The organism is Specibacter sp. AOP5-B1-6 (assembly GCF_052376555.1).
Classification (GTDB): domain Bacteria; phylum Actinomycetota; class Actinomycetes; order Actinomycetales; family Micrococcaceae; genus Specibacter.
Window position 1 is genome coordinate 1 of sequence record NZ_JBQSVT010000006.1, and the last position, 57,121, is coordinate 57,121.

Consider the following 57,121-nt stretch of genomic DNA (forward strand, 5'->3'; position numbering starts at 1 on the left):
CCTCGAACGGCTGAACCGCATCCTCAAAGGGTCCGGCGTCGCACGTGTTTTCGACGTGCCCTACGACGCACACATCGCTGAGCGCGGCCAACTGACCCTCGGCCGCCTCGACCGCGACACCTATCACGTCTTCGCCAGTGCGGGCGCCGCGATCGTGCAGCTGCTGGCCGACAGGGCCTAGAGGAGAAATTCCAAGCGCTGCGTGGTTTGAGGGGCAAGGGTGCAGCCGGCGATGATTGGCTGCGGATCCTGCTCGGCTTCGCCTCCGAGGCCCGGTGCTGCGCAAGCTCCACCCGACAACGAACTGGCCGAAAGCAATGACAGCTGTTTCGACGGCCACTGCGCGGTCGATTCGACACGGGCACATCCTCACCGGCGACTGGAACTACCCGGTTTTTCAAACCCCGCCGGCAGGCTGGCAAAACGACCGCCTCGGCTATGCTGGCAGGGCAGCCATGCTGCGCACGTCCGCTGGGAGGGGAATGCCTTGGCTCCGATTCGCACGCACCTGTACTCCTCCACGTTTTGGAGTGCCAGGCGCCCGGCGTTCCCCCTGACCGAGGGCCACTTTGTGCTCCGGCTCAATGATCCGTCCCTTGCCTTTGAGGCCGGCTCCGCCGCCGACCTGCTGCACTGCTACGCCCACCTTCGCCGGGCGTTCACCGCTGTGGCCGGAGCCACCGCCGCGCAGCTCTACATCTCGCTGAATTGGCAGCCCGTGGGTGACGCCGTCGGCGAACCGCTGGCCGAAACCTCCACGCCCACCCTGCACGTCTTCTTTGCCTTCCCTGAAAGCACGACGGCGGCATCCGCCCTCCGCCTGCCTGCCCACCAACGGGTGGCACCAGCGGGCACCGGCGCACTGGATGGGGCGCTGCAGGCCTGGAACGGCGGCACGCCGTCGGACCCCACCCCCAGCCCGAACACCCAACCCATTCCCGGGTGCCATCCCTCCGGGCCCCTTCCCGGCGACCCGGCACCGGGCGCCGATCGGTCCTGGGAACCTGAGGGCTGGTCGGAGCGGCCTTTTCACATTGCACCCGTGGGGCCAAGGCCCGGGGAGTCTTTCCGGGGTGGTCATTGGACTGCGGTTCCCCGTTTCCGTGCCGCCTCACTTGACGGTGCCGGGCCGCAGGCGTTGCTGGAGCTGGCCGGCCTGATGGAGAAGATGTCATTGCACGCCAGCCCGACATTTCAGGGTGTGACCGTGTGGGCCACCGATGAGTGGAACTCGCCGGATCCGGCCACCCTCCACCTCTTTGCCCGCCACCATGGCCACGAACCCCACCAGGTGGCTGATTTCGTGGCCGCCGGCGGGCTGGACCTGCCCGCCGACCGGCGACTGCCAGCGGAAAAGCTGCGGCCCATCGTTTACTGTGGAGAAATGACCAACAATGCCCCACTCAATGAAGACCAAACCGCCAAGGCCCTCGGCCTTGCCATGAATCTTGCCCGCGAGGGCAAAACTGCGGAGCTGGCCGAATTCCTTGACCACGGGATCCCCGTGGATGTCCAGGACCCCGACGGCAACACCTTGCTGATGTTGGCCGCATACAAGGGCCAGCCGGCAACCGTGTCGATGCTCATTGACCGCGGCGCCAATGTGGACATCCGCAATGGCCGGGACCAGTCCCCGCTGGCCGGTGCCTTGTTCAAGGGCGAAGACGTTGTTTGCGCCCTGCTTGTGGCAGCCGGCGCCGACCTCGACGCCGGAACCCCCTCCGCCCGTGCCGCAGCAACAATGTTTGGCCGCGAGCACCTGCTGGGCTGAGCCGTCCCAAGGCCGGTGCCGCCGTCGTGCGTTAACGAAGAACTGCCCGGAACCAGCCATGGCGGCTGGTTCCGGGCAGTTCGTGTTTGCTAGACGGAATCGGAGTTGACGTCCAGGTCCGAGATCTTACCGGCCTGCAGGGCCTCGATGGCCGCACGGACACCTTCACCGTAGGCCGGGTCAGCCTGGGTGCAGTTGTGGATGTGGCGCTCGATGGTGGCCTGTGAGGCACCGTCAATGGCGCGCGCCGTGTTCTCGAAGAGCACCTGGCGCTGCTCGTCCGTCATCTTTTCGCGGAACAGGATGCCGGGCTGCTCAAAGTAGTTGGCATCGTCGTCGCGGTAGTTGAACCGGTCGGCAACGGCACCAATGGCCTGTGCCGGATCGGCGTACGCCGGCTGCTCGGGCCAGCGGCCGTAGGAGTTCGGCTCGATGCCGGGGGTGCGGCCCTGGTTGCCGTCAACGCGGCCCTGGCCGTCACGGTGGTACGTGTTGGCGGTGGGGTTCTTCGGTGCGTTGACAGGGATCTGGTGGTGGTTCACGCCGAGGCGGTAGCGCTGGGCGTCGCCGTAGGAGAACAAGCGTCCCTGCAGCATGCGGTCCGGAGAGAAGCTGATGCCCGGAACCACGTTGGCTGGTGCGAAGGCAGCCTGCTCAACGTCTGCGTGGTAGTTTTCGGCGTTGCGGTTCAGTTCCCACTCGCCAACCTCGATCAGCGGGTAGTCCTTCTTGGACCACACCTTGGTGAGGTCAAACGGGTGGTACTTGTACGTTTCGGCTTCGGCCTCGGGCATGATCTGAACCATCAGCTTCCACTTCGGGAAGTCGCCGTTCTCGATCGAGTCGAAGAGGTCACGCTGGCTGGATTCGCGGTCGCCGGCAACGAGCACCCCGGCTTCTTCGTCGCTCAGGTTCTTGATGCCCTGCTGCGTGACGTGGTGGAACTTGACCCAGAAACGCTCGCCGGCATCGTTGATCAAGCTGAAAGTGTGTGAGCCGAAGCCGTGCATGTGGCGGTAGCCGTCAGGGATGCCGCGGTCGGACATGACGATCGTGACCTGGTGCAGCGACTCCGGGAGGTTGGTCCAGAAGTCCCAGTTGTTCTCGGCGCTGCGCATGTTGGTGCGGGGGTCGCGCTTGACGGCGCGGTTCAGGTCGGGGAACTTCAGCGGGTCGCGGAAGAAGAACACGGGGGTGTTGTTGCCCACCAGGTCCCAGTTGCCTTCGTCGGTGTAGAACTTCACCGAGAAGCCGCGGATGTCGCGCTCGGCGTCGGCGGCGCCGCGCTCACCGGCAACGGTGGAGAAACGGGCGAACATTTCCGTCTGCTTGCCAACCTCCGAGAAGATGCTGGCCTTGGTGTACTTGGAGATGTCATTGGTGACAGTGAACGTGCCGAAGGCTCCGGAGCCCTTTGCGTGCATGCGGCGCTCGGGGATGACCTCGCGGCTGAAGTGGGCCAGCTTTTCAAGGAACCACACGTCCTGCAGCAGCATCGGGCCGCGGGGTCCGGCCGTGAGGCTGTCCTGGTTGTTGGCAACTGGGGCGCCTGCGGCCGTGGTCAGCGGCGAGGTGTTCTCGATAGTCATCTTTATTTATCGCTCCTTGTGGTGTTCGACGTTAAAACAATTCATAAGTCTGTTGGTGCTGCAATCAGCCAGGCAGGCAGTCGGGACAGGTGCCCCAGTAAATAACCTCGGCCTCATCAATGGCAAACCCATGGCTGTTTGAGGCATGCAGGCAGGGCGCTTCACCCACGGCACAGTCCACATCCGCGATGTTCCCGCAGTTGCGGCACACCACGTGATGGTGGTTGTCGCCCACCCGGGTTTCAAAGCGGGCCGGCGAGCCCGAGGGCTCGATGCGGCGCACCAGTCCGGCCTCAACCAGTGCTGCCAACACATCGTAGACAGCTTGCTTGGACACACTGCCCAACTCCGTGCGAACGGCGCCAATAATGGTGTCGGCGTCCGCATGCGGCGCCGCACTGACTGCACCAAGAACGGCAACGCGGGGACGTGTCACGCGCAGTGAAACTGCCCGCAACATCTCCTCAACGTTCCGCTCTTCAACCATGCCCCAATACTGTCAGCTTTTCTGGACTGAGTCCAGTAAGGAGAGGTTAGCGGGGTGTTCATTCCTCCACAGCCCAGGCTTGCTGGGGCTCCATGCACAGTTGACCGGGTGCCACTGGTGCCGTTCCAGCCGCGTCCATAGGCTCGTTGCATGGACACTTTTACCGGAATTCCCGCGGCAGCAATTGAGTTTTATGCCGCTCTTGAGGGCAACAACAACCGGCAGTGGTGGCTGGAGCACAAGGACAAGTACGACGCCGACGTGCTGGCCCCGCTCACGGCGCTCCTGCGCGGGCTGGAGCCCAGCTTCGGCCCCGGCAGGATTTTCCGGCCGCACCGGGACATGCGGTTTGCCGCCGGCACGGAACCATACAAAACAGCCCAGGGGATGTTTGCCTCAAATTACGAGGGGGTGGGGTTTTATCTTCAGCTTGGCGCAGACGGCCTGCTCATCAGTGGCGGCTACCGTTCAGCTTCACCCGCCCAATTGTCGAGATACCGGGCGGCCGTGGACGCCTCCGCCAGCGGCAGGGCGCTGACGGCCATCATCGAGGGGCTGGCGGAATCCGGTTTCGCCATTGCGGGGCAAACGTTGAAAACCCTGCCGCGGGGCTTCCCGACGGAGCACCCGCGCCCTGGGCTTCTCAGACACAAGACGCTCAGCGCCGCCATCGCGCCGGGGCGGCCTGACTGGCTGAATACCGCCGCTGCCCAAGCCCACATAGCGGGGCACTGGGAACAGCTGCGGCCTTTGATTGACTGGGTTGTTCGTTACGCGGCACCGTAACCATCAACCCACTCCGTCAAGGGTTGCGGCCCTCCTTAGCCGAGCCGCTTCAGGTAGTACTTCATCGGGGCGTGACGCATCCGCCGCGGCGTAATCCGCATCAGGACGGCAGTCCCGGCGAACAAGGCGCGCAGCAGCCGCTCCTTGCGCGGGGACCAACTGAACTCGTACATCTCCCGCACAGCCGGAGGGAGCATCCCCACCGTCAGATACCGGGCCAGGGGCATGAGCGCCTTGACCCAGCCCGGCGCCTGTTTGGCTGCCAACAGTTCCGTGGCGACGTCCCGGACGGTTGCATCCACACTGAGCAGTCCCAGTTGCCGTTCCCAGTACACGGCAAAATCGGCACGTGATGCGGGCCAGAGTTCGGCCGGCATGCCCAGGGCGGTCCCCAACACCGCATAGCTTTGGTACACCGACTCTGCATCGGCCGCCGACAATGCCGGAAACAGTGCGTCATGGCTTTGGCAGGCCGAGTCGTACAGTGTGGCGGCAACCCATAATTGCAGTTCCGGGTCGGCTGCGTCATAGGCCGGCGACCGGGCGCCGGCCGCGGACTTCACGGGTCGATGGGCGCGTTGGACCTGCCGCTGCACACTCTTGCGTTGCGCCGGCGTGCCGTTGCTGAGTGCGTAGATGTAGCTCAGTGTGCCGTGGAAGCGCTTCATCGGATCGGCAGCGAAGCTTGAGTGCCGCGCCACCCCGTGGCCCACGGCAGGATTGGCCAGCTGCAGCAGGATGGCCCTGCCCGCCCCTGCCAGCAGCACCGCTTCCGGTGCCACATCCGCCAGTGACTTGGGTTCCCCGCCCGCTACGTTTTTCATTCCGCCCATGCCGGGCCGCCTGATCCATTCATGCCCTCCAGCGTGGCACAGGCTTCTGTGTGGATGCAGGCAGGCGCAAAGGGCCCGCCGGCTATTTAGTCTTCAATGGGCCGGGCTGAACAATTCCGGCTGCTTGCTCGCGGCGCAGCCGCGAGTTCCAATAGCCGTAGCTGAAGTAAAACACCAGCCCCACCACGAGCCAGACGGCGAAAAACACCCATGTCAGCGTGGCCAGGTTCAACATCAGGTAGATGCACAACAAGGTGGAAAGAATGGGAATGACCGGTCCGAAGGGGACGCGGAAGGCCGGTGTGAGGTCGGGGCGCTTGCGTCGGAGCACCAAAATGCCGATGCTCACCATGACAAATGCGCTGAGCGTGCCAATGTTGATCATTTCGCTCAGCAGTTCCACAGGCGTAAAACCTGCCAGAACGGCCACCAGGACGCCGCTGAGGATCTGGGTTCGGGCCGGAGTTGCACGGCGGTCGGAGGTCTTGCTGAGTCCGCGGGGCAGCAGGCCGTCGCGGCTCATGGCCATCATGACGCGGGCCAGACCCATCAGGAGCACCATGATGACGGTGGTGAGGCCGATCAAGGAGCCCAGCGAGATGACCACCACGGCCCATTCGGCACCCACCAGGGAGAATGCCGTCGACAGGGAGGGGGCGTCCGCTGCGGCAAGGTCCTCATAAGACACCATGCCTGTCACTGCCAGCGTGACAAGAATATATAAGACGGTCACCACTGCCAGTCCGGCGAAGATGCCCCGCGGCAGTGTTTTTGCCGGATCCTTCACTTCTTCGGCACTGGTGGCCACCACATCGAAACCAATAAAGGCAAAGAACACCAAGGCGGCACCCGAGATGAGTCCGGCAAAGCCGTACATGGCGGGCTCGGCTCCCGTGAGCAGCGACAGGAACGGTTGCAGCTGCCAGGACGTGTCGGTGACGGGGGCCGGCTGGGACGGCGGCACGAAGGGTTGGTAGTTTTCAGCCTTGACGTAGAAGAAGCCCACCACAATGACAAACAGCACGATGCCAATTTTTATCAAGGTGAAGACGTTGTTGATGCGTGCCGCAAGCTTGGTGCCCATGACCAAAATGAAGGTGAAGACCGCCACAACCACCAGCGGCCCCCAGAATACGGTGAACGGACCAACGGCAAAGTTGGACGGGACGTTGAGGTTGACCGCCTCGAAGAAGTTGCTGAGGTAAATGCCCCAGTACTTGGCAATGACGGAGGCTGCCATGAGCAGTTCCAGAATCAAGTTCCAGCCGATGATCCAGGCCAGAAGCTCCCCCACCGTTGCGTAGGTGAATACGTAGGCGCTGCCCGTGACAGGGATCGCCGTGGCAAATTCCGCGTAGCACATGATGGCCAAGGCACAGGTGACGGCCGCAAGCACAAAGGAAATGGTGACGGCAGGGCCGGCATGGTGTGCGGCAGCCTCTGCCCCTACCGAGAAGATGCCGGCGCCAACGGCCACGGCAACGCCCATGATCATCAGGTCCCAGGTGGACAAGGTGCGCTTGAGGCCGCGGCCGGGCTCGTCGGCATCAGCCAGGGAGCGCTCAATGGATTTAGTTCGGAGCAAATTCATGGAAACCGCTTAATCGTCGGGTGTTTTGGAACCCACCTACAATAGCGAACCGCTATCAGAATCAATGCACTTTGAATACGTCGTCTCGCTCAGTGAGACTCGCGGGCGGCACTGAACCCCACTGGCGCCTACTTCTTGGAGATGTTGACCATCTGTTCGCGGTCCACAACCTTCACACGCTCGCGGGTGATCTCCAACCCCGGGGCCGGGACGTAACTGGCGCCCAGGTGCTTCTCATGGGCGTCGAGCTTGTTCCAGCCCTCCCACGTGGTGAATTCAATCCCGCGGGATTCCAGCAACTCCACGATTTCAGCTTCGCCGGGATGCGCCGCAACCGGAAGGCCAAGCCGGTCTTCGAGGAGGCAGCCAATGGTTTCGAGGGCGTCGCCCTTGGTGCTGCCGATCAAGCCGACCGGCCCGCGCTTGATCCATCCCGTCGCATACAGGCCGGGCACCTGGGCGCCGTCGGCACCCAGCACGCGTCCGCCGTCGTTCGGAATGACCCCGCGGCGGGTGTCAAAATCCACCTCGGACAGTTCCGAGCCAAAGTAGCCGACGGCCCGGTAGACGGCCTGGACCGGGTAGTCGATGAATTTGCCCGTGCCGCGGACGTTGCCGGTGCCGTCGAGTTCATTGCGCTCAAACCGGATGCCGGAGACACGGCCGTCGGTGCCCGTGATTTCCACGGGAGTGTGCAGGAAGTGCAGGTGCAGGCGGCGCGACGCCGGAACCCGGCTTTCGTCGTGTTCTTCCGCCAGCCAATTGGTCAGCGTGTTGACCATGATCTTGACCTGGTTGTTGCTCTTGATGGCCGCGTCGGAGGCTTCGTCGAAGTCGAAGTCCTCGTCGTAGAGGATGATGTCCACGTCGCGGGAGTGGGAGAGCTCGCGCAATTCCAGCGGGGTGAACTTCACCTGGGCCGGGCCCCGGCGGCCAAAAATGTGCACGTCGGTGACGGGTGATTCCTTCAGCCCGGCGTAGACGTTGTCGGGGATTTCAGTGATGAGCATGTCGTCCGGGTGCTTGGACAGGACGCGGGCCACGTCCAGGGCCACGTTGCCGTTGCCGATGACGGCGATCTCCTTCGCGTGCAGGGGCCATTCGCGGGGAACGTCGGGGTGCCCGTCGTACCACGAGACGAAGTCGGCACCGCCGTAGGAGCCGTCCAGGTCGACGCCGGGGATGGCCAAATCGGCGTCCCTGGTGGCACCCGTGGCAAAGATGACGGCGTCATAGAAACTGCGCAAATCGGCGAGCGTCAGGTCTCGGCCGTACATGACATTGCCGAAGAAGCGGATGTCCCCGCGATCCAGGACCTTGTGGAGGGCGTTCATGATGCCCTTGATCCGGGGGTGGTCGGGTGCCACACCGTAGCGGATCAGCCCGTAGGGGGCCGGCTGGGATTCAAAAATGTCGATGCTGACGTGCACGTCGCCGCCGGAGACTTCCTGGGACTTCGTCAGAATGTCTGCCGCGTAGACACCCGCCGGGCCACAACCAATGATGGCGACGCGGAATGGGCGGGTGGCGCTCGAGTTAGCCAAGAAAGAAGTCCTTCCGAACTGTGAATCGCAACATCAAGGGAACAGGGACCAGGAACACTGCATCAACTGTCGCACAGGGAGGCGCTAATTAAGCACCACTTAAGTAGTCTAATTGCCAACATGCGGGGTCCGTAAGGGCCGGCGAATGAAAGTGACCAACCACTCACGGGCCCGGTGCGCTGCCGATGAGTTTACCGTGGACCCGCAGCGTCTCGGGGACGACTGGCCACCATCGGCCAGGAGCCCGGCCCCCGGGCCTGCCCAACCGTCCAATGGCGGCCAGTCACCTGCAAGTGGATATGGATTATCTGGCCCATCAGTGTTGTTATGGGGGTTGTGACCCGAAGCGAACCCCAAACAACACCAGACCCCCGCAAACAACTGAAGGCGGGCAGGCCGGCCCGGTCCCGTGGCGCGACGGGGACCCTGTACGGCGTCGGCGCCTACGGCCTGTGGGGCATGATGCCCATTTACTTCACGTGGCTGGTCCCCGCCAACAGCATTGAAATTGTGGCCAACCGCGTGGTCTGGTCGGTGGTCTTCTGCGCCTTGATCATCACCGTCAGCCGCGGCTGGGGAAAAATTGGCACCGCCATCAAGAACCGGCGCATCATGGGCACCCTCAGCGTTGCCGGCCTGCTGATAGCCGTCAATTGGCTGACCTATGTTTTTGCGGTGACCACCGGCCACGCCATTGAGGCTTCCCTCGGCTACTTCATCAACCCGCTGGTTTCCGTGCTGATCGGAGTCCTCGTCCTGAAGGAAAAGCTCCGGCCGCTGCAGTGGACGGCAGTGGGCGTGGGCTTCGCGGCAGTTGTGGTGCTGACCTTCAGCTACGGCAAGCTGCCATGGATCGCGCTGGTGCTGGCGTTCAGCTTCGGCAGCTACGGGTTTGTCAAAAACCGGGTCGGCGGCAAGGTCGACGCCATCACCAGCCTCAGTGTTGAAACCGCCGTGCTGACCCCGCTCGCCCTCGCGGCCATGATTATTGTGACAGCCATGGGCCAGGCGACACTGACAGGGATGGGTGCCGGGCACTTTTGGCTGCTCGCCTCAACCGGCATTGTCACCGCCGTCCCGCTCTTGTTCTTTGGCGCCTCCGCAAGCCGGCTGTCCATGACTGGGATTGGGCTGCTGCAGTTCATGACCCCGCTCATCCAGTTCATCATGGCCATCACCTTGCTCGGCGAACACATGAGCTACGAACGGTGGATCGGATTCGCCATTGTGTGGGTGGCCCTGGCCATTTTGATCGCCGACATGCTCCTGGCCCACCGCCGCACATCCCGAATACGAAAATTTGCCGTAGCTTAGCTTTAACGCTCCCGAGGAAAGGCACAACCATGGAAACCGAGAATTTCGACCTGTTGGTAGTGGGCGGCGGCAAGGCAGGCAAGTCCCTGGCCATGGATCTGGCGACAGCCGGCCAGCGGGTGGCCATGGTGGAACGTGGCATGATCGGCGGCACCTGCATCAACGTCGCCTGCATCCCCACCAAGACCCTCGTCAACAGCGCCCGCCTCCTGGCCGTCACCCGCCGCGCCGCTGAATTTGGCATCACCATCCCCGCCTCCCCCGCCATTGACATCGACCTGCTGCGTGCCCGCAAGGAGGACGTCGTCGGCACCATGGTGGCCGGCCAGCGCAAGTCCTTCCTCGGCTCCGGCATGGATTTGGTGATTGGCCAGGCCCGCTTCACCGCGCCTCGCACCGTTGAGGTGACGGACGACGGCGGCACCCGCCGCACGCTGTCCGGCACCAGTGTTGTGGTCAACACCGGGATGGTGCCGCTGGTCCCCGAGCTGCCCGGCCTGCGTGCGGCGGAGCCCCTGACCAGCACCACCATCCTGGCCCTGGCCGAACTTCCGCCCAGCATTGTCATCCTGGGCGGCGGCTACATTGGCTGCGAGTTCGCCTCGATGCTCGCCATCATGGGCGTGTCCGTCACCGTGGTGCAGCGCGCCGACGTGCTGCTCCCGCGAGAGGACGCCGGGGTGTCGGCGGCCGTTGCTGCCGCGTTGGAGGCCGACGGCGTCTCGGTGCGGCTGGGCGTTGCGGCCGAATCGGTGTCCCGCGCCGGTGGCACCGTCACGGTGTCCCTTTCCGACGGCACGCAAGCCACGGCTGCGGAGATTTTGGTGGCGGTGGGGCGCACGCCTGTCACGGAGGGCCTGGCACTTGACGCTGCCGGCGTCGAGCTGACAGGCCGGGGCCTGATCACGGTGGATGACTTCCTGCGCACCACGGCAGAGGGCGTGTGGGCGGCCGGGGATGTCGCCGGCACACCCCAATTCACCCACGCGTCGTGGAACGATTACCGGATCCTGAAGGCCAACCTGTTGGCGGGACCGGACGGGACGCTGCAAAGCACCAGGGACCGGCTCATTCCCTACTGTGTTTTCACCACACCGGAGCTGGGCCGGGTCGGACTGTCCGAGGCGGAGGCCAGGGCCGCCGGCCACGACGTCCGCATGGCAACCATGCCTGTCTCGGCCATTCCACGGGCCCGCACCGTGGGCCAGCTGGATGGCATCTGGAAGGCTGTTGTTGAACGGGGCACCGACCAGATTCTGGGCGTGTCCTTGTTGGGCCATGAAGCCAGTGAGGTGATCGCCGTCGTCCAGATGGCGATGCTTGGCAAGCTCCCCTACCAGCGGCTGCGCGACGCTGTCATCGCCCACCCCACCATGGCGGAGGGGCTGCAGCTGCTGTTCAGCGACGCCTTCCTGGAGCAGTAAGCACCACTCGTGCGTCGGGTTAGATGCCCTGCGCCTGGAAGTCGCGCGGCACCACGACCATCGGGACCGGCAGCGCCCGCAGAATCTTGTTGGCTGTGGACCCAAGGAAGATCTTGCGGTGCGCGGCCAGGCGGCTGGAGCCGACGATGACAAGTTCGCCCGACTTCCAGCCGATCCCGTCGACGGCTTCTTCAATGTTGCGGCCGTGGGCAAGCGTGACGGTGACCTTGGTGTCCGGGAGTTTGGCGGCGGCCTCGCTCAGCACCGTGTTCACATGCTGTTTGGCCGGGCTCAAGGCGTTGGCAAGGTCAAAGTCCGACTGTTCCAGCTGGTCGATCTCAACCACTGAAACCAGCCGCAGCGGCACGTGACGCCTCCCGGCGGCTGCGGTTCCGACGTCGAGCACTGCCTGCCAGCCCTCCCGCATTCCGGTCATGACGGTCAGCCGGGTGAGCGGATCCCTGCGGTTGTAGCCGCGCGGGGCCAGTGCCACCGGGACCGGCGAGGCGTGCAGCAGGCCGTTCGCCACCGAGCCCACGGTGAACCGCTTGAACAGCCCGTTGCTCGCGGCGCCGACAACGATCAACGCGGCATTGTCTTCCTTGGCCGCGGCACTGAGCCCGTGCACAAACGAGTCGGCAACCCGGGTGGAAAAAGTCGCCGTGACACCGCCGGGCACCAGGGACAGGGCCTGCTTTTCCAGCCCGGGGGCAGCCGTTTTTCCGTTGTGCACCACGTTGACGAGGTGCAGCTCGGCACCCTGGGTTTTTGCGATGACGCCGGCAAGGGCAACGGCGTCCGCGCCTCGCTCATCAGGCCGGTATCCCACTACATATTTCATGAACAAACCCTTCGGCAGACCCCTGGATGCAGCACGGCACTGCGCCCCGTGAGGCGTTTGTAGCACTGACTGTACAGCGGCGGGGCGGTTCGGAACAGGGCCGGCTGAAACCGCGTCCGGACCGTCGTCCGCCCTGCATTGGTTCAGGCCGCTTCGTCCACACCGCCGACGCCGGACCCGTCAATTTCCGACCCCGGTGCACCCGCCGCACGGCGCGGCGTGAGCGCGAGGCTCAGGACTGCCCACGCAAGGACCACGAGTCCCGCGAGCAGCAGGGGCGGGCCAAGGAACCGTGCCAAGACAGCCCAGTCCGAATGGCTGAGGACATCTCCCGAGGCGGCGTGGACGGTGACGGTTCCAGTTGCCAGCGGGAACAGGTAGGACGCGAACAAGGCACACATCCCCGCCGCAGCCGTGGCAGCCCCCAGCACCAGGGCACGCCGGGCTGAGGGACGGCCGCCCGTAGGCAGCACTTCGCCATCAGGCGAGCCGGCCCGCCACCGCCGCGGCACCACACACAACGCCGCCAGCATGAGCACGGCCACGGCAAACAGCCAGGTTCCCACGGGCATCACCAAATACGTCCAGGGCGTCTGCTGCCGTTCGGCATAGCCGGAGCCCTGCAGATTCATAACCTCCGGAAACAAGAACGTCGCAAACAAGAACACCCAGCCGGCCACCCCCGCGGCGAGCGCCAGCAAGCCGAACGCGGCACGGAACCCCACCTCCGCGGCCGCACGCCGGCGGGAAGCGAGGAACAGCAGCGCACCAAGAATGCCGACGCCGGTGCCCAGCAGTGCGGGTGCAGCCGAGGAAATGAGCTCGCCCCACGGCTGAAGCGTGATGCCCTGAGACGCACTCGGGTCCGCAGTGGCGGCCGCCGGCAGCCAATACTGCACCGTCAGGGAAAACACGCCCGCGGCGAGCATCACGAGGGCGGCGGCCAGGGGGACCGGCCAGCGCCACGCCGGCCACTCGGCGGAAGCGCCGGCTGCAGGCGTCGGAATTTCTTGGGGTGTTGGCGTCAACTCGGGGCCTGGGCGTTCGGGCACGGGGCCGGGGCGTTCGGGCACGGGCTCCACCACGATTTCCGGTTCCCGGGCGTGCGGCCCGGATTCTTTCGAGGGGACCACGGCCGCTGCGCTGATTTCGGCAACTGTCGCGGCGGACACATCCGCCCCGTCCCCACCGGGCTGGAACATGGCCGGATAACGTTCATCAAACTGTCTCGCAGCCATGCCACCCCGATGTGCCGTAAGTAATGGAGAATGCTCCTGCCCAGCTTACCCACCCGGCGCCGCGCGTGCCCGCATGACGTGGGGCTGCGCCCCGGTGGGCCACAAGCCCGGACGGGGCGCCGCCGTCGTGCTCCAAGTTGCGGGTATTTGGATCCGGCCCCTTGTCCTGCCGGCGGAATCGGCTTAAGGTCAAAAAATCAGCTGGCAAAGGACAGGGCGGTCCACCCATGAAAACGAAACGATTGGCGCTTGCGGCGATGGCCGTGTTCGTCATGGCCGGAACCGCACTGGCGGCGCCCGGCGCAGCCGCAGCGGCCACGCCTGACAATGGCTCCATCGCCGCGAAATATGCGGCGAACCCGCACCTTGGCTACGCCATCACCCCACTGCGCTGCTCGCTGCCGCAAGGGGGCTGCTACCGCGCGTACCGGAACGGCAGCATCTATTGGTCCGCGGGCACCGGGGCGCACATCGCCACGGGCGCCATCGCCGGGCGGTGGGCATCCTTCAATTGGGAACGCGGCTTCCTCGGCTTTCCCAAAACGGACGAAAACTGCACCCTCGTCAACGCCGGCTGCGTGCAGACATTCCAGGGCGGGCGCATCTATTGGCAGCCCGGCGCGGGTGCCAACCCGGTCGCGGGCGGGATCGGGGCCACGTGGGACCGGACCGGCGCCGAGCGGGGCCCCCTTGGCTACCCGATCAGCGGTGAAAACTGCACGCTCGTCAACGGGGGCTGCGTGCAAAAATACCAGGGCGGCTACGTCTACTGGCAGCCATCCACGGGTTCGTACCCGGTCCACGGCGGCATCGGCGCAAAATGGGTCCAGATGGGCTACGAACGCAGCCCGCTGGCCTATCCCGTCAGTGACGAGCGCTGCGGCGGGGCGCCGCCAAGCTGCGTCCAATACTTCCAAGGCGGCACCATCACGTGGCCCACAAGTGCCGGTGTCAGCGTCAATCCGTATCCCTCCAGCACCGGCGTGGTGGTCAACAAGCGCAGCCCCAATGCACCCATCAACCAAACGCCGCCTGACTTGGTCTGGGCCGGTTCCCAACTCATGCGCAGCGAGGCCGCCACGCACATGGCGCAGCTGGTCTCCGGCGCATCCGCGGCGGGCGCGCCGCTCACCATGGTCAGTGGTTTCCGCTCCTACGACACCCAGGCCGGCCTCTACAACTACTACGTGTCGCAGTATGGGCGGGTCGTGGCAGACACCATCTCCGCACGTCCGGGCTTTAGCGAACACCAAACCGGCCTTGTCATGGACGTCGGCAACCCAAATGGGGCTTGCTCCCTCCAGGCGTGCTTCGAAAACACGCCAGCCGGTCAGTTCGCCAGGAACCACGCCTGGCGGTACGGCTTCATCATCCGCTACACGTGGGGCAATGACTGGACCACCGGCTACACGTACGAGCCCTGGCACCTGCGCTACATTGGCGTCCGGACCGCCACCAACATGCACAACCGCGGCTTCCAAACACTGGAGCAATACTTCGGACTCACCCCGGCACCGTCGTATTGACCAAAACAAAAGCGGCACCCCGGTGAGCCAAAAGCCCAACCTGGGTGCCGCCGTCGTTCCCCACCCGCCACCTAACCTCATACCTCGGCCAGGGAACCCCGCGGGCGTGGGCCCAAAACGCTAGACTGCTGCGCGGATGGCGTCCACTAGGACGTCCAGGCCGTCGTTGAGCAGCTCGTCGCCGATGACCAGCGGCGGGAGCAGGCGGATGACGTTGCCATAGGTGCCGCAGGTCAGGATGATGACCCCGGCCTGCAGGCAGGCGCCGGCGATCGCCTTGGCAGCCTCCGCGTTGACTTCCTTGGTGGTGTGGGCGGTGCCGGGCTTGACCAGTTCGATGGCCATCATGGCGCCGCGGCCGCGAATTTCACCGATGATGCCGGCGTCGCCCATTTCCTCCACAAGTGAGTTGAAGCGGTCGGTGACGATGCGCTCGATGTTGGCGGCGCGGCCGTTCAAGTCGTGGTCCTTCATGGTCTTGATCGCTGCCAGCGCTGCCGCACAGGCGACGGGGTTGCCACCGTAGGTGCCGCCGAGGCCGCCCGGGTGCACTGCATCCATCAGGTCCGCGCGGCCCGTAATGGCGCTCAACGGCAATCCGCCGCCGATGCCCTTGGCCATGGTGATGATGTCGGGGACAACGCCTTCGTGCTGGCTCGCGAACCACTCGCCGGTGCGGCAGAATCCGGACTGGACCTCGTCGGCGATGAAAACGACGCCGTTGTCCTTGGCCCAGGCGGCCAGGGTGGGCAGAAATCCGTCGGCCGGGACGATGAAGCCGCCCTCACCCTGGATCGGCTCGATCAAGATGGCCGCGACAGAGTCCGAACCGATCTGCTTCTCGATCATGGAAATGGCCCGGCGGGCCGCTTCCTCGCCCTTGATGTCGGCTTCTTCGCGGTACGGGTAACTCATCGGCACCCGGTAGATCTCGGGTGCGAACGGGCCAAAGTTGGTCTTGTACGGCATGGCCTTGGCTGTCAGTGCCATGGTCAGGTTGGTGCGGCCGTGGTAGGCGTGGTCGAAGGCAACGATGGCGTCGCGGCCAGTGGCCAGTCGGGCCACCTTCACGGCGTTCTCGACGGCTTCGGCCCCGGAATTGAACAGGACAGTGCGCTTCTCATGCGCGCCGGGAGTCAGCGCGTTCAGTTCCTCGGCAACCGCAACGTAGCTTTCGTACGGGGTGACCATGAAACAAGTGTGCGTGAAATGGCCGACCTGCTCTCGGACGGCGTCAACAACGTTGGCATCCGAGGCACCGACAGAGGTGACGGCGATGCCGGAGCCCAGGTCGATGAAGGAGTTGCCGTCAACGTCGGTGAGGATGCCGCCGTCGGCGTCGGCAACATAAACCGGCACGCTGGAGGCGACGCCGCCGGCGACCACGGCCTTGCGCCGGACGTCGAGGGCTGCGGACTTCGGTCCGGGGAATGTCCCCAGAATCTGGCGCTTTTGGGCAAGGCGGTACTGAATATCTGACATGGACATTCCTTTCAAAGTGGCGAAATTCAAGCTGATTTTTTGATGCTAGGCGTCCAGGTTGCTCATGACGTGCTTGATCCGGGTGTAGTCCTCGACCCCGTAGATGGACAGGTCCTTGCCGTAGCCCGACTGCTTGAAACCTCCGTGGGGCATCTCGGCCGTGAGCATGATGTGGGTGTTGATCCACACGGCGCCAAAGTCCAGATCGCGCGAGACCCGCATCGCCACGCCGTGGTTTGACGTCCAGACACTGGATGCCAGGGCGTATTCGACGTCGTTGGCCAGCCCGACTGCCTCTTCCTCGGTCTTGAACGACTGCACGGTGATGACGGGGCCAAATGTTTCCTGCTGGACTATGTCGTCAGTCTGCTTCACGCCGTCAACCACTGTGGGTTCGAAGAAGAATCCCTTCTCACCAACGCGCTTGCCGCCGGTCACAACTGTTGCGTAGTCGGGGATGTTTTCGACAACCTTGACCACCGAGTTGAAGTGGTTGACGTTGTTGAGCGGGCCAAAGTAGTTCTTGGATTCGTCCTCGTTGCCCGTTTCCAGGCCCTTTGCCGCGGTGGCCAGCGCGCTGACGAACTCGTCATGGGCGGATTCCTCAACCAGCACGCGGGTGATGGCCGTGCAGTCCTGTCCGGCGTTGAAGAAGGAGTACTCGGCAATTTCCTGGGCGGTCTTCCCCAGGTTGGCGTCGGCAAAGACAATGGCGGGGGCCTTGCCGCCCAGTTCCAGGTGGGCACGTTTCAGGCCCTTGGCGGCACCCGTGGCGACAGCAATGCCTGCGCGGACGGATCCGGTGATGGACACCATGGCAGGAGTCTTGTGCTCCACCATGGATGCGCCCGTGGCGCCGTTGCCCAAAACGAAGTTCAGGACACCCGCAGGGACAATGTCCTTGGCAATGTCGGCAAGGACCAGGGTGCTTTCCGGGGTGGTGTCGCTTGGTTTCACCACGACGGTGTTGCCCGCGGCCAGTGCCGGACCAATCTTCCAGATGAGCATCAGGAAGGGGTAGTTCCATGGAGTCACCTGGGCGATGACACCCACGGGTTCACGGCGCACATAGGAGGTGAAATTCTCCATGTATTCACCGGCGGAGCGGCCTTCCAGCAGGCGGGCGGCGCCGGCAAAGAAACGCAGCTGGTCCGCACCTGCAGCCACTTCCTCGTCAGCGATCATCTGCCTGACCTGGCCGGTATTGCGGTGCTGCGCCTCCACCAGTTCGTCGCTGCGGGCTTCAACGGCATCCGCCAGCTTCAGCAGCACGCTTTGGCGCTGCCCCGGGGTGGCATGCTTCCACGTCTTGAAGGCAGTTGCCGCCGCGTCCATGGCGGCATCCACATCGGCCTGGCTGGAGATCGGGGCCTTGGCAACTATTTCGCCATTGCTGGGATTGACGATGTCCAGGGAGTCGGGCCCGGTGACGGGGACGAATTCTCCATTGATGAAGTTCTGCAAGGTTCGGACCACAGTGTTCAACCTCTTTAGCTCGATGTGGGTGAAGCGGACGGTGCACCGCATATGCGACAGCCTAAGCCCGGAACGGCCCCCACGCGAATAGTCAAGTGCACCACGGCTCTTCATCCACGTAGTGCGTTTGTATAGTTGATGCATGGCACTTTCCTTGGCAGACCTTTTAAGCACACAGGCCCTGCACCTGCAGAATCTGGGTTCCAGCAGAACACCCCTGGCGGCAGCCATCGACTGGGTTGCCGTGACCGAACTGGAGAATCCACAGTCGTTCCTCAGCGGCGGCGAGCTGGTCCTGACCACCGGGGCACGGCAGAGCACCGCCGACGCCCAGCGTTCCTTTGTCAGGCAGATCAAGCGGGCGGGCGCCGTCGGAATTGGGTTCGGCATTGGTTTTGAACATGCAGCAGTGCCGCCGGCGCTCATTGCCGAGGCAAACCGCTGGGCGGTGCCGGTGGTTGAGGTGCCCTACAGCACGCCGTTCATTGCCATCGGAAAGCTGGTTGCCGATGCCCGCTCCTCGGATCATTACACCAAGCTGGAACGGCTGCTGCGCGAACACCAAGTGCTGGCCCGGGCGCTGCTGACAGGCGGCGGCCTGCCGGCGTTGCTGAAGAAGCTGTCGTCAATGGTGGCCGCGGACGTGGCCGTCACCCAATACGGCGGGGAAGTTGCCGCAACATCCGTGGGCGCCGAGCCGTCCGAGGGGGCGTGGCATGCGGTGGCGCTGTCGACGGGAAAGCGCGACGCCAGCACCCTCTGGCTGCGCAATCCCTTCCAGGACGACGGGATTGTCGACTATGCCCGCGGACTCATCAGCATCGAGCTGAACAATCTGGTGCAACGACGGCAAAGTGCACGCCAAATTGCGGGGCAGGTCATTGCCGACATCGTCCGGGGCACGCTGGAACCGGCCGATTCAGCGGCCCGGCTGGAGAACTTGGGCATTGCCCCGGCAGCCAAGAATTTCGTCTTGATCGTGAGCGCGGACGAAGGCAAGTTCCCCACCCTGGCAACAATTTCGCTGCCGGCCGGGCTGGAAACCGCAGTTGCCGCCACTGTCAGTTCCGACGGCCGGCATGAACTGCTGCTTGTGGTCCCCACCCAGGCAGGTGACCCGGCAGTTCTGGGCAGGGCCCTGAGCCACCAGATGCACAACGTCGGCATCATTGCACCGGTGGGAATTGGCGGCGCATATTCGCAGGCCAACGGCTTGCGCTGGAGCTATTTTGAAGCCCGGGAGGCTGCTTCGCGCGGCATGGAAGTCAACGTTCCGGAGCGGTTGAGCCTCACCTCCCTGCTGCTGGCCAGTGAGGACGTGCCCATGGCCGACATGGCTTCCGAAGCGCTGGGTCCGCTCACTGCCTTCGACGCGGCACACGGCGCCGAGCTTGTCGACACCCTGGAAACTTATTTGCGGCTCAATGGTTCCGTGGCCGCGGTTGCCGAAGCCCTGGCCCTGCACAGGAACACCGTCCGCTACCGGCTCACCCAGATTGCGGAGCTCACCGGTTATGACCCTGCGCTGACGCCCGACCGCGTGCAATTGTGGCTGGCCCTGGCGGTGCGCAGGTTGTCGCCGCCCGCCTGACCCCCGGCGCCACCGCAGCACACCGCTTAGACATCAAACGTCTAACGTTTTACTATTGAGGTGATGCCCCAAACTCTTCAGCACCCCCAGCCCCCTGCCCAGCCAACCGCAGCCGCACGTCCGAAACCCGCGCCCAAACCCCGAAAATGGCTCGTGGCCGCGTTCGGGATACTCGCCATCATGCTCATCGGCCTCAACCTCCGTGCAGGCATCTCCAGCGCTTCGGCCCTGTACCACGACCTGCAGCTGGTCCTCGGCTACGGCCCGCTCACCGCCGCGCTGCTGCCGTCCATCCCCACGTTGTGTTTCGCCATTGCCGGGGCGGCAACCTCATGGCTGGTCCGCCGCGTGGGCGTGGAGAAAGCCATCGCCATCGCCCTTGCCACGCTGACCGCGGGGCTGGCGCTGCGGGCGGTTCCCAGCGTGGGAATGCTGCTCCTGGGCACCGTGGTGAGCATGTCCGGGCTCGCGGTCTGCAACGTGGCCATGCCGTCGTTCATCCGCGAACATTACGCGCACAGGACCGCCGCCATGACGGGCGTCTACACCATCCCCATGTCGCTCGGCGCCACCATCTCGGCGGCCGTCAGCGTGCCCCTGGCCATGCAGCTGGACTCGCCGTCGCTGGGCCTGGCCGCGTGGGGCATCCTGTCGGTCGTGACGCTGCTGGCCTTCATCCCGATCGCCGTCGCCGCGCACCGCCGCCCCAACGCCGCACCGAGCCCGGCCACGTCACCGTGGAAACTGCTCAAGACCCGCCAGGGCCTGCTCATCACCGCGTTCTTCACAATCCAGGCCATTGCCGCGTACTCCATCATCAGCTGGCTGCCACTGATACTGATCGACGGCGGCCTCGACCCCGCCGACGCCGGCCTGATGCTGGGCCTGGCCCAGGTGGTCACGGTTGTCACGAACATCGGCCTGCTCGCCCTCGCCAGCCGCCCCGGCGGTTTGCGCCTCGCGTTCATGCTGGCCACCGGCTCCTACCTGCTGGGCGCCGTCGCGCTTCTGGCACTGCCCGCGCAGGCCGCCGTCGCGCCCGCACTGCTCCTCGGTTTCGGCTTTGGCGTGTTCGCCCTGGTCCTGGTGGTGATCAGCAAAAGCGGAAGCACGACGTCGGAGGCCACCGCCATGTCAACCGCCGCCCAGTCGGTGGGTTACCTTATTGGGACGATGGGCCCGTTTGGCTTGGGCCTGGCGCACAGCCTCAGCGGCGGCTGGACCCTGCCGTTGATCTTGTTGGTGGCTGTGGCCAGCGCGCAGGTCGTGTTGGCCTGGCTGCTCACCTCCACCAAACGGGACGGCGCTTCCCGGGACAGGGGCGGCCGGAACACGGGCGCAACGACTCTTGTGCCGCTGACGGAAGGAGGACCAGCATGAGCCTGACACCTTCACACCGCGAACCCCTGGCGCAGGAGGTCACCGGGAAGCTGCGAAACGCGATCAGCTCGGGATTGTGGGCGGTCAACGAACGCATCCCGTCCGAGCAGGAACTCATGAAGGAACTTGGCGTTTCGCGCGGCACCTTGCGGGAGTCCGTCAAGTCGCTGGCCCATGTGGGCATGCTGGAAGTGCTACGGGGCGACGGCACCTATGTCCGGGCAACAAGCGAGATCGCCGGAGCAACGCAAAAACTCATTGGCCAACACGGCAACCAGCATGTGGTGGAGGTCAGGCTGGCACTTGACACACGGGCTGCACGGCTGGCCGCGCGCAATGCCACCCACGCACAAAAAGGTGAGATGCACGCCCTGCTGGCGGATCGGCGTCGTGCCTGGGAAGAGAAGGACGTGGCCGGCTGGGTTGCCCATGACTGGGGATTCCACGTGGCCGTGGCCCGCGCGTCAGCGAATCCGTTGCTGGCCGATTTGTATGAATCGTTCGGCGACGTTTTCCGCAGCAACCTCGAACATCATGGTGCCGGACAGGGCACGGGCTGCGCGCGGGAAGGCCACGAGGACCTCCTTGCGGCCATTGAGGCCCGCGATCCGGACGCGTCGATGGCAACCGTCACCGCAAACTTGAACTCCTGCCTGAACGAATTTCGGGCGTAGCTGCTCGAGCCTTGTCCGGGGCCCTGCACTGCGCGTAGTCTTTTGAGCACTTTCTGCCGAAGGGGTGCAGCATGACTGTTTCCGATGATCGGGTCTCCGCGTTCCGCCGCTTGCACTCCACAGGGTGCTTCGTGATGCCGAATCCGTGGGATCCCGGGAGTGCGCGGGCCCTGGCACAGCTGGGATTTCCCGCGTTGGCAACCACCAGTGCCGGATTCGCCTGGACGATGGGCCGCCCCGACAGCAAGGCCACGATCGACGAGGTGCTCGCTCACCTTGGCGCCGTGGTTGATGCCGTCGATGTTCCGGTCAATGCAGACTTCGAGGGTGGCTACGCGGTTGAGCCTGACCTGGTCGCGGCGAATGTCACGCGGGCCGTGGCCACGGGGATCGCGGGACTGTCCATCGAAGACGCCTCGGGAGATCAGGAGGAACCGCTCTTCGACTTCGAACTCGCCGTGGCGCGCATCCGCGCCGCCCGTCAGGCGATCGACGAGAGTGGAACCGGCGTCCTGCTCACCGGCCGCTCTGAAGGTTTTGTGTGCGGCCGCCCCGACATCAACGAAACGATGTGGCGCCTCCGTGCCTATGCCGACGCCGGCGCCGACTGCCTCTACGCACCCCGCATCACCTCCGTCGAGCATGTCAGCGCCATCGTCGCCGCTGTGGCGCCCAAGCCGGTGAACCTCCTGGTCAATGCACCCTTCATGGCCGTCGCGGAAGCAGCGCGCCTCGGAGTGCGGCGGATCAGCGTGGGCGGCACGCTCGCGCGCACCGCCTGGGCTGGATTCCTTGGGGCCGCCACGGAGATCGCCGAAAACGGCACATTCACCCGGTTCGAGCACCTTCCCAATGTCGATGGGCTTCTCGGCGGGTAATCACCTTGGCGCATGAAAATACCGCGGCTCAGGGCGTGATCAGCCCACCACTGACGCGCCGCGGGAGACGTTGACCATGTCTTCGCGGGAAACAACTTTCACCCGCTCGCGCTGCACGGGGCCGCCCTCGGAAGCGGCAGCACCCAACGCCTTTTCGTGCGAGTCAAGTTCCAGCCAGCCCTCCCAGGTGGTGAATTCCACTCCGCGGGAGTCAAGCAGCTCCACAATCGATTCCGGGGCCGCCACGGCGGCCAGCGGCAGTTCTTCGCGATCGGCGAGCAGATGCGTGATGGTCTCGAGAGCGTCGCCCTTGGTGCTGCCGATCAAGCCCACCGGTCCGCGCTTGATCCAACCCGTCGCATAAACGCCCGGCACGTGGGTGCCGTCGGCTCCCAGCACGCGGCCGGCGTCGTTCGTGACAACGCCGCGCCGGTGGTCAAATTCAACGTCGGGCAGGGCCGAACCGAAGTAGCCAACGGAGCGGTACACGGCCTGGACCGGGTAGTCGATGAACTCACCGGTTCCGCGCGCATTGCCGGTGCCGTCCAGCTCGGTGCGCTCGAACTTGATGCCGGTGACGCTGCCGTCCGCGCCCGTGATCTCGACCGGATTGTGCAGGAAGTGCAGGTGGAGGCGGCGCGAGGCGCCCGTGGTGGGGTCGGCGGCGTCGTCCTCCTGTTCAACGAGCCAGTTGGTGAGCGTGTTGACCATGGTCTTGACCTGGTTGTTGGACTTGACGGCGGCATCGGAGGCCTCGTCGAAGTCAAAGTCCTCCTCGTACAGGACGATGTCAACGTCCTTCGAGTGCGAAAGTTCGCGCAGCTCCATGGGCGTGAACTTCACCTGGGCGGGGCCGCGGCGGCCGAAGATGTGCACATCGGTGACGGGCGACGCCTTCAGTCCGGCGTACACGTTGTCGGGGATTTCGGTGACGAGCAGGTCGTCGGCGTGCTTGGACAGGACACGGGCCACGTCAAGCGCCACATTGCCGTTGCCGATCACGGCAATCTCCTTGGCGGTCAGCGGCCATTCGCGGGAGACGTCGGGGTGGCCGTCGTACCAGGAGACGAAGTCGGCGCCGCCGTAGGAGCCGTCCAGCTCGATCCCGGGGATGTTCAAATCGGCGTCCTTGATGGCACCGGTGGCGAAGATGACGGCGTCGTAATGCTTCTGCAGGTCCTCGAGCGCCAGGTCGGTGCCGTAGTCGACGTTGCCGAAGAAGCGGATGTCGCCGCGGTCCAGCACCTTGTAGAGCGCGTTCACAATGCCCTTGATGCGGGGATGGTCCGGCGCAACACCGTAGCGGATCAGGCCGTAGGGGGCGGGGTAGCGGTCAAAGAGGTCGATGCTGACGACCAGTCCGTCACGCACGTCGGCGCTTTTGGTCAGCATGTCCGCCGCGTAGACGCCGGCCGGGCCGGAGCCAATGACGGCGATGCGCAGCGGGCGCTCCGCGGTTCCGGGCGCTGCTGACGTCGCTGAGGTGTGTGATGACACGGCTGTGCTCGTTTCTCTGTGTTTCAAAAGGGGCTTATGGACAAGTCTAAGAGAAGGTTCTGATAGTTTCCCGCGTGCCGTAGTTGGCCGTGGCGAGTTCGGCCGGTGCCAGCGGGCTGACACGCACCACATCGCCGACGACGACGACGGCCGGGTTGCGCACCCTGCCCGCCTGGGCGAGGGCTGCGATGGTGCCCAGCGTGCCGATCGTGACGCGCTGGTTTTTGGCGTAGCCGTTTTCGATGATGGCCACGGGGCAGTCCGGGCCGCGGCCGGCGGCCTCAAGGATGGGCATGGAGCGGTTCAGCGTGCCCACCCCCATGAGCAGGACCACCGTGTGGTCGCTGCCGTGCGGGACGTTTTCAAGTTCTTCGTGCCCGCTGATCATGGTGAACGCCTTGGCCAGGCCGCGGTGGGTGACCGGGATGCCGGCCGCCGCGGGAACGCTGACGGCACTCGTCACACCGGGGACAACTTCCACGTCCACACCGTTCTCGCGGCAGGCGACGGCCTCCTCGCCGCCGCGGCCCAGCACATACGGGTCGCCGCCCTTGAGCCGCACAACCCTGTTGCCGGCAAGGGCTTCACGGACCAGGATCGCATTGATCTCGGTCTGCGGCACGGGGTGGTGGCCCGGCGTCTTGCCGACCTCGATGACCCGCACGTTCTCGCCCAGTGTTTCCAGCAGCCCGCGCGGACCAAGCCTGTCAGCCACGACGACGTCGGCCTCGGCCAGGAGCCGGCGGCCGCGCACCGTGATGAGGTCTTCCGCACCCGGCCCGCCGCCGACGAGGGCGACGGAGCCACTTCGATGATCGCGTGTGTCCAGATGCCGGCTGGCCGGTCCTCCTGCGGTGCCGCGGAACCTCTGCAGCGGCAGTTCGCCAGTTTCCAGCGCGGCTGCGATGGCGTTGCGGATGGCAACTGCCCGCAGCGGGTCTCCCCCGGCGTTGACTGCCACCTTGATGTCCTGGACCGTGGCGACGGCTGGCGTCCATGCCGCTGAATCCTGCGCATCGGAGTGGTTGACGCACCAGGTTCTGTTGGTCTCGGCGTCCACGGCCACCCGGGCGTCAATATCGGCGTTGTTGGTGGCTGCCACGGCGTACCAGGCATCGGCCATGTCAGCGCTTTTGTAGCCGCGGGCGTGCCAGGTGAGCAGGCCTGCGTCGGCCATTGCCCGGGCCGGGGCGCTGAGGACCGGGGCCACCAGCGTGACGTGGGCTCCGGCGTCGAGCAGTGCCTTGGCGCGGCGGGATGCAACGGTGCCGCCGCCCACGACGAGGACGGGACGGCCGAGCAGCCGGAGCGAGGTTGGGTACAGATCCACAATTGCCATGAAACAAAACCTTAGGGAAGGCCGATATCGGCGGACAAGACGCGCGTTACACCCGTTCATGCGACGTCATGGGAGGACACATTAAGGTGGCTCTGCACCTACACCGATCCCGCCGCCGAAGTGGCCGGTCCGCGGCTCAAGTCCCGTGGAGCGATCTGTACTGACCGTTTGGCTAGGAAACCTCGAATGTCGAAACAAATTGTGGCTATCAGGCATAGAGTCGCTAGTAAGGGGACGCAGGGCATCATCGGTGTTCCCTTTCGATTGACAGATCCAGGAAGGGTCTATTCCTGGAACAAAATCCATCAATAAGTTCACGGTGATGGAGAAAAATGACGGAGCTCCACGTTTCATTAAAGACAAGATCGTTCCGTGCCATCGCCGGCACTATTGCAGCTGCTGTCATCGGGTTCGGGGCCGCGGCAATCATTGCTTGCAACCAGCATGATGGCCAACCCACAGGACTTACCCTTCATATCACCGGTGTTCCGTGGTGCGGATACCAGACGCAGGCCAGGAGAATGAATCATGAACCCCACCAAGGACAAAAAAGTCTCCCTCAGCGCTCTCGGGCTACTTATCATCGGTATTTTGGTCTCTGTCATTCCGGCGCTGCTGAACATCGGAAATCCGTCCTTCTTCCCTGAGGGCATCACCCCATTTCTGATTGCCACCGCCCTAATCACAGCCCTATCGGCGGCCATCTCCTACCGGACGAAACAGCGTAATTCACAGCAAATGTAACTACTAGGGTGTCTCACCTCAGCCACAACGTCATCAAGTCGATAGCCGGGGTGAACGGCGATGATCCCCGCGCCGCTGAAGCACACGAGGAGATGCACAAGGAAGGAATCAAGGACGGCTTATCTAGTTTTGTTGGATTGCTGGAGGCCCCCGCGTACCAAACCGGAGGCCCGTTCACCGGCATCGACTACGTTCTTCCCATCAGCTATCCATGGTTCACTGCTCAGTGGCGAGCCGATGCTGACGTAGCCACCGGGTGCAGAGACACGTAACTAGCCGCAGCTGCCCAAGCAAACGACAGTAAGCTGTGCCCTCCATTGACTGCCCGCCCGTTCTCAAGGCATGTTTTCACCTCCGCCTCGGACGTCGCCGCGTCGGCCTCGCACCAGGCACACGCCACCTGGAGATTCATTGAGAACTGGCGCACAGTCGAGTCGTCCTGATAGAAGCGCTACCGGGTGCTGCCGGCAAGCAGCCCGCGGCCGCGCAGGAGCCGCTTCTCGACGGGTGCAAAGACCAGCAGTTCAACGGCGATGCCCACGAACAAGATGACCAGGATCGCCGACATCACGATGCCCATGTCCGAGAGTTGCCGGCCCTGTTCCAGCAGCGAGCCCAGGCCGAACCCGAGCGATCCGCCCATGGCGATGATTTCGGCGGCCATGAGGGAACGCCACGAGAACGCCCAGCCCTGCTTCAGCCCACCAACATAGCCGGGAAGTGCTGCCGGGAGCACCACATTCACGGCCATCTCCCAGCGCGAGGCGCCCAGGATCTGCCCCACGCGGCGGTACTGCGGAGGGATTTGGTCCACGCCCGCGATGAGCCCGTTGATGATGGACGGGATGGCACCCATGAACATGACAAAGTACACGGTGGCGTCGGTCAGGCCGAACCAGATGATCGCTGCCGGCACCCATGCCACGGACGGCAGCACCTGCAGCCCCGAGATTAACGGGCCAAATGCGCGGCGCAACACCCGGACCTGCGACAGCAGCAGCCCGATCGGGGTGGCGACCACAATGCTGATCGTGAACCCGATGATGCCGCGCTGCAGCGACGTCCCGACCGCTTCCTGGGCCGTCCCCTCGGACCACAGCGCACCCAGCGAACCGAGCACGTCCAACGGCCCTGGCACCAGGTCGCGGCGGCGCAGGCCCAGCGAAACATAGAACTGCCATGCCAGCAGCAGCACCACGAAGGCGGCCAGCGGCAACAGGATCCGCGACCAGTCGATTCCGCGGCGTTCAACAGCCTCGGACTGCAGCGAGTCCAGCCCCGCTTCCAGCGAGCGCATCTCCTCTGCGGTGCCGCTCTTGAGCATGGGTGAAGTTACAGTTTCAGGCATGTCGGCGGATCTCCTCGCGCAGTCGGGCGGTGATGTCGCCGGTAAGTTTTCCGGCCGCCGCGGCATTGGTTCTGTGGTCGTCCGAGACCTGCCACTCGGCCACCACCGTGCCCGGGCGGGAGGACAGCAGAAGCACACGCTGCCCCAGCCGCACAGCCTCGCGCACGTTGTGGGTGACAAAAATGATGGTCCGCCCGGTTTCTTTCCAGACCCGTTCAAGTTCGTTGTGCAGCAGGTCGCGGGTGATGGCGTCGAGCGCGGCGAACGGCTCGTCCATGAGCAGCAGCGGCCTGTCCTGCGCCAGCGCCCTGGCCAGCGCGACCCGTTGGCGCATGCCGCCGGAAAGCTCGTGCGGCCGCTTGTCCACCGAATGGCCAAGGTTCACCAGGTCGAGCAGCTCCGCCGCCCGCGCCTTGCGGTCGGTCCGCCCCACACCGCGCAGCTTCAATGCCAGTTCGACGTTGCCGCGGGCACTGAGCCACGGGAAGAGCGACGAATCCTGGAACATGAACGCAGCACCGTCGGCCGGCACCTCCAGGGCCCCTGCCGAGGGCACGTCCAGCCCTGAAATGATGTTCAGCAGCGTCGATTTCCCACAGCCAGACGCCCCCAGCAGGGCCACGAACTCGCCCTGGCGCACAGTGGCATTCACGCCGTCGAGCACTGGCGCGCCGGCGCCAAAGCGCTTGCCCAGGTTTTCCAGGACGACGGCGGGGGCCTGGTTTTCGCTGTCCGCCCCCGTTGCGCCCGTGGTCCCAGTGGTGGCATCAGCAGTTAGCAGTCCGGTCATTCCGCACCCATTCCTGCTGCCGTGACGGGTTGGCCGCCGGCAGCCTTTAGCACCTTGTTAAGCAATGTCAGTTCAAAGAGCCCGTTGAGGTCTGCCGGCTTGGAAACACCGGCGGCGACCCCGTGATCGAGCAAAGTCGGAAAGGTGGCGGACAGCGGGTCTGAGGTGAATTTCAGTTCGGACAGGGACCTGGCAATCACGTCGTCCTCCAGCGGCTGTCCAATGGCCGTCTTGAGCGCGGCGTTGATGACGGTCCCGGCCTCATCCGGGTGCCCGTCAAGCCACTGCACCGATTCCACGTGCCCTGTCAGCAACGCCTCCACTGTTTGCGGATGCTCCGCCAGGAAGGTCTTGTTCACGGCCAGCACGGTGGTGCTGAATTCTCCCCTGTCCCACAGCTCTGCCTCGTTGACAAGGACTTTCGCCCCGGCTTGGAGCACGAGCCGCGAGGTCCAGGGCTCGGCGACCCAGGCGCCGTCGATCTTCCCGTCCTGGAACAACCGCAGCGTTTGGGCGTTCGTGGTGGGGGTGATGGTGACGTCCCCGCCGCCGGAGGTGTCGGTGGACAGTCCGCGGTCCCCCAGCCACTTGCGCAGCGCCACATCCTGCGTGCCGCCCAATTGCGGGGTGGCGATGGTCTTTCCCCGGAGGTCTTCGGCGCCGCCGATGCCCGGGCGGACCACGAACTGGGCTCCGCCGGAAGCAGCTCCTGCGATGATGCGGATGGATTCGCCGCCACTTTGCACAAAGGAATTCAGTGCCGGGTTGGGGCCAAGGTATGCGGCATCAATGGCACCGGCGTTGAGGGCCTCCACGGTGGCCGGGCCGGTGGTAAACACCTGCGTTTCCAGCGTGGTGGCGCCGAGGTCCTTGGCGAAGATGCCCTTTTCCACACCCACCAGCGCCGGACCGTGGGTGACATTGCCAAAATAGCCAAGCTTCAGGACGGCGGCCGGCGCCGCGGTGGCGGGCGCACCCGGTTCGCTGTCCTTGGCATTCACACTGGCGACGGCTGCCCCTGCCCCGATGAGGGCGACAAGTGCCGAAACAACAATGATTTCCAGGCCGCGCCACTTGCGTTGTGGCTTCTCACCGGCCACGATGCGCCTCAGCCGCAGAGCGGGAAGGCCCTGCGGCGCCTCGGGCTGCTTCGTGCCGGATTGGCTTCCACGTGTAGTCATTCTTAAACGGTAGGGACTGCGGTTGGGCCCGTTCAATGAACGGGACTCCCAAGGTCACGGTGGTTCACGCAGCGTCACAAACTCGCGTCTGCGGCAGCCGTGGCGCGCCAGACTGTCGGCGTTTTTAGTCCAGTCCGCCTGCGGAAACCGCTGCCTGGCCATTCTTTTCCAGGATCCGGTTCAAGGGTCGCAGGTCAAAGATGCCCGACAGATTGGCTTGTTGGCCAACCCCGGCTGTGACGCCGGCCTGCAACAGTTTCGGGAATGTGGACGCGAGCGGATCCGCGGAGAACCTCAGTTCCTTCAGGGACCGGTCGATGACGTCCGCTGCCAGTTCCTTGCCAGCTTGCGCCTTCAACGCGGCATTGACGGATGTGGCTGCATCCGCCGGATGGGAGTTGAGCCAGCCTATGGACTCGGCGTTGCCGGCCACCAGCGCATCAACGGTTTGTGGATGCTGCGCCAGGAACTGCTTGCTGACGACCAGGATGGTGGTGACAAACTCGCCCTTGTCCCAAAGATCTGCCTCATTGACAAGCACCTTGGCCCCGGCTTCGAGCACCAGGCGCGAAGCCCACGGCTCAGGCAACCATGCGCCGTCGATCTTGCCCTCTTGGAAAAGCTTCAGGGTGCTTGCATTGTCTGTGGGGTTGATGGTGACGTCACCGCCGCCACTGGGTGTCGCGGTGAACCCCTCCCCGGCGAGCCACGACCTCAATGCCACGTCCTGGGTGCCGCCCAATTGCGGAGTGGCCAGCACCTTGTCCTTCAGCTGCGCAGCCGAGGCGATGTTGGGTTTCACCACGAGTTGCGCGCCGCCGCTGGTGGCCCCGGCGATGATCCGGATGGATTCACCGGAACTCTTCACATAGGAGTTGATGGCGGGGTTCGGGCCGAGATAGGCGGCGTCGATGGCCCCGGCGTTCAAGGCCTCGATGGCGGACGGGCCCGCGTTGAACACCTGGGTTTTCAGGGCGGTGGCGCCAAGGCTCTTCTCGAGGATGCCGTCGTTGACCCCAATCAACGCCGGGGCGTGCGTGACGTTGGCGAAGTAGCCCAGCCGAAGTTCGCTTGCGGGACCGGGTGCGGCTTGTTGTTCGGTGCTTTTGGTGTTGTTGCCGGCGGTCACTGCGGCGACGGCAGCGCCGGCCCCAATGAGCGCCACCAGGGCGGCGAGGGCCACGATTTCCACGCCGCGAAGCTTCCTGCGGGTCTTTTGGCCGGCAACGATGCGGTTGGTTTTCAGGGGTGCGGGGTTGCCCGGTGCTGTTTCTTCCGGGGTGCCGTGCTCTGGAGATTGTGTCATTTTCCAAGGCTAGAAATCGGCAGGGCCCTGTTCAACAGTTCTGAAACGCCGGGTCATGGCAGGTCACGCTGGTTCACAATTCCCTTTCACCCACTGCCCGCCGGTAGCTGCTCGGCGTGAAGCCAAGAAAGCGTTGAAAATCGTTTGCCAGATGGGCCTGGTCGGCGTAACCAAATTCAGCAGCCACCTCGGCCAGGCCCAGGCCGGGATGCGTGCGGGAACGCTCGGCGGCTTCCTGGAGGCGCCGCCGTCGTATGAGCGCAGACGGGCTCAGACCAACGTATTTCTTCGCCAGCCGCTGCAGGGTCCTTGTGGACACCGCCAGCTGTTGGGCGGCATCGTCCACCTGGACCACGTCCGCGCTGGCGGCGATCAGCTCCGCCATGGCGTTGGCGACCAAGGCTTCGGGCCCGACCTCAGGAATCCGGTCCAACAGCCATTGCGAAAACACCGCAACCGCATTCTTGCGCCGCTGGTCCGGATCCCGTCCGCCCATGGCCTGGACGACGGGGTCCAGCAGCCCGGGCAGCCCCAGGGGCAGCTGCGTGTCGCGCAGTTCGGCTGGATCGTGGGTGAATGAGGGCACGGCCGCGGGACGCAGGAGTGCGCCCACAGCCCAGCCCCGTCCTGTGAGGTCCTGGTGGGAGACCCGGGTTGCGGGGCCGGACAGCTCCACTCCATGGGCCTGGACCACCAGGTTGCACGCCGCGAAGGCAAGCAGCTGCTGGCGCGAGGTCCGGCCCGGTGCAATGTCCCACTCGGGGATCCAAAACCACGACACCAGATGTGAAACTTCCTCGGGCGCGGGCATGCGGTGGAACGTTGGCAGCCGCGCCGGATACAGAATCCCCTTGAAAGAAGTGTCCACGGGGCAAGTCTAGGGATGTTGTTGTCGTGAATCTACAAGCATCCGGAGCGGGGTCTGCGTATCGTTTTTTGCATGAACAATTCACCAGAATCAACCACTGCCACCGCCGCCAACGGAGAGTTCACGACCCGGGGTGTGCCCCACGGCTTCACGAGCCTGACCCCGTTCCTCGCCATTGCCGGAGCGGCGCGGGCCATCGCGTTCTACGAGGACGTTTTTGGTGCCCGCACCGTGGGCGTCACCGAGTTCGACGGCGTCGTGGTCCATGCGGAGCTGGACTTCGGCCAGGGCCGCTTGCAGCTGGGCGAGCCCAACCCGGCCTACCACCTGGTGCCGGCGCCCGGGGGAGACGACGACTGCTATTCGCTGGCGTTGTACTGTTCCGACGTTGACGCGGTGTTGGCCCGCGCCGTCAAGGCGGGAGCAACGGTGCGCGAAGCCGTGGCGGACTTCGTTTCCGGAGATCGCTTTGCGAGCATCCGGGACCCCTTTGGCGTCCGCTGGTCCATCATGACCCGTGTCGTGGACCTCTCCGAGCAGGAAAGCGGCGCACGCGTTGCGGAATGGGCTGCAACCCAGGGCTGACGGCCTCCCGGCGGCGTGCCCTCCCCGGTTCAGTCGTCCCGCTGGCCGTCCAGCTCATCGCGGAGCCTGCGCAGGCGTGAAAGCAGCTTTGACTCGCGGTTCCTGTCGCTGCCCACCGACTTCGTGGCATCCACATACGACTCCCCAAAGGACTGCAACAGGAGATCGTCGGCGATGCGGACCTGGCCCGGGTTGAAGCGGTAAGCCATCAGTTTGGCCACCTTCCGCGCATCGATCGACTTAAACCATTCCTCGGCTGCACTGACGGTGCCGATGCCGTTCGCCGCGAGCACGTCAACCATCCAGTCGTACTGGTTTTCCTTGCTGCTGCGATACTGCGGGAAGGCCCGGTTCAGCACAGTCTGCAGGGATCCCGCATCGAGCATTTGGGTCTCCGGGACCGGGACGATGGCACCCTCGGACTGCAGCCGTTTGAGGGTGTCGGCAATGTTCACGAACTGCTGGTCGGCAAGCTCGATGAGGGTGGAGGCCATGGTGAAGGCGCGGCTGATCTCTGCGTTGTCGCCGCTGGATCCCTTGAAGCGGATGTCATGCTCAAATTCAGCCCAGGCATGCTGGAGGACGGTGCGGATCTGAACTTCGAAGCGGTAGCCCGCATAGTCCCTGCAGTTGGTGGGCGGGTTGTGCGCAGGCACTTCCAGCGTCAGGTGCCGTCCGGCGTAGCCAATGCCGCCATTTTTGCGCATCATGGCCGTCTTGTCTTCATCGTCGAGGCAGGTGAACTGGTTGCTCAGGGCGATGGCCACCGCGTCGATGTCCGACTCCACGAACAAAATCACCCGGACACCGATCAAGTCATCAAGCCGTTCGAGCCCGCCGGGATACTTCAGCAGGCCGTCATGGTCGCGACGAGTGAGCTTCTCCGCCGCGGAAGCAGGGGCCTTGACCCTGAATTGCACATCGTGGTGGTTGAGCCCGTCGTCGTGAAGGCGGCCCACAATTGTGTTGCGAATGGCCTGCGCCGCGTCTCCGAGCGCCTGTTCCTGGAATCGTTTGTCTTCCACTGCCATCTCCGCGTCTTTCACGGCCCAACTTTCGATGGTGTCCCCCTCGCCATTCCCGGCCGGACTGTACACCCGACCCTTCTTCAAATTCTCCCATCTTCACAGGGCTTGTCCAGCCCAACGGCCGGGAACGGCATTAGGTTCCGCACTGCGCCGGAGCGGCGTCGGTCGCGCCAGGATTACTGTCCGGTGAGGGGTTGGAGGGTCCGAGTTTTAATGACGTCCCGGTACCATTTGGCGCTGTCTTTGAGGATGCGCTCCTGAGAATCAAAGTCAATGTACACGATCCCGAAACGTTTGGAGTATCCGTAGCCCCACTCGAAGTTGTCCATCAGTGACCACACCTGGTAGCCGCGCAGGTCCACGCCGCGCGCCATGGCCCGGTGTGCCGCCGTGAAATGGCGTTGCAGGTAGTCTGTCCGCTGCGGGTCATGGACGACGGCGGCACGCTCACCTGAGGCGGTGGTCCCCGTAGTGACGGTGTCGGCGAAGGAGGCACCGTTCTCCGTGACCATCAGCGGCAGCCCGGGGAACTCCTCGTGCAGTGAGACCAGCAGTTCTTCCAGGCCTGCGGGCTCGATGTTCCAGCCCATCTCGGTGTAGGGACCGGGCTGGGGCAGGAATTCCACACGGTCTGCCCCGGGCCAGGGCGAGCCGCCCATGTCCTTGTGTCCGTCATTGTTGGCTCTCGGGCTGGCCCCGTCCCAGTTCCGGACCAGCGTGGTCGAGTAGTAGTTCACACCCAGCAGGTCCAGCGGCTGGCGGATCAGTTCAAGGTCGCCTGGAAGAATGAAAGCCCAGTCCGTGACCTCAGCCGTATCGGCAAAGACGTCTTCCGGGTAGCTCCCGTGCAGCAGTGGGCCGAGGAAGACGCGGTTGGCGAGGGCATCGATCTGACGGACTGCATCCGGCGAGCCATCGCCTTCGCCACGGATGACGTGCAGGTTCAAGGTGATGGAGAAGTCCGGATCGTTGGTAGCGACCTTCTTCAATGCCGCAACGGCGAGCCCGTGGGCCAAGTTGAGGTGGTGGACTGCAGTCAGCGCCTTGGCCCCGTCGGTGAGACCGGGTGCGTGGGCCCCTGAACCATAGCCGAGGTAGGCCGAACACCAGGGCTCATTCAAGGTGGTCCAGGTGACCACCTTGTCTCCCAAAGCCTCGCCCATGATGCGGGCGTATTCTGCGAAGGCGTAGGAGGTGGCACGGTTGGCCCAGCCGCCCTCATCCTCGAGAGCCTGCGGCAGGTCCCAGTGGTAGAGGGTTGCGATTGGCTTGATGCCGCGGGCGATCAGGCCGTCCACCAGCCGGGTATAGAAGTCCAGTCCCTTCGTATTGGCCGGACCGGTGCCTGAGGGTTGGATACGTGGCCAAGCGATGGAGAAGCGGTAGGCTTCCAGCCCCAGCCCGACCATCAGATCGAGGTCGGAATCGAGCCGGTTGTAGTGATCGCATGCCACATCCCCAGTATCCTCGTTCCACACCATGCCAGGGGTGTGACTGAAGGTGTCCCAGATGGACGGCCCGCGGCCATCCTCGTTCGCCGCGCCTTCGATCTGGTATGAAGCCGTGGCGGAGCCGAAAACGAAGTCGGCGGGAAACTCCAGACCCCAATCACGGTAGTCGGCGTTGCCCACGGACACGGCTGCATCTGTGGAGGCAATGGTTGCATTAGACATGGCTGAGAACTGCCTTTTCATTGGATGTGGTGACGGCGCTGCCGCCTGCGAGCCGGACGCGGATGTCGGCACCCGCGCTCGAAACTTCTGTTGTTGTGCCGCCGTGGACCACCGTGATCAGGGCTTCGTGCCCCGTCGTCGGACTGGTGACACGCGTGGTGGTGCTGTTTTCCCCTGCACCCGGATAGATCGTGACGAGCAGCCCGTCCAGATAGTCGTAATCAGGGCGGTCGGTGCGGTTTCCCGTTGCCAGCACAGCGCCTCCGCGAACCCACAGGGGCAGGCTCATGACGGAGTGGGTTTCGCTGCGCCAGCCGCCACCCTGGACGGTTTCGCCCGTGAAGTAGTTGGTCCAGGTTCCTGCCGGCAGGTAGTATTCCACGGTGCCGTCGGCGGAGAAGACAGGGGCAACCAAAAGGTCACGGCCGATCATGTACTGACGGTCGAGGTAGTCACAGCCCGCATCGTGGGGAAATTCCAGCTGCATCGGGCGCATGAACGGCAGGCCGCGTTCGTGCGCTTCCAATCCCACCGCATACAGATACGGCATCAGTTCCAGTTTCAGGTGCGAAAACTTCCGTGTGACCTCCACAGCCTCCTCGTCGAAGGCCCACGGCACCCGGTAACTGGAGGAGCCATGCAGGCGTGTGTGGCTGGAGAGCATGCCAAAGGCAACCCACCGCTTGAAAACCTCCGGGTCGGGTTTTCCTTCAAAACCGCCAATGTCATGGCTCCAGAAGCCAAAGCCACTGAACGCCAGCGACAATCCGCCGCGCAGGGACTCTGCCATTGACTCGTACGACGACGAATTGTCACCGCCCCAATGTATCGGCATGCGTTGCCCGCCGGTCGTAGCGGAACGGGCAAACAAGACCGCATCGCCTTCCCCCCGCTGCTCCTCAAGCACCTCAAAAACGGCTTGGTTGTAGAGCTGGGTGTACCAGTTGTGCATGGCCTCCGGCGAGGAGCCGTCATGCCACACAACGTCGGTGGGGATTCGTTCGCCAAAGTCTGTCTTCAGGGCATCGATGCCCTGTGCCAGCAGCACTCGGAGCTTCTGCTGGAACCAGGCCGTGGCGGCGGGGTTGGTGAAGTCGATCAACGCCATGCCGGCCTGCCACTGGTCCCATTGCCAGATGTTGCCATCCGGGCGGTGGACGAGGTATCCGGCGTCGGCTGCCTCATCAAACAGCTTGGAGCGTTGCGCAATGTAGGGGTTGATCCAGGCACTCAAGCGCAGCTCTTTTTCGTGCAGGCGGGCCAGCATTCCTTCGGGGTCGGGGAAGACGCGGGCGTCCCATTCGAAGTCTGTCCAATTGAATTCACGCATCCAGAAGCAGTCAAAGTGGAATACCGACAGGGGCAGTTCCCGCTCACGCATGCCGTCGATGAAGCTGTTGACAGTCGCTTCGTCGTAATCCGTGGTGAAGCTGGTGGAGAGCCACAAGCCATAGGACCAGGCCGGGACCCGGGCCGGACGGCCCGTCAGAGCCGTGTAGCGCTCGAGCACGTCCTTTTGTGTGGGGCCCTGAAACACAAAGTATTCGAGGGCTTCGCCTGCGGTGGAGAACTGCACTCGTTTAACGGACTCGGAAGCCACCTCAAAGGAGACATGTTCGCTTTGGTTGACGAGGACGCCGTAGCCGCGGTTGGTCAGGTAAAACGGAATGTTCTTGTATGACTGCTCGCTGGCCGTGCCGCCGTCGGCGTTCCAAATGTCAACGGTCTGGCCATTCTTGACGAGGGCGCCGAAGCGTTCGCCCAGCCCGTACACCAGCTCGCCCACGCCCAGGCTGAGCTGCTCATGAACATAACTTGTGGCGGGGGCCAGCCCCGAGGTGGTGACACCCACTTCACCAACAGGCTCGGTGGCCACAGGCGCATCCGGGGCCAGTTTCATGTAGCCCACGGACTTGTTGCCGCTGGAGGTGAGGACCCGGCCTTCGGATTCAAAGGTGAGGTTCCAGGGCGCGCCGGGGGTGATGCGGGCGGTGAGTCCCCCGCTGGTGAGAGTCCCGGACTCCAGAACCCCGTCCTTCTCGTGGGTTGCCGCAACCCCAACACCCTCGGTGGCACCCACCAGGTCGAATCCGGCACTGGGCCGGCGACCCTTGTGATGTTCAATCCGAACCCGGATCACGCCGTCGAGCGGTGAGGAAAGGCTCACGCTCAGCATGGGCCGGTTGAGGGTGTCTCCGCGGGTCTCAATGACCTTGGTCGGGGCATGGACGCGCAGGGTGTCGCCGTCCGGGATGATGTCGTGGGCCTCTTGGGCGTAGAGGGCAGTCACGCCGGGGCGTGCCTGCCAAAAGCCATCGGTGAATTTCAAGCTGAGGGGTCCTCTCGGATAACGGCGACGGCTCCGGCGGCAACAGCATCGCCGGAGGTGAACCGGGCGCCAGACACGAGGTCGAGTCCGGTTGCAGCGAGCGCCAGCGGTTCTGATGAATGGTTGATGGCAAAGAGCCAGCTCGGGGTGGATGCGGCATCCGGCCCGCTGTCTGAAGGAGCCGCGGCTGCGCGGCGCACGAGTTCCAAGCCACGCTCTGCCACAGCCACCGGGGTGATGGCAGCTCGTGTAATGAGCTGTGCCAGCAGTGCACCTGTGGAGTTCCGGTCCAGGTGGGTGGAGACGTATTGGGCCGTTCCCGCACCGACTGCGCGCAGCGTGATCGCCGGCTGTCCGGACATTTCCCCGGAGGTGTAGCGGGCCAGAACCTCGGCGTCGCTGCCGGCACCGTGTTCGGTAACCTCGAGCAGTTCGCTCCAAACGGCTCCGCACCATGACTTCCCGTTTGTCAGCGGCCCGTCCAGGCCCACCTTTTCGTCCTCAAACAGCGGGAAGAATTCTTCCACCCGCACGCCCAGCAGATCCCGCAGCACTCCGGGATAGCCGCCCTCAACGACCCGGTTGTGTTCATTGACGATGCCGGAGAAACTCGTCACAAGCAGGTGCCCGCCTCCCGTGACATAGGGATCCAGCTTGGCTGCGTTGTCCGCTGTCAACAGGAACAGGGTCGGAACCAGCACGGCCTTGTAGCCGGTGAGCGGCGCGGACGGATGGATGATGTCCACCTGGATGCCGCGGGCCGTCAGTTCCCTGTGCAGGGTCAGGGGTGCGTCCAGTGAGTTCACGTCAATGCTGGGCTTGGACCCGGACTTCAATGCCATGGCGGCATCGTAGTCGAACAGGATGGCCACCTGGGACGGCTGCACCCGGCTGCCTGCCACCTCGCGGATGTTGCGCAGCGTCTGGCCCAGGGTTTTCACTTCCCGGTAGATCTTCGTGCGCGCCCCGGCATGCGGGACCACTGCGGAGTGGAACTGCTCGCTGCCGGCCGTCGACTGGCGCCACTGGAAAAACAGTGCGCCGTCTGCTCCCCGGGCAATGTGCGCCATGGAGTTGCGAATCAGTTCCCCGGGCGACTTGGCCCTGTTGCGCGGCTGCCAGTTGACGGCGGAAGTGGAGTGTTCAATAAGCAGCCACGGGTCGCCGCCGGACATGCCCCGGACCCGGTCGGCCGAGAACGCCAGCTCCCCGTGTCGCTCCGGATCGTGGCCCAGGGTGTAGTGGTCGTTGGAGACCAGATCCACCTCGTTGGCCCAGGCGGCGTAGTCAAGGCCGTTCGGGTGGTTCTGCACCATGAAGTTCGTGGTGACGGGGATGTGCGGGGTGATCCGGCGCAGCACCTCGCGCTCGGCCAGGTGGTGGCCCAGCAGCGCGTCGGAGGTGAACCGTTCAAAGTCCAGCAAAAGCCCCGGATTGTGGCTTGTGCTCGTGTGGCGGGGCGGCTGCAACTGCTCAAAGGACGTGTAGCGATGCCCCCCAGAACGCAGTTCCCCAAGCGTCGTTGAGGGCCTCGACGGTGCCGAACTTCCGCTTCAGCCACTGCTGCCAGGCCTGGCCCGTCTCGTCGTCGTAGCTGTGGGCGTTTTCATTGCCCAGCTCGTTGCTGACATGCCACAGCCTTAGTGCGCGGTGGTTGCTGTAGCGGGTGGCGATGGCTTCCACCATGCGCAGTGCGTAGCGGCGGAAAACGGCAGAGCTGGGGCTCCAGCCAAGCCGTCCGCCCTGGGAATTGCGGACCCCATGCTGACTGACGCAGGCGATCTCGGGGTGTGCCTGCATGAGCCACATGGGCGGTGCCGCCGTGGGGGTGGCCAGATTGACGCCGATGCCGGCCTCGGCCAGCAGATCCATGATCTTGTCGAGCCAGCCCCAGTCGAAGACGCCGTCGGAAATTTCCAACAAACCCCAGGAGAAGACACCAACATTGACCGAGTTCACCCCGGCTTCCAACATCAAGGCAATATCCTCAGTCCACACGGACTCCGGCCATTGTTCGGGACTGTAATCCCCGCCGAGGGCAAACCCGTCAGCAATCCAGGGGAACGTGGTGCCAGCGGGCACATCGGAGGAGCGGGATGGGAAATCCGTCATGGGAAGTTCACTTTCTGGTTCATGGAAAATTGCTGTCTGCGCCCGGGAGGCTGTGGCACCGCCATGTTGTGGCAGGGCGTGCTGTGGTTGTGGTCCTCAGCCCTTGACTCCGCCGGAGAGCAGGTCCAGGCGCCAGAAGCGCTGCAGGAAAAGCATCAGGGCGATCAACGGAATGATGGAGACGGCGGCACCGGTGATGGCCACCGAATACAGGGCGGGGCTTCCGGACCCCTTGGACAGCAGTGTGTAGAGCCCGACTGTCAGCGGATAACTGTTTTGGTCGCTGAGCATGATGAATGGCAGCAGGAAGTTGTTCCAGATGCCCACAAACTGCAGCATGAACACTGTGACCATCCCGGGGATCATCATCGGGATGCCAATTTTTGTAAAGATCCGCCACTCGCTGGCACCGTCGATGCGCGCAGCCTCGATGGTGTCCTGCGGCACGGCTGCCGAGGCGTAGACGCGGGACAGGTAGATGCCAAAGGGGCTGATGATCAGCGGCAGGAGCACAGACATCACTCCCCCAGCGAGGCCCACCTGTGACAGGAGCAGGTACTGCGGGATCGCCAAAGTGATTCCCGGAATCAACACACCGCCGAGGATGGCGTAAAAGATTACCGTCCGGCCCTTGAATTCGTACTTTGCCAGGCCGTAACCGGCCATGGTCGAGACGAAGGTTGAGACCAGTCCGCCCACTCCGGCGTACAGGACCGAGTTGGCTGACCACAGCCCGAATTGTCCACCACCGTAGCTGAACAAGTCCGACAAATTGTCCAGCAGGCCGGTGCCGGGGACAAACGAGAAGGTGGTGAACAGTTCGCTTGGCGACTTGGACATGGCGGTAAAGACCCAGAGGACGGGGACCAGGCAGTACAGGGCCCCCAGCATCAAAAGAATGGTGGGCCAGGTCTTCCCGCGTTTGCCGGAAAGTTTGGCCATCTCGCGATTGGCAACGGCGGTCATGACTTTTCTCCCTTGTTGCGGCGGTTGCTGAGCCACATCACCAATCCTGAGACGATGACGGTTCCGAGTGCGAGGACGACGGATAGTGCCGCGGCGCCTGGGAGGTCGTCGGTCAGGAAGGCGTTGCGATAAATCGTCATCAGCGGAACCCAGGTCTGGCTGATGACATCCGTCATCGGCTTCAATGTGGTTGGCTCACCGTAGAGCTGCAGGGCACCAATCACCGAGAAGATCCCGGTGAGGATCAGGGCAGGCACGACCAGCGGTATCTTGATCCGCAACGCGATCTGTCGTTCTGTGGCGCCGTCGATCCTGGCCGCCTCATAAATCTCGGCGGGGATGCTTGTTAAGGAGGTGTAAATGATGATCATGTTGAAGCCGACTCCGCCCCAGATGGCGATGTTGGCGAGGGAACCAAAGATTCCCGAGGACTCCAGAAACGGGATCGCACCCCAACCAAGCGCCTCGGTGATGTACGAGAAAGGGCTGGTGGAGGGCAGGTACATGAAGCCCCAGAGCAGTGCGGCGATGACGCCCGGTACTGCATAGGGAATGAAGATGGCGGTCTGGCCGAACTTGGTGGCACGCACCCCTGGGGTGTCCAGGAGCAATGCAAATAGCAGGGCCAGGCCCAGGGTGACGGGAACGGCAATCACGGCGTAAAGGGCAAGATGCCAGAATCCGGAACCGAGGGCCGGATCGGCAAAAACGGCCACGTAATTGTCCCAACCGGCAAAAACCTTGGTTTTTTTGCCGAGAATGCCGCCGCCAGTAATTCTGTACGTCGTGAAGCTGAGGTAGGCCGCATAAATGATCGGAACGAGCATGAACAGTACAAACAACACCACGGCCGGACCCACAAACAGGTAGGGGGCGAAGGGTGTTCGAGAACGTGGCCGCTTGCGCGTTGGGCTGGCGTCCGCCCGCGCGGGAGGTGCCGCCTTTCTGTCCGAAGTGACAGTCATCGATTCTTCCTTTTTGTTTGGCGAGGGCCGGCGGTCCGGAGTGTTCCGCTGGAACCGGGCACGGCGCACCGGCCCCGCAATGCGGCTGGCGCCGCGGGTGAATTGGGTGTTGCTCAGTAACGTGCTGCTGGGCTATTTGTTGCTGATTTCGAAGCCTGACTTGGTCATGTCAGCCACAACGATCTTTTCCACGGCTTTGAACGCGTCACGCCAGGGGGTGCCTGCCGTGATTGCCTTGTTCAACTCATCGGCGAAGGCGCTCTCGGCAACATTCGCATTGGGCCCCCACGTCACAGGGATCGCATTCGATGAGATGGTTGCAGCAAGTTCATAAAAGTCGTCCTGCTGGGGCATGAGGGCCGGCGGCTTGCTGGACTTTGCTGCTTCCTGCCCGGAGATGGCTGCGGGGTAGGCATTTTGCACAGTCAACACCAAGTCGGCTCCTTCATCGCTGGCATTGAGCCACTTGATGAACTCCGCAGCTTGCTCTGGATGCTTGGAATTCTTGGTCACAATTTCAGCCGAACCGCCTTGGTAGGCGACGGAGGCGTCACCGGCTGTCCACTGGGGGAATGCTGCCATTGACCATTTTCCGACGGTGTCGGCTGCGACGCCCTCAATCACGCCCGGAGCCCACAGCCCGCCCGGCCAGGAAAGTATGGTGCCGCTGTTGACCTTGGCGTTCCACTCGGGGGTGAGGATCGGATCGGTGGAGATCAGGTCTTCATCCACGAGGTCTTGGAAGTAGTCCGCCACCTGCAATGACGCCTCATCGGCGATTCCGACCGTCCAAGTGTTGTCGCTGACGGACCACCACTTGGACCCAGCCTGATTGGCGACGCCTGCATAAAAAGCCCACTGATCTGCCGGCAGGGATGCCAGGTATGCCTTGGGATCTGCGGCGCGGACCGCGGCAGCGGCCGTCTTGAATTCAGCCCACGTCGTGGGAACAGGGATGTTCCACTTCTCCAAGAGATCGGAACGGTAGAAATAGGCCATGGGCCCGATATCCTGCGGCAACCCGTAGATCTGCCCGTCAAAAGTGGTCTGGGACAGGGTGCCCGTGTCGTACTTGTCCTTGACGTCGGACACCAAATCGGTGATGTCCAGCGGCACGTCGGCCACAATCAAGGACGGCAGCGTCGGGTATTCCACTGCGGCAACGTCGGGGGCGTTTCCGGCACGGCTGGCTGTCAGCAGCTTCGCTGAGGAGTCCTTGCCGCCGCCGGCATCGGTGTACTTGACCTGAATGTCCGGGTTGGCCGCGTTCCAGGTGTCAACGAGTTTTTGGGTATTGGGTGCCCACGACCAGAAATTAAGAGTTACCGGTCCGCCGTCTGCGCTGACATCAGCGGATCCGGCCGAGCATCCGCTGAGCAGCATTGCGCTGACGCCGATGGTCGCGATCGCTGTCATGAATTTTGTTTTCTTCATTTCACTACTTCCTTGTAGGTGGGCACCGCTGGTGCCGTGGTTCCTGGTTTTTTTGTGCAACGCGCTTCGTGGCTGGTGTGGCCGAGCCGATGAACTTCAATCACGCTATCGAAGCGTTTCGATGATGAGGCGTAATTCCTTTCCGCCCAATGCAAGCGGGTGCGCCGGCACAAGGTCCTGATTGTCGGATCGAATATTTGTCGGTTGGAAGACTTGGCGGCTCGAAAGCCTAGCGGTCCGAGGGTGGCGGACCGGAGGAGCTCTTGCGGTCATACACCGGCTTGAGCAGTTCGATGTGCGGGTCGGCAAAGCCCCCCAGCTGCTGTATGACCAGCTCCACCGCGCGATGGCCGGATTCCTTCGACGGCAAGGGGATGACATCCAATGGAGGCAGGAAATGCTCGGTGGAGAAACTGGAGCATGCCGAGACGATCGACAGTTGCTTCGGCACCGGGATGTCACGTTCGCGCAGCATCTCCAGCAGGATTCCATGGATGGTCTCATTGCAGTTCAGCACGACGGCGGTCAGGTCAGGCAGCTGCGAGCGCAGGCCGTCGAAGGAGTCCTCCACGCCGACTCGGGTTGCGTCAGTCGTATGGAATGCGGCATCAATGCCAGCCTCCCGTGCGGCAGCCAGGAATCCGTCCCGAAAACGCGGGGCATAGTTGGAGCCGCGTTCATAGAGGTCCCGCGCGTGGCCCATCAGGCCAATCGAGGTGTGCCCGAGGGCGACGAGCCTGTCAACGGCCAGGCGCGCAGCCTGCTCGAAGTCCAGGTCCACGCAGGTCAGCCCCTCGGCGTCCCGGGGAATTCCAATCAACGCGGCGGGGAGGCCAAGTTCACGAATGACAGGGACACGCTCGTCGTCCAACGTCACGTCCAGCATGATGATGCCGTCGATCAAGGAGCTGGAAGCCACCCGACGCAGACCGCCAACAGCCTCACCTTCGGTCAGCAGGAGCACGTCGTAGTCGAAGCTGCGGGCGGCTGTCACGACGGACAGAACAAAGGCCATCAGGGCTGGCGGGTGGGTGTCAGCATGCATCGGAGCCGTCAAGGCAAAGATGTTTGTGCGGGAACTGGCGAGCATGCGGGCGCCGGCGTTCGGGCGGTAACCAAGCTCGGTGACGGCTTGGGCAATGCGCGTCTTGGTGGCATCGGCGATGGGCCGCTTGCCGGACAGGGCATAGGAGACAGTGCTAATGGAGACTCCGGCCACGCGGGCGACGTCTTTGATGTTAGCGATGGGGATCTCCACAGTTTCGGCATTGTCTGGACATTGTCGTTGTCTAAGCGCTTCGACGAAGCAACGTTTACAGCCACGCTAAATCATCGAAGCGCTTCGCGCAAATTGTGTCCAAGATTACTGTCCGTGACGCCGGCCATACTTGGGCGTTCCATTTCGTCCTGGTGAAATGACTAGCATGGGGGCATGAGCAGCCCCTCTCCCACGGCAGCAGCAGCCGTCCCGGCCTCCCCGACCGCAACCACAGCCACGGACGCAGGTACAGGTACAACCTCGAGCACACCGCCGTCTCTCCGGGATGAGGACCTGTCCTTTCGGCCGGCAGCGGCATCGCAGGGTTCGGGCGTTTCGCGGCAACCTGACCCGGCGCCGCTGGTGCTGGTCCTGCCCGGCGGCGGATATGGCATGCATGCCGAACATGAGGGCCCGCTGATTGCAGATTGGCTGTCCCGGATTGGCTTGAACGCCTTGGTGGTTCGCTATCCCGTGGCCCCGCACCGCCATCCAAGCGGGTTGCAGCGAGTTCGGGACGTACTGTCCGCCGTGCGCACAGGCGCCCTGGATCTGGGCTCGGAAATTGACCGCAGCCGCATCGGCGTCATCGGGTTCTCTGCGGGCGGGCATCTGGCCGCATTGCTGTCCACAGGGGCTTTGCTGCCCAGCGGCACTTACGGCACCACCTCCGCACCAACGGGCAGGGTCGACCTGTCCATCCTGGCCTACCCCGTCATCTCCTTTATCCACGAACCACATGAGGGCTCCGTCTCCAATCTCCTGGGCAGCGGCGACACTTTCGAGGCCCGCCGCGCACTCAGCGCGGAGCATCTGGTTGACGCCAACACACCACCCACTTTTCTGTGGCACACGGCCGACGACGGGGGCGTTCCTGTCAGCCACTCCCTGCGCTATGCCAATGCCCTGGCGCTCAACAATGTGCCGTTTGACCTGCATGTGTTTGAGCGCGGTGATCACGGCAAGGGTCTCGCCGAGGGGCTGGGCCCCCTGGAGGCGTGGAGCACGCTGTGCCAGGCCTGGCTCGGCGAACAAGGGTGGCTCCCGCAATCGAATTAGTCCGCATCAGCATCAATCCGGGGCCGTGGCGGGCTTAGGGTTGCGGCCGGCTCCAGGGCGGCGAAATCCATTCCCGGCCCACGGTGAAGAGCGACGCCGGAGCCCCCACCGACTGCACCTTCCCGCCCGTCGGGGCCAGGGACGGGCGCATTTTGCGGGTGAAGTTTCCGGCCGGCAGGTCCACCTGCCAGACGGCGCTGTAAACGTCCCGGAGGGCTGAAAGTGTGAACTCCTCAGGCACCAACCGGGCGGCGAGGGTGGTGTACTCCATTTTGCCGGCCAGCCGTTCCACTGCCATGGACAGCATGTCCGCATGGTCAAAGGCGAGGGTTGCCAGTTCCACCTCATGCACGGGGGCCCAGTGCGCATGGGCCGCGTCCGTGCCCGCAGCCAGTGGCGGCAGCGTCTCGCCGTTACTGGCCAGCAGCACAAGGTGTGCCACGGAAACCACCCGCATCCGCGGATCGCGGTCCGGGGCGCTGAAGGTCGCCAGCTGTTCCACAAACACGCGGTGCTGTCCAAGGTCCAGTCCGGCTTCCTCCGCCAATTCCCGATGTGCCGCGGCCAGCGCATTTTCATTCGGTCCCACAAATCCGCCGGGCAAAGCCCACCGGCCGCGGAACGGCTGGGCCCCGCGCTCAACGACGGCCACGTGCAGGACCTTGTTCGCCACGGCAAACACCACAAGGTCCACGGTCAGGGCGACAGGCGGGAACGCCGCGGGATCGTACTCGGCCAGGAACTCGGCGTCCGTGTCCGGCACCTCAGCGGCGGGCCCCGCCACGGCCGGGAGTCGGGACCCGGCGTCGTGCTTGGCGGGGTTCATGCTGCCACCGGCAACACGGTGGGGGCCGACCACGCCGGTGCAGCGAACGTGTTTTGCTGGGTGAGCATGGCGTCGATGACGGCCGTGGCGGTGGCCAGGCGGCGTTCGCGGCTGCCGGTGAGCAGGATCCACGAGTGGCCTTCCTCGGTGAGCGTTTCCTTGAACCACTCGGTCATTTCGGGGCGGCGGTGTTCGCCTTCACGCCAGCCGTCGTCCTCGAAGTCGACGCCGTTGTGGTCGGTGAGCAGGTACACGTCGCGGCGCGGCAGGTGGGTCAGCGCATCATATGAACCGTAGCTGCCGTCGCCGAGGTAGTAGCGCTCCCACAGGGTGGTGGCCAGGGCGTCGGTGTCTGCGATGACAAGCGGGGCGGCCTCTGCGGCGGCCTGTTCCAGAGCGGTTTGGCGGGTGGCGATGATGCCAAAGTCGGTGTCGGTCCAGACCAAGTCCTCGACCGTGGCGTCCGGGTTTTGGGACTGCAGCGCCTCAAGCTTTTCGTAGGTGTAGTGGCGGCCGTGTTCCGGGACGTCCTGCAGAGCGGGCAATTGCCGGCGGTAGTGCGCGGTGAGGGCCTCGCTGAGCGTGGTCGTGCCGGTCGACTCTGCCCCCACCACAATCACGCGAACGGCCAGTCCACGCCGTGCCGCCGGGAGAATTTGTTGCCATTGGCCGGCCAGGCCGCCCCGGCACTTGGTTCCGCTGACAGGGTGCTTTTGGCGGCCCGGGTCAACAGGGATGTGCACTGCGCCAAAGGCCGCGGCCAGCCTGTCGCCGTAGCCCTCCGAGGTGTAGACGGCGTCAACGCGTGTCACGCCGTGGACTTTCAGGGCCAGGCGCATGTTCTCCTGCTGTGCCATCCAGATCTCGTCGCTGGCATAATCCTCGGGGCAGTCGTTGCGGACGGGAATGACGGTGACGTTGCCGCCGTCGAACTCCTCGCCCAGCCAGTCCGCACGCTGCGCCGCCGCAAGCGACTCGAAACGGCTCCCCTGCACCAGCACGCAGACGTGGGCGGCACCGGCGGCGGCTGTTTCAATCAAGTGCCTGTGCCCGGCGTGCGGCGGGTAGAACTTTCCAATGACCAGTGCATTCGTGAACAGTGGTTTCGCGCTCATGGTCAGACTCCTGCCATTGCTGGTTTACGGTCGTCGGTGCTGCGGAGGCGGTTCCAGCCCACCAGGCCGTAGAGGCACAGGCCCAGAAACCCAATGTAGAGGATCGCCGTCAGCGCCAGGCCGCGGCTGAAGTAGAGCGGAATCGACACCAAGTCAATCACAATCCACACGTACCAGTGCTGGAAGATCTTCTTCGCCTGCGCGTACGTTGCCACGAGCGACGCCGCCAGCACGAACGCGTCCGGAATGGGCACCTGTGAATCGGTGCCGGTGTGCAGCAGGAAGGCGATGCTCACCGTTGCCAGTACGACGGCGGCAACCCCCGTCCCAGCCTCAACCCGCGTTGCGTTGCGGATGGGCAGGTCATTGCTGCCTGCTGTTCCGCCGGCCCCGCGCGACCACTTGATCCAGCCGTAGATGGCGATGCCGGCAAAGATGATCTGCAGGAGTGTTTCACCGTACAGTCCGGCGCCGAGGAACAAGATCACAAAGGCGATGTTGTTCAGGATGCCCACGGGCCAGTTCCAAATTTTTTGCCGGGCCACGCCCCACACGCAAGCCGCACCAGTGGCGAACCCGATGACCTCTACCCAGCTGACCGGATTGCCGATGAGCGTGAAAGCTGTGGCGTTCAACCAGTCGATGATGGTGTCCATGACGTCCCCTCGCTGTTCGTTATTATCAACTTGATAATAACTGTAGCACGGGAATGGCAACCCCCGTCCACTCAAGGCCACCGGCCACCGGAGCGACAGCCAGCTGGGGTAGTGATCGACCGCCTGAGAGCCAGTGACCCCGCATTCTTTAAGCAGGCCGTCGTCGACCTGTTGTTAGGGATGGGTTACGTTGGCGCAGAACAGCGGGGCAAGCGCATCGGCGGCACTGGCGACGGCGGCGTTGACGGGGTCATCGATCAGGACCCCTTGGGACTGGACAAGATCTATGTCCAGGCCAAGAAGTACACCGAGGGCAGCAACATCAACCGCGAAACGGTCCAAGCGTTCGTTGGTGCACTGCAGGGCGTTGGCGCCGGCAAGGGGGTTTTCATCTCGTCTGGCGGCATTGATGCCCAAGTACCGTGTGGGCGTTCAGGTCAAGGAGAGTTACGAGGTGCTCGAACTTGATGAGGACTTCTTCGGGTAAAGTGCCGGCGCGTTTCGACGCATGGGCACAAGGATCCCGAACATGCCCGCAAAGTGAGCTTGATCGAACGCGTCGAAGATGCAGGTTCAGGCGTGGGCCATGCCTTAGTCCTGCTGCTCCGCCATGAACGCTTCCGGGCCCTGCTCTGCCGCCTTCGGGTCCATCCACAGGGCGCTGAACCAGTTGCCGTCGGGATCTTCAAAGTCGCGGGAGTACATGAACCCCATGTCCTGACCCGGGCGGGGCTCGACGCCTCCTGCCGCCAGCACCTTCTCCAGCATGGTGTCCACGTCCTGACGGCTGTCCCGGCTGAACGCGGTCTGGACCTGCAGGTGGGTGCTCGGATCAATAATCGACTTGTCGGTGAACGTGGCATAGAACGTGGGGGTGAGCAGCATCAGGTAGATGTTCTCATCGACCAGGATGCAGGCGGCATTCTCATCGGTGAAATTCGGCTGGACCTGCCAGCCGATTCCCTCATAGAAGGCCTTGGAACGGTCCAGATCTGCGGTGGGAAGGTTGACGAATACTTGAGTGGCCATGGCGTTCTCCCTGGTTCCAGCAACGATGGGCCGAGATTTTTCGGCACCTGTCCATCGTTTCGGAGCAAGCGCCGCACGTCAATGGCCCGGAACCGTAAAAAAGGACGGCGCTTGCGGTTAAAGCCACCGGCAGACCTCCAGCTTTAACCGCAAACGCCGTCCCTTTCGAACATCAGATGCTGTAGCGCTCGTCCTCGTGGTCGCCCGGGTGGTCCCTGACCAGGCCGGCCGCCAGGGTGTTGCCGTCCTGCGGGTCGATCACCAGGAACGCCCCAGTGCGGCGGTGGCGCGCATATGCCTCAACCGGCAGTGCCGAGGCCAGGCGGATCTGGGCGGTGCCAATGTCGTTGAGGTCCAGTCCGGACGCCTCAGCGTACGCAAACGACTCAAGGTCCAGCTTCCCGGACACCGCACGGACCACGCCCTGCACGGTCCTGCTGCCGTGCTTGATCAGCACCTTGGATCCTTCGCGCAACGGCTTCGTGGACAGCCAGCACAGTTCCGCATACAGGTCCTGGCTGGCCTCGCCAAAGGTGCCGGTTGCGGCGATGACGTCCCCGCGGGCAATGTCAATCTCCTCGCTCAGGCGCAGTGACACGGACTGCGGCGCCACGGCGCGATCCAGGGATCGACCGGCAAAGTCGATGCCCACCACGGAGGCCTCCCGGCCGGCGGGCAGGACGGTTACCTGGTCCCCCACCGCGACGGCGCCCGAGGCAACCTGTCCGGCATAGGCGCGATAATCGCGGAAGGAGGCTCCGGCGTCGTCCGCGGCGGCAAGCTCCCGAGCCAGCGCACCCTGCGGCCGCACCACCAGTTGCACCGGGAAGCGGAACGGCTCCAAACCACGCTCGAGCTCGTCGGTGGTGGGCAGCGTTTCCAGCAGCTCCAGCAGGCTGGCGCCGGTGTACCAAGGGGTGTGGGAGGACCGCTCCACCACATTGTCACCCTCCAGCGCGGACACCGGAATGACCACGACATCGTTCAGGCCGATGCTGGCCGCAACCGCCTGCACATCGCTCTCGATGGCACGGAAAATGTCTTCGCTGAAGTCGACCAGGTCGATCTTGTTCACGGCCACCACCACGTTGGGCACGCGCAGCAGGCGCAGCACGGACAGGTGCCGGCGGGTCTGCTCCAGCACGCCCTTGCGCGCATCGATGAGCACGACGACGGCATCCGCAGTGGACGCGCCCGTCACCGTGTTCTTGGTGTACTGGATGTGCCCGGGGCAGTCGGCGAGGATGAAGCTGCGGCGGTCGGTGGCGAAGTAGCGGTAGGCGACGTCGATCGTGATGCCCTGCTCGCGCTCGGCACGCAGGCCGTCGGTCAGCAGCGCCAGGTCGATTTTCTGGGTGCTGCCGTTCTCTCCGCCGAAGCCGCGGTCCGCGGAGGTGCGGGTGACGGCGTCGAGCGTGTCGGCCAAAATGGCTTTCGAATCGTGGAGCAGGCGGCCCACGAGGGTGGACTTGCCGTCGTCGACGGAGCCGGCCGTGGCGAAACGGAACAGGGTTGACTGCTCCAGCGGGGTTTCGGTGATGGTGCTCATTAAAAGTAGCCGTCTTTCTTGCGGTCTTCCATGGCTGCCTCGGAGATGCGGTCATCGGCCCGGGTGGCGCCACGTTCGGTCAGGGTTGAGGCGGCAACTTCACGCACCACGTCATGGACGGTGGTGGCGTCGGAGGCCACGGCACCGGTGCAGGACATGTCGCCCACCGTGCGGTAGCGGACCTGCTTGATGATGACGTCCTCGTCGGGGCGCGGCTGCGAGACTTCGCCCACCGCACGCCACATGCCGTCGCGTTCAAACACCTCGCGTTCGTGGGCGTAGTACAGACCGGGCAGCTCGATGTTTTCGCGGGCGATGTAGCGCCACACATCCAGCTCGGTCCAGTTGCTGATGGGGAACGCCCGCACGTGCTGGCCAACGGTGTGCCGGCCGTTGTACAGGTTCCACAGTTCCGGGCGCTGGTTGCGCGGGTCCCATTGGCCGAATTCGTCGCGCAGGGACACGATGCGCTCCTTGGCACGGGCCTTGTCCTCGTCACGGCGGGCGCCGCCAAAGACGGCGTCGAACTTGTTGCGTGCGATGGCGTCCAGCAGCGGCACGGTCTGCAGCGGGTTGCGGGTGCCATCAGCCCGTTCGGACAGTTCGCCGGAGTCAATGAAGTCCTGCACCGAGCCCACCTCGAGGCGCAGTCCCAGGCGTTCCACCGTACGGTCGCGGAACTCGATGACCTCCGGGAAGTTGTGGCCGGTGTCCACGTGCAGCACGGGAAACGGCACCTTGCCCGGCCAGAATGCCTTCGTGGCCAGGTGCAGCATCAGCACCGAATCCTTGCCGCCGGAGAACAGCAGCGCGGGGCGCTCAAATTCGGCGACCACCTCGCGGATGATGTGGATGGCCTCGGATTCAAGCAGGTCCAGGGAGTTCAGCTCCGACGGGTCCCCGGCTGAGCTTGCGAGGTTGGGGAGCGCTTGGGGATCAATGGTTTGGGTGCTCATACGTGTAGCCCGCATTCTGTCTTGGAGGTTCCGGCCCAGCGTCCGGACCTGGGGTCGGCGCCGGGGGCCACTTTGTTGGTGCAGGGTGCGCAGCCAATGGACGGGTAGCCCTGGCTGAGCAGGGGGTTCACTGGCAGGAGGTTGTCTTCGGAGTAGCTGATCAGGTCCTCGTACGACCAGTCGGCGACGGGGTTGATCTTGACCAGCCCGTTCTTTTCGTCCCACACCACCAGCGGCGTGTTGGTGCGGGTGGGTGCCTCGTCGCGGCGCACGCCGGTGAACCACAACTCGTACCCCTGCAGGGTGCGGTGCAGCGGTTCGACCTTGCGCAGCGCACAGCACTGGGCCGGGTCGCGGGCAAAGAGGTCCTTGCCCAACAGCGAATCCTGCTCGGCCACAGTTTTTTTCGGAAGCACGTCGACAATATTGACGCGCAGGTTCTCGGCCACCTCGTCGCGCGTGGCGTAGGTCTCCGGGAAGTGGTATCCGGTGTCCAGGAACAGCACGTCGACGCCGGGCAGCTGGTCCGCCACGAGTGCCGGCAGCACGGCGTCGGCCATGGAACAGGCGACGGCGGCCGCACCGGTTGCGAAGTTCCGCGCCACCCAGGCGATGACCTCCTTGGCGGACGCGTTCCAGTCCAGTTCCGCTGCGCCCGCGGCGGCAAGGGCCTGCAACTCCTCGTGCGTGCGGAGTTTCGAGGTGGTGGGTGTCTGTGTCACTTCAACAACTCCTCATCCACCCGGTGCGCGAATTCTGCGAAGGTTTCCTCCGCCACCTTGTTGTTGACATAGCTGCGAATGACACGCTCCACGTAGTCGGGCAGGTCGGGGATGGCCACCTTCAAACCACGAACCGTGCGGCCCAGACCAGCCTCCTCACGGTTGTGCGAGGACAAGCCGCCACCAAGGTGGACCTGAAAGCCTCCCGTTGTGCCGCCGTCGGCCGTGGGGACAATAATGCCCTTGAGGCCTATGTCTGCCGTCTGGATGCGGGCGCAGGAGTTGGGGCAGCCGTTGAGGTACAGCGTGAGTGGCTCGTCAAGTTTCCCGGCGTCGACCAGGTCGGCCAGGCGCTCCTCGAGTTCGGAAATGATGTTGATGGCCGTGTCCTTCGTGTTCACGATGGCCAGCTTGCAAAATTCCACACCGGTGCATGCCATGGTGTTGCGGCGGAAAACGGACGGCCGGGCGGACAGCCCAATCTCATCCAGTTCGGTAATTACTGCTTCAACGTGATCCTTGGGAATATCCAAGGCGATGATCTTCTGCAGCGGGGTGGTGCGCAGGCGGTGGGAGCCGTGGGCTTCCAGGAGGTCCGCCAGGGCCAGCATCCCCGTGCCGGAGAAACGGCCCACGCACGGGGCTGCGCCGATGAAGAAGTTGCCGTCCTTTTGCTCGTGCACGCCAACATGGTCACCGTTGACTTTCGCCTTGGGCGGGGCCGCGCCGTCGGGCAGCTTGTGTCCCAAGTATTCATCCTCGAGGACTTGGCGGAACTTCTCCGTGCCCCAATCCTCCACCAGGAACTTCAAGCGGGCCTTGTTGCGCATGCGCCGGTAGCCGTAGTCGCGGAAGATGCTGGTGACGCCCTCCCACACTGCGGGGCCTTCCTCCGGCGGAACAAATACGCCAACGCGCTGGGCCAGGCGTGGCGCGGTGGAGAGCCCGCCACCCACCCACAGGTCGTAGCCGGGGCCGAGTTCCGGATGCTCCACGCCGACAAAGGAAATGTCGTTGATTTCGTGGATGGTGTCATGGTCCGGATACCCGGTGATGGACGTCTTGTACTTGCGCGGCAGGTTCGAGAACTCCGGGCTGCCGATGAACCGGTCGACAATTTCCTGCAGGAAATCGGTGGGATCGATGATCTCCGCCTTGGCAATGCCTGCCACAGGCGAACCAAGCATGCCGCGCGGCACGTCGCCACAGGCCTCGGTGGTTTGCAGGCCAACAGCCTCGAGCCGGCGCCAGATCTCCGGAATGTTCTCAACCTCGATCCAGTGGAACTGGATGTTCTGCCGGTTGGTCAGGTCCGCGGTGTTGCGGGCAAAATCCACGGAAATCTGGCCGATGACGCGCAACTGCTCGGTGGTGAGCTTGCCGCCGTCGGTGCGCACGCGCATCATGAGGTAGCTGTCTTCAAGCTCATGCGGTTCCAGCGAGGCCGTCTTGCCGCCGTCGATCCCCTGCTTGCGCTGCGTGTACAGCCCCCACCAGCGGAACCGGCCGTGCAGGTCATCGTCTGCGATTGAGTCAAAGCCCTCATGCGCGTAAATGGTCTCGATGCGGTGGCGCACGGACAGTCCGTCGTCTTCCTGCTTCCAGACCTCGTTGGGATTCAGCGGCGCCTTGCCGTCAACCTTCCACTGCCCGTGCGGTTTGGCGGCCGGCCGGGGGCGTGCCGTGCGGACGGGCTTTCCGGCGGGGGCGTCCGCGGAAGCCGCAGCGGGGTTGGTTTCGGTGCCAGGTGCCTGCGCTCCGGCTAGAGCTGTTTGTGTCATAAAACGAGCGTAGGTTGGCTCTGCAGTCGCGCCAATCACGAAAGCAACGCGGGTTCACCTTGGGCAATAAATCGTCACACGCACCACTTTTGGGTGGATTGTGCTTCCCTGCCACCTGCTTTAACGAGTGCAATGCCGGACTGCCCGCCAGGGCGGACGGATCCAGCGTCGTGCGATGAAAACCGGCGCAGGGTTGCCGGCGAGACTGGCGCCCGGTGTCACCCCGCGCCAGGTTCGGCACGAACTCTGCGCAGGGAGCTCAGGAGGCGGGAGTTGCGGAACCGGCTCGGGAAGGTGCCCTGTCGAAGTGTTCCAGGGCCAGCTGGGCCAAAAGTCCGGAAGGCAGCAGCGGTTCAGCGACCAAATCGGCGCCGGCGTTGGCAAGCTGGTCGTGAAAGTAGCCTGGCGCCAGCAAATAAGAGGCAACCGCCACCCCGGCGGCTCCCCCGGCCCGCAACTGTGCCACCGCGTCGGGCACTGAGGGCTTCGCGCTGGCACCATAGGCTGCCAATACCCGCTGCGGGCGGCGCACTGCCAGGTCGGCAGCCAAAACTTCAATCTGTTCGGCCGCCTCGGGCCGGGACGATCCCGCCGCGGCCAGCACAATGCCCCAATCGGCGGGCAGCTCGCCCAGCCGCTCGTCCAGCAGCTTGGCCAGTCGGGGGTCCGGGCCCAGCGGTGCCGCCGCGAACGTGTTGGGCCGGGAGGCTGCGGCCTCGGCGATGTCCACCTGCACATGGAATCCCACTGTCAGCAGGAGCGGGACCACCACGGCGCGTACGCCGGGAGCAAGTCCGGCAACGACATGCGGCAGCGCCGGCGACTGGACGTCAACATAGGCCTCCAGCACCGTCAAACCGGGGCGCAACACGGCAATCTCAGCACGGAGCTGGTTGATCCGTTCCCGACCCCGGGCATTGTTGGTGCCGTGGGCGCAGGCAATCATGACAGTCTGGTGCGCCATGTTCAGCGTCCTTTCAAGATGTTCGGCTCAAGAAGCTCGTGGCTTGCCAATGTACGGCACCCGGCGGGCTGGCCAAAGACGATGTTGCGTCAAGAGACATTGTCTCAGGAGGCTTCGCCGGGTGCCGCTGCCTGTCGGCGGGCGGCTGCATTGCTGATCCCCACGGCCGAAACGAGACCGCCCACAAGAAAAAACACCGCGGTGATGACCATGATGCGCTTGAAGGAACCATAGTCCAGGACTCCGCCCAGCATGACCCCGGCCAGTGCCACCGCTATCAGCCCGGCGACCCGGGAAACGGCATTGTTGATGGCCGAACCAATCCCGCTCTGCGATGTTGGCACCGCGCCAAGGATGGCAGCCGTCAAGGGCGCCACCGTGATCGAAAGCCCCACGGCAAACACGATCTGGCCGGGCAGGATCTGGAGCCAGAAGTTGAACGGCACGGCCGCCGACGCCATCAGCCAATAGCCCGCACCTGCCACCATGGGCCCGACAGCCATGAACAGCCGGGGCCCATGTTTTCCCGCCAGTGCCCCGAATGGGCCGGCCAGAAAAAGCGAGATGATGGCAACCGGCAAGGAGGCAAGCCCAGCCTGGGCTGCCGTGAAGCCGGCGATTTCCTGCAGGAACAGCACAAGCATCAGCTGCCCGAGGGACAGCCCGGCATAAATTAACGTGGTGGCGATGTTGCCGATGCCAAAGTTGCGGATCCGGAACAAACCCAGGGGCATCATGGGCGCCAGCGCGCGATTCTCCCACCACAGGAACGCCGCCAGCGAAGCAAGCCCCACGGCAAACGGCAGGAACACGGCCGGATTCGCCCAGCCCAGCCGGTCCTGCTCGATCAAGGCAAAGACAGTTCCGGCAAGTCCGACGGCGGCCAGCACCGCCCCGAGGGAATCGACCCGTTGGGCGTGGCGCACCCGGGTGACGGGCACGGGGGCGGGGAGCGCAAGCCCCCGGAGCAAAAGCAGCGTGGCGGCGATGGGCAGGACATTGATGGCGAAGATGAGCCGCCAGCTCGCGTAGTCCACGAGCAGCCCGCCCACCAGCGGACCGGCCAGAAACGCCGTCCCCGTCCAGGCAGTCCAGGAGCCGATCGCCTTGCCCTGTGCGGGTCCGCTGAACGTGGAGGTGATCAACGCAAGTGAACTGGGCACCAAAAGCGCGGCGCCGGCACCCTGCACCGCGCGGGCCACAATGAGGAACAGCGCGCTCGGAGCCAGTGCGCACGCGAGCGAGGCAAGGCCAAAGATCAGCAGCCCGGCGCGCAGGATCCGCACCCGGCCAAACGTGTCGGACAGCGAACCAGCCACCAAAATCAACGAGCCAAGCGCCAGCAGGTACGCGTCCACAACCCACTGCTGCGTCGTGATGCCGCCGCCCAGCTCCCGGATCATGGCCGGCAGTGCCACATTGACGATGGCGCCGTCGAGAAACGCGACAAAGGACGCCAGTATGGCCACCCACAGAACACGCCGCTGCAAGCGTTCCATGTTGGCCTAGTTCTTCTTGGCGAACGCCGTGCGCAGTGAGAGCTTGCGGGAATACTCGATGGATCCGTAGCGGAACAGGTGCACGGCCACGCGCAGGGCAATGATCCCAAAAACAAAGAGTTCGGCAATCACAATTGCCGCCGAGACCCCGTTGAGCGAACCAAAGGCGTTGCGCAGCATCGCCGTGATGGGCGCCGTGAACGGGAAAAACGTGAAGATCTGCACGATGATGGACCCCGGGTCGCTGACAACCATCGTCACAATGTAAAACGGGATGAACATCGTGATCATCACGGGTGCAAACACCGTGCTGGCATCCTTGGCCGTGGGCATGACGGCGCCAATGCCCACCAGCACGCCCGTGAACAAGATAAAGCCGCCGGTGAACAGCAGCGCCCCCACCAGCATGGGCAGGAACTGGAATTTCAGGTTGGAAAGGTCAAAGTCGGGCATGGCCAGCTGCTCGTGGAAGAACACATAGCCCAGCACCATCGGCGCGGCAAACACCAGGGCCTGCAACGCACCCACCAGGAACAGCGAAATCACCTTGCCAACCACCAGCGTTGTGGGGTTCAGGGTTGTCAGGATCATCTCGGTGACCCGGTTTTCCTTCTCCTCCAGCGTCGACGCCAGCATCTGGTTGGCGAGCAGGATGATCACCACATAAAACAACACCAAAAATAGCAGCGGCGGCACCACGGTTTCCAATCCTCCCGACACCTGGCCATCCTTGAACGTCTGCGATTCGGTGCTGAAATCGCCTTGCACTGCCGCCGTCAGTTCCGCCGAACCAACCTTTTCCTGGGCGGACAGCACCACGAGCTGCTTCGCCACGGCGTCGTAGGTGCCGTTCTTGAAGATGCCCTGGTCGGTGCCAAACACCAGTACCGGGTCCTTCGCCACACTGGCGGGGAAGCTGAAGTAGGCGTTCAGGCTGCCATCCTTGACCCGTTCGACGGCGGTGCCCGGCGCCGTCTCCACCGAACCTCCCATGGACTTGGCGATCGCCGGGTCAATCAAGGCTGAGGCATCGGTGTAGCTGAACTCAAGGCTTTGGCTTTTTTGTGCCGCAGTGCGGGACTGCGTGGAGGAACTGCTGGCAAAGATCAAGGCAAAA

Annotated in this window: 50 protein-coding genes and 1 pseudogene (1 of these 51 cut by a window edge); 15 read left to right on the forward strand and 36 right to left on the reverse strand. The window is 64.1% G+C overall.

Translation table 11 applies throughout. The features are described from left to right. Both ACT3TS_RS04180 and ACT3TS_RS04185 read left to right on the forward strand, forming a co-directional pair. A pseudogene (locus ACT3TS_RS04180) lies at positions 1–181 on the forward strand (MinD/ParA family ATP-binding protein); the annotation flags it as partial. A 306-nt stretch (positions 182–487) separates the two neighbouring features. Next, a complete protein-coding gene (locus ACT3TS_RS04185; protein WP_444530233.1) occupies positions 488–1,771 on the forward strand; it encodes an ankyrin repeat domain-containing protein in 1,284 nt (427 codons plus the stop codon). A gap of 89 nt (positions 1,772–1,860) precedes the next feature. On the opposite strand, the gene ACT3TS_RS04190 is transcribed toward ACT3TS_RS04185, so the two are convergent. Continuing rightward, positions 1,861–3,360 (reverse strand): catalase, encoded by a 1,500-nt coding sequence (locus ACT3TS_RS04190; RefSeq protein WP_444530234.1) that lies wholly within the window; start codon positions 3,358–3,360, stop codon positions 1,861–1,863. A 64-nt stretch (positions 3,361–3,424) separates the two neighbouring features. Beyond that, positions 3,425–3,847 (reverse strand): Fur family transcriptional regulator, encoded by a 423-nt coding sequence (locus ACT3TS_RS04195; RefSeq protein ID WP_444530235.1) that lies wholly within the window; start codon positions 3,845–3,847, stop codon positions 3,425–3,427. A gap of 150 nt (positions 3,848–3,997) precedes the next feature. Between ACT3TS_RS04195 and ACT3TS_RS04200 the strand changes: the two genes are divergently transcribed. Further along, complete coding sequence (locus ACT3TS_RS04200; protein ID WP_444530236.1) at positions 3,998–4,633, forward strand: DUF2461 domain-containing protein; 636 nt, start codon at positions 3,998–4,000, stop codon at positions 4,631–4,633. Between the two features lie 35 nt (positions 4,634–4,668). Here ACT3TS_RS04200 and ACT3TS_RS04205 read toward each other — a convergent pair whose 3' ends face one another. From ACT3TS_RS04205 to ACT3TS_RS04215, 3 genes are all read right to left on the reverse strand, one after another. Further along, positions 4,669–5,457: an oxygenase MpaB family protein gene (locus ACT3TS_RS04205; protein WP_444530237.1), complete on the reverse strand. Its 789-nt coding sequence runs from the start codon at positions 5,455–5,457 to the stop codon at positions 4,669–4,671. 91 nt (positions 5,458–5,548) lie between these two features. Beyond that, complete coding sequence (locus ACT3TS_RS04210) at positions 5,549–7,057, reverse strand: amino acid permease (RefSeq protein WP_444530238.1); 1,509 nt, start codon at positions 7,055–7,057, stop codon at positions 5,549–5,551. Between the two features lie 128 nt (positions 7,058–7,185). Further along, the gene (locus tag ACT3TS_RS04215) at positions 7,186–8,601 is read right to left on the reverse strand and encodes an FAD-dependent oxidoreductase (protein WP_444530239.1); all 1,416 of its coding nucleotides are present in this window, start codon (positions 8,599–8,601) and stop codon (positions 7,186–7,188) included. Positions 8,602–8,928: 327 nt separating this feature from the next. On the opposite strand from ACT3TS_RS04215, the gene rarD reads away from it, so the two are divergent. Next, positions 8,929–9,915, forward strand: a complete 987-nt coding sequence (gene rarD, locus ACT3TS_RS04220) for an EamA family transporter RarD (RefSeq protein ID WP_444530240.1) — start codon at positions 8,929–8,931, stop codon at positions 9,913–9,915. A 29-nt stretch (positions 9,916–9,944) separates the two neighbouring features. After that, positions 9,945–11,339, forward strand: a complete 1,395-nt coding sequence (locus tag ACT3TS_RS04225; protein WP_444530241.1) for an FAD-dependent oxidoreductase — start codon at positions 9,945–9,947, stop codon at positions 11,337–11,339. Between the two features lie 19 nt (positions 11,340–11,358). Here the strand turns inward: ACT3TS_RS04225 and ACT3TS_RS04230 are convergent, their stop codons facing one another. After that, positions 11,359–12,180 (reverse strand): universal stress protein, encoded by an 822-nt coding sequence (locus ACT3TS_RS04230; RefSeq protein ID WP_444530242.1) that lies wholly within the window; start codon positions 12,178–12,180, stop codon positions 11,359–11,361. Positions 12,181–12,323: 143 nt separating this feature from the next. After that, on the reverse strand, positions 12,324–13,418 hold the full coding sequence (locus tag ACT3TS_RS04235; RefSeq protein WP_444530243.1) for a hypothetical protein: 1,095 nt from the start codon (positions 13,416–13,418) through the stop codon (positions 12,324–12,326). Positions 13,419–13,645: 227 nt separating this feature from the next. Between ACT3TS_RS04235 and ACT3TS_RS04240 the strand changes: the two genes are divergently transcribed. Then, positions 13,646–14,944 (forward strand): D-alanyl-D-alanine carboxypeptidase family protein, encoded by a 1,299-nt coding sequence (locus tag ACT3TS_RS04240; protein WP_444530244.1) that lies wholly within the window; start codon positions 13,646–13,648, stop codon positions 14,942–14,944. Between the two features lie 120 nt (positions 14,945–15,064). Here ACT3TS_RS04240 and gabT read toward each other — a convergent pair whose 3' ends face one another. Further along, the gene (gabT, locus tag ACT3TS_RS04245) at positions 15,065–16,426 is read right to left on the reverse strand and encodes a 4-aminobutyrate--2-oxoglutarate transaminase (RefSeq protein WP_444530245.1); all 1,362 of its coding nucleotides are present in this window, start codon (positions 16,424–16,426) and stop codon (positions 15,065–15,067) included. 45 nt (positions 16,427–16,471) lie between these two features. Next, on the reverse strand, positions 16,472–17,953 hold the full coding sequence (locus ACT3TS_RS04250; protein WP_444530246.1) for a gamma-aminobutyraldehyde dehydrogenase: 1,482 nt from the start codon (positions 17,951–17,953) through the stop codon (positions 16,472–16,474). A gap of 91 nt (positions 17,954–18,044) precedes the next feature. Here ACT3TS_RS04250 and ACT3TS_RS04255 point away from each other — a divergent pair, with 91 nt between their 5' ends. From ACT3TS_RS04255 to ACT3TS_RS04270, 4 genes are all read left to right on the forward strand, one after another. Then, positions 18,045–19,493: a PucR family transcriptional regulator gene (locus tag ACT3TS_RS04255; RefSeq protein WP_444530247.1), complete on the forward strand. Its 1,449-nt coding sequence runs from the start codon at positions 18,045–18,047 to the stop codon at positions 19,491–19,493. 63 nt (positions 19,494–19,556) lie between these two features. Beyond that, a complete protein-coding gene (locus tag ACT3TS_RS04260; RefSeq protein ID WP_444530248.1) occupies positions 19,557–20,873 on the forward strand; it encodes an MFS transporter in 1,317 nt (438 codons plus the stop codon). Further along, the gene (locus tag ACT3TS_RS04265; RefSeq protein WP_444530249.1) at positions 20,870–21,547 is read left to right on the forward strand and encodes a FadR/GntR family transcriptional regulator; all 678 of its coding nucleotides are present in this window, start codon (positions 20,870–20,872) and stop codon (positions 21,545–21,547) included. The genes ACT3TS_RS04260 and ACT3TS_RS04265 overlap by 4 nt, the downstream gene beginning before the upstream one ends. A gap of 71 nt (positions 21,548–21,618) precedes the next feature. Beyond that, entirely contained in the window at positions 21,619–22,425 is an 807-nt protein-coding gene (locus ACT3TS_RS04270; protein WP_444530250.1) for an isocitrate lyase/PEP mutase family protein, read from the forward strand. 39 nt (positions 22,426–22,464) lie between these two features. On the opposite strand, the gene ACT3TS_RS04275 is transcribed toward ACT3TS_RS04270, so the two are convergent. Beyond that, entirely contained in the window at positions 22,465–23,922 is a 1,458-nt protein-coding gene (locus tag ACT3TS_RS04275; protein WP_444530251.1) for an FAD-dependent oxidoreductase, read from the reverse strand. Positions 23,923–23,968: 46 nt separating this feature from the next. Next, positions 23,969–25,261 (reverse strand): uroporphyrinogen-III C-methyltransferase, encoded by a 1,293-nt coding sequence (gene cobA / locus ACT3TS_RS04280; protein ID WP_444530252.1) that lies wholly within the window; start codon positions 25,259–25,261, stop codon positions 23,969–23,971. Between the two features lie 528 nt (positions 25,262–25,789). Between cobA and ACT3TS_RS04285 the strand changes: the two genes are divergently transcribed. Next, positions 25,790–26,005: a hypothetical protein gene (locus ACT3TS_RS04285; RefSeq protein WP_444530253.1), complete on the forward strand. Its 216-nt coding sequence runs from the start codon at positions 25,790–25,792 to the stop codon at positions 26,003–26,005. 8 nt (positions 26,006–26,013) lie between these two features. Further along, positions 26,014–26,277 (forward strand): hypothetical protein, encoded by a 264-nt coding sequence (locus ACT3TS_RS04290; protein WP_444530254.1) that lies wholly within the window; start codon positions 26,014–26,016, stop codon positions 26,275–26,277. A 179-nt stretch (positions 26,278–26,456) separates the two neighbouring features. Here ACT3TS_RS04290 and ACT3TS_RS04295 read toward each other — a convergent pair whose 3' ends face one another. From ACT3TS_RS04295 to ACT3TS_RS04315, 5 genes are all read right to left on the reverse strand, one after another. Continuing rightward, entirely contained in the window at positions 26,457–27,353 is an 897-nt protein-coding gene (locus ACT3TS_RS04295) for an ABC transporter permease (protein WP_444530255.1), read from the reverse strand. Next, the gene (locus tag ACT3TS_RS04300; protein ID WP_444530256.1) at positions 27,346–28,143 is read right to left on the reverse strand and encodes an ABC transporter ATP-binding protein; all 798 of its coding nucleotides are present in this window, start codon (positions 28,141–28,143) and stop codon (positions 27,346–27,348) included. The genes ACT3TS_RS04295 and ACT3TS_RS04300 overlap by 8 nt, the downstream gene beginning before the upstream one ends. Further along, positions 28,140–29,324 (reverse strand): ABC transporter substrate-binding protein, encoded by a 1,185-nt coding sequence (locus ACT3TS_RS04305; RefSeq protein WP_444530257.1) that lies wholly within the window; start codon positions 29,322–29,324, stop codon positions 28,140–28,142. The genes ACT3TS_RS04300 and ACT3TS_RS04305 overlap by 4 nt, the downstream gene beginning before the upstream one ends. A 124-nt stretch (positions 29,325–29,448) precedes the next feature. After that, the gene (locus ACT3TS_RS04310) at positions 29,449–30,630 is read right to left on the reverse strand and encodes an ABC transporter substrate-binding protein (RefSeq protein WP_444530258.1); all 1,182 of its coding nucleotides are present in this window, start codon (positions 30,628–30,630) and stop codon (positions 29,449–29,451) included. 73 nt (positions 30,631–30,703) lie between these two features. Next, positions 30,704–31,498: a helix-turn-helix domain-containing protein gene (locus ACT3TS_RS04315; protein ID WP_444530259.1), complete on the reverse strand. Its 795-nt coding sequence runs from the start codon at positions 31,496–31,498 to the stop codon at positions 30,704–30,706. Between the two features lie 72 nt (positions 31,499–31,570). On the opposite strand from ACT3TS_RS04315, the gene ACT3TS_RS04320 reads away from it, so the two are divergent. Next, positions 31,571–32,083: a VOC family protein gene (locus ACT3TS_RS04320; RefSeq protein ID WP_444530260.1), complete on the forward strand. Its 513-nt coding sequence runs from the start codon at positions 31,571–31,573 to the stop codon at positions 32,081–32,083. A 29-nt stretch (positions 32,084–32,112) separates the two neighbouring features. Here ACT3TS_RS04320 and ACT3TS_RS04325 read toward each other — a convergent pair whose 3' ends face one another. The 9 genes from ACT3TS_RS04325 to ACT3TS_RS04365 all read right to left on the reverse strand — a co-directional run bounded on the left by ACT3TS_RS04325 (position 32,113) and on the right by ACT3TS_RS04365 (position 43,848). Continuing rightward, entirely contained in the window at positions 32,113–33,129 is a 1,017-nt protein-coding gene (locus tag ACT3TS_RS04325; protein ID WP_444530261.1) for a GTP pyrophosphokinase, read from the reverse strand. 158 nt (positions 33,130–33,287) lie between these two features. Further along, positions 33,288–34,784 (reverse strand): GH1 family beta-glucosidase, encoded by a 1,497-nt coding sequence (locus ACT3TS_RS04330; RefSeq protein WP_444530262.1) that lies wholly within the window; start codon positions 34,782–34,784, stop codon positions 33,288–33,290. Then, positions 34,777–37,113 carry an alpha-xylosidase gene (yicI, locus tag ACT3TS_RS04335; RefSeq protein WP_444530263.1) on the reverse strand — a complete coding sequence of 779 codons (2,337 nt, stop codon included), beginning with the start codon at positions 37,111–37,113 and terminating at the stop codon, positions 34,777–34,779. The genes ACT3TS_RS04330 and yicI overlap by 8 nt, the downstream gene beginning before the upstream one ends. After that, on the reverse strand, positions 37,110–38,582 hold the full coding sequence (locus ACT3TS_RS04340) for a beta-galactosidase (protein WP_444530264.1): 1,473 nt from the start codon (positions 38,580–38,582) through the stop codon (positions 37,110–37,112). The genes yicI and ACT3TS_RS04340 overlap by 4 nt, the downstream gene beginning before the upstream one ends. A 4-nt stretch (positions 38,583–38,586) precedes the next feature. Further along, a complete protein-coding gene (locus tag ACT3TS_RS04345; RefSeq protein WP_444530265.1) occupies positions 38,587–39,225 on the reverse strand; it encodes a beta-galactosidase in 639 nt (212 codons plus the stop codon). A 96-nt stretch (positions 39,226–39,321) separates the two neighbouring features. Next, positions 39,322–40,167, reverse strand: coding sequence for a carbohydrate ABC transporter permease (locus ACT3TS_RS04350; RefSeq protein WP_444530354.1), 846 nt, complete (start codon positions 40,165–40,167; stop codon positions 39,322–39,324). 20 nt (positions 40,168–40,187) lie between these two features. After that, on the reverse strand, positions 40,188–41,156 hold the full coding sequence (locus ACT3TS_RS04355; protein ID WP_444530266.1) for a carbohydrate ABC transporter permease: 969 nt from the start codon (positions 41,154–41,156) through the stop codon (positions 40,188–40,190). Between the two features lie 132 nt (positions 41,157–41,288). Continuing rightward, positions 41,289–42,590 carry an ABC transporter substrate-binding protein gene (locus ACT3TS_RS04360; RefSeq protein ID WP_444530267.1) on the reverse strand — a complete coding sequence of 434 codons (1,302 nt, stop codon included), beginning with the start codon at positions 42,588–42,590 and terminating at the stop codon, positions 41,289–41,291. Positions 42,591–42,819: 229 nt separating this feature from the next. Continuing rightward, positions 42,820–43,848 carry a LacI family DNA-binding transcriptional regulator gene (locus ACT3TS_RS04365; protein ID WP_444530268.1) on the reverse strand — a complete coding sequence of 343 codons (1,029 nt, stop codon included), beginning with the start codon at positions 43,846–43,848 and terminating at the stop codon, positions 42,820–42,822. Between the two features lie 174 nt (positions 43,849–44,022). Here ACT3TS_RS04365 and ACT3TS_RS04370 point away from each other — a divergent pair, with 174 nt between their 5' ends. Beyond that, a complete protein-coding gene (locus ACT3TS_RS04370) occupies positions 44,023–44,907 on the forward strand; it encodes an alpha/beta hydrolase (RefSeq protein ID WP_444530269.1) in 885 nt (294 codons plus the stop codon). Between the two features lie 34 nt (positions 44,908–44,941). Here ACT3TS_RS04370 and ACT3TS_RS04375 read toward each other — a convergent pair whose 3' ends face one another. The 3 genes from ACT3TS_RS04375 to pnuC are packed head-to-tail and all read right to left on the reverse strand — an operon-like array spanning position 44,942 to position 47,504. Continuing rightward, positions 44,942–45,733, reverse strand: a complete 792-nt coding sequence (locus ACT3TS_RS04375) for an NUDIX hydrolase (protein ID WP_444530270.1) — start codon at positions 45,731–45,733, stop codon at positions 44,942–44,944. Further along, positions 45,730–46,848, reverse strand: a complete 1,119-nt coding sequence (locus ACT3TS_RS04380; protein WP_444530271.1) for an AAA family ATPase — start codon at positions 46,846–46,848, stop codon at positions 45,730–45,732. The genes ACT3TS_RS04375 and ACT3TS_RS04380 overlap by 4 nt, the downstream gene beginning before the upstream one ends. 2 nt (positions 46,849–46,850) lie before the next feature. Continuing rightward, on the reverse strand, positions 46,851–47,504 hold the full coding sequence (gene pnuC / locus ACT3TS_RS04385; protein WP_444530272.1) for a nicotinamide riboside transporter PnuC: 654 nt from the start codon (positions 47,502–47,504) through the stop codon (positions 46,851–46,853). A 180-nt stretch (positions 47,505–47,684) separates the two neighbouring features. On the opposite strand from pnuC, the gene ACT3TS_RS04390 reads away from it, so the two are divergent. Then, on the forward strand, positions 47,685–47,972 hold the full coding sequence (locus ACT3TS_RS04390; protein ID WP_444530355.1) for a restriction endonuclease: 288 nt from the start codon (positions 47,685–47,687) through the stop codon (positions 47,970–47,972). Positions 47,973–48,095: 123 nt separating this feature from the next. Here the strand turns inward: ACT3TS_RS04390 and ACT3TS_RS04395 are convergent, their stop codons facing one another. From ACT3TS_RS04395 to ACT3TS_RS04430, 8 genes are all read right to left on the reverse strand, one after another. Further along, on the reverse strand, positions 48,096–48,533 hold the full coding sequence (locus ACT3TS_RS04395; protein WP_444530273.1) for a VOC family protein: 438 nt from the start codon (positions 48,531–48,533) through the stop codon (positions 48,096–48,098). 172 nt (positions 48,534–48,705) lie between these two features. Continuing rightward, positions 48,706–50,082: a sulfate adenylyltransferase subunit 1 gene (locus ACT3TS_RS04400; protein ID WP_444530274.1), complete on the reverse strand. Its 1,377-nt coding sequence runs from the start codon at positions 50,080–50,082 to the stop codon at positions 48,706–48,708. Beyond that, the gene (gene cysD / locus ACT3TS_RS04405) at positions 50,082–51,038 is read right to left on the reverse strand and encodes a sulfate adenylyltransferase subunit CysD (RefSeq protein ID WP_444530275.1); all 957 of its coding nucleotides are present in this window, start codon (positions 51,036–51,038) and stop codon (positions 50,082–50,084) included. Before cysD ends, ACT3TS_RS04400 begins: the two co-directional genes overlap by 1 nt. After that, positions 51,035–51,760 (reverse strand): phosphoadenylyl-sulfate reductase, encoded by a 726-nt coding sequence (locus tag ACT3TS_RS04410; protein WP_444530276.1) that lies wholly within the window; start codon positions 51,758–51,760, stop codon positions 51,035–51,037. The genes cysD and ACT3TS_RS04410 overlap by 4 nt, the downstream gene beginning before the upstream one ends. After that, positions 51,757–53,541 carry a nitrite/sulfite reductase gene (locus tag ACT3TS_RS04415; protein ID WP_444530277.1) on the reverse strand — a complete coding sequence of 595 codons (1,785 nt, stop codon included), beginning with the start codon at positions 53,539–53,541 and terminating at the stop codon, positions 51,757–51,759. The genes ACT3TS_RS04410 and ACT3TS_RS04415 overlap by 4 nt, the downstream gene beginning before the upstream one ends. A gap of 259 nt (positions 53,542–53,800) precedes the next feature. Next, positions 53,801–54,505 (reverse strand): sirohydrochlorin chelatase, encoded by a 705-nt coding sequence (locus tag ACT3TS_RS04420; protein ID WP_444530278.1) that lies wholly within the window; start codon positions 54,503–54,505, stop codon positions 53,801–53,803. Positions 54,506–54,609: 104 nt separating this feature from the next. Continuing rightward, positions 54,610–56,004, reverse strand: coding sequence for an MFS transporter (locus tag ACT3TS_RS04425; protein ID WP_444530279.1), 1,395 nt, complete (start codon positions 56,002–56,004; stop codon positions 54,610–54,612). 6 nt (positions 56,005–56,010) lie between these two features. Further along, positions 56,011–57,121, reverse strand: the 3' portion of a protein-coding gene (locus ACT3TS_RS04430; RefSeq protein WP_444530280.1) for an ABC transporter permease. It continues 110 nt past the right edge of the window; only the last 1,111 of its 1,221 coding nucleotides appear in the window; its start codon lies off the right edge, out of view; its stop codon occupies positions 56,011–56,013.

Coding starts and splice junctions, on each gene's coding strand:
- ACT3TS_RS04425 (WP_444530279.1), bottom strand. CDS start 56,004: ATGGAACGCTTGCAGCGGCGTGTTCTGTGGGTGGCCATACTGGCGTCC.
- ACT3TS_RS04380 (WP_444530271.1), bottom strand. CDS start 46,848: ATGAGCGCGAAACCACTGTTCACGAATGCACTGGTCATTGGAAAGTTC.
- ACT3TS_RS04240 (WP_444530244.1), top strand. CDS start 13,646: ATGAAAACGAAACGATTGGCGCTTGCGGCGATGGCCGTGTTCGTCATG.
- ACT3TS_RS04210 (WP_444530238.1), bottom strand. CDS start 7,057: ATGAATTTGCTCCGAACTAAATCCATTGAGCGCTCCCTGGCTGATGCC.
- ACT3TS_RS04235 (WP_444530243.1), bottom strand. CDS start 13,418: ATGGCTGCGAGACAGTTTGATGAACGTTATCCGGCCATGTTCCAGCCC.
- ACT3TS_RS04300 (WP_444530256.1), bottom strand. CDS start 28,143: ATGACCGGACTGCTAACTGCTGATGCCACCACTGGGACCACGGGCGCA.
- rarD (WP_444530240.1), top strand. CDS start 8,929: ATGGGGGTTGTGACCCGAAGCGAACCCCAAACAACACCAGACCCCCGC.
- cysD (WP_444530275.1), bottom strand. CDS start 51,038: ATGAGCACCCAAACCATTGATCCCCAAGCGCTCCCCAACCTCGCAAGC.
- ACT3TS_RS04255 (WP_444530247.1), top strand. CDS start 18,045: ATGGCACTTTCCTTGGCAGACCTTTTAAGCACACAGGCCCTGCACCTG.
- ACT3TS_RS04200 (WP_444530236.1), top strand. CDS start 3,998: ATGGACACTTTTACCGGAATTCCCGCGGCAGCAATTGAGTTTTATGCC.
- ACT3TS_RS04330 (WP_444530262.1), bottom strand. CDS start 34,784: ATGTCTAATGCAACCATTGCCTCCACAGATGCAGCCGTGTCCGTGGGC.
- ACT3TS_RS04390 (WP_444530355.1), top strand. CDS start 47,685: ATGGGTTACGTTGGCGCAGAACAGCGGGGCAAGCGCATCGGCGGCACT.
- ACT3TS_RS04270 (WP_444530250.1), top strand. CDS start 21,619: ATGACTGTTTCCGATGATCGGGTCTCCGCGTTCCGCCGCTTGCACTCC.
- ACT3TS_RS04295 (WP_444530255.1), bottom strand. CDS start 27,353: ATGCCTGAAACTGTAACTTCACCCATGCTCAAGAGCGGCACCGCAGAG.
- ACT3TS_RS04395 (WP_444530273.1), bottom strand. CDS start 48,533: ATGGCCACTCAAGTATTCGTCAACCTTCCCACCGCAGATCTGGACCGT.
- ACT3TS_RS04310 (WP_444530258.1), bottom strand. CDS start 30,630: ATGACACAATCTCCAGAGCACGGCACCCCGGAAGAAACAGCACCGGGC.
- ACT3TS_RS04375 (WP_444530270.1), bottom strand. CDS start 45,733: ATGAACCCCGCCAAGCACGACGCCGGGTCCCGACTCCCGGCCGTGGCG.
- ACT3TS_RS04355 (WP_444530266.1), bottom strand. CDS start 41,156: ATGACTGTCACTTCGGACAGAAAGGCGGCACCTCCCGCGCGGGCGGAC.
- ACT3TS_RS04225 (WP_444530241.1), top strand. CDS start 9,945: ATGGAAACCGAGAATTTCGACCTGTTGGTAGTGGGCGGCGGCAAGGCA.
- ACT3TS_RS04250 (WP_444530246.1), bottom strand. CDS start 17,953: ATGCGGTGCACCGTCCGCTTCACCCACATCGAGCTAAAGAGGTTGAAC.
- ACT3TS_RS04260 (WP_444530248.1), top strand. CDS start 19,557: ATGCCCCAAACTCTTCAGCACCCCCAGCCCCCTGCCCAGCCAACCGCA.
- ACT3TS_RS04415 (WP_444530277.1), bottom strand. CDS start 53,541: ATGACACAAACAGCTCTAGCCGGAGCGCAGGCACCTGGCACCGAAACC.
- ACT3TS_RS04345 (WP_444530265.1), bottom strand. CDS start 39,225: ATGACGGATTTCCCATCCCGCTCCTCCGATGTGCCCGCTGGCACCACG.
- ACT3TS_RS04285 (WP_444530253.1), top strand. CDS start 25,790: ATGAACCCCACCAAGGACAAAAAAGTCTCCCTCAGCGCTCTCGGGCTA.
- ACT3TS_RS04305 (WP_444530257.1), bottom strand. CDS start 29,324: ATGACTACACGTGGAAGCCAATCCGGCACGAAGCAGCCCGAGGCGCCG.
- pnuC (WP_444530272.1), bottom strand. CDS start 47,504: ATGGACACCATCATCGACTGGTTGAACGCCACAGCTTTCACGCTCATC.
- gabT (WP_444530245.1), bottom strand. CDS start 16,426: ATGTCAGATATTCAGTACCGCCTTGCCCAAAAGCGCCAGATTCTGGGG.
- ACT3TS_RS04360 (WP_444530267.1), bottom strand. CDS start 42,590: ATGAAGAAAACAAAATTCATGACAGCGATCGCGACCATCGGCGTCAGC.
- ACT3TS_RS04400 (WP_444530274.1), bottom strand. CDS start 50,082: ATGAGCACCATCACCGAAACCCCGCTGGAGCAGTCAACCCTGTTCCGT.
- ACT3TS_RS04370 (WP_444530269.1), top strand. CDS start 44,023: ATGAGCAGCCCCTCTCCCACGGCAGCAGCAGCCGTCCCGGCCTCCCCG.
- ACT3TS_RS04205 (WP_444530237.1), bottom strand. CDS start 5,457: ATGAAAAACGTAGCGGGCGGGGAACCCAAGTCACTGGCGGATGTGGCA.
- ACT3TS_RS04350 (WP_444530354.1), bottom strand. CDS start 40,167: ATGGCCAAACTTTCCGGCAAACGCGGGAAGACCTGGCCCACCATTCTT.
- cobA (WP_444530252.1), bottom strand. CDS start 25,261: ATGGCAATTGTGGATCTGTACCCAACCTCGCTCCGGCTGCTCGGCCGT.
- ACT3TS_RS04320 (WP_444530260.1), top strand. CDS start 31,571: ATGAACAATTCACCAGAATCAACCACTGCCACCGCCGCCAACGGAGAG.
- ACT3TS_RS04265 (WP_444530249.1), top strand. CDS start 20,870: ATGAGCCTGACACCTTCACACCGCGAACCCCTGGCGCAGGAGGTCACC.
- ACT3TS_RS04420 (WP_444530278.1), bottom strand. CDS start 54,505: ATGGCGCACCAGACTGTCATGATTGCCTGCGCCCACGGCACCAACAAT.
- ACT3TS_RS04190 (WP_444530234.1), bottom strand. CDS start 3,360: ATGACTATCGAGAACACCTCGCCGCTGACCACGGCCGCAGGCGCCCCA.
- ACT3TS_RS04195 (WP_444530235.1), bottom strand. CDS start 3,847: ATGGTTGAAGAGCGGAACGTTGAGGAGATGTTGCGGGCAGTTTCACTG.
- ACT3TS_RS04230 (WP_444530242.1), bottom strand. CDS start 12,180: ATGAAATATGTAGTGGGATACCGGCCTGATGAGCGAGGCGCGGACGCC.